Origin of the sequence: Prauserella endophytica (assembly GCF_005146945.1) — a bacterium.
GTDB classification, from domain to species: Bacteria; Actinomycetota; Actinomycetes; order Mycobacteriales; family Pseudonocardiaceae; genus Prauserella_A; species Prauserella_A endophytica.
Genome location: NZ_SWMS01000032.1, coordinates 1 through 55,563, shown reverse-complemented (window position 1 = coordinate 55,563; position 55,563 = coordinate 1). Strand labels below are relative to the sequence as shown.

The 55,563-nt window shown below is 70.4% G+C and carries 55 protein-coding genes; 32 read left to right on the top strand and 23 right to left on the bottom strand.

Annotation, left to right across the window (positions count from 1 at the left end; translation table 11 throughout):
- The first annotated feature begins 89 nt into the window (after positions 1-89).
- Both FCN18_RS34250 and FCN18_RS34245 read left to right on the top strand, forming a co-directional pair.
- Entirely contained in the window at positions 90-581 is a 492-nt protein-coding gene (locus tag FCN18_RS34250; RefSeq protein WP_112264606.1) for a DUF6932 family protein, read from the top strand.
- Complete coding sequence (locus FCN18_RS34245; protein ID WP_369973662.1) at positions 578-1,456, top strand: hypothetical protein; 879 nt, start codon at positions 578-580, stop codon at positions 1,454-1,456. Before FCN18_RS34250 ends, FCN18_RS34245 begins: the two co-directional genes overlap by 4 nt.
- 408 nt (positions 1,457-1,864) lie before the next feature.
- Here the strand turns inward: FCN18_RS34245 and thpD are convergent, their stop codons facing one another.
- From thpD to ectA, 4 genes are all read right to left on the bottom strand, one after another.
- The gene (thpD, locus tag FCN18_RS34235; protein ID WP_112264608.1) at positions 1,865-2,767 is read right to left on the bottom strand and encodes an ectoine hydroxylase; all 903 of its coding nucleotides are present in this window, start codon (positions 2,765-2,767) and stop codon (positions 1,865-1,867) included.
- Between the two features lie 121 nt (positions 2,768-2,888).
- Positions 2,889-3,281: an ectoine synthase gene (locus FCN18_RS34230; RefSeq protein ID WP_110343203.1), complete on the bottom strand. Its 393-nt coding sequence runs from the start codon at positions 3,279-3,281 to the stop codon at positions 2,889-2,891.
- Between the two features lie 33 nt (positions 3,282-3,314).
- A complete protein-coding gene (gene ectB / locus FCN18_RS34225) occupies positions 3,315-4,568 on the bottom strand; it encodes a diaminobutyrate--2-oxoglutarate transaminase (RefSeq protein ID WP_112264610.1) in 1,254 nt (417 codons plus the stop codon).
- 53 nt (positions 4,569-4,621) lie between these two features.
- The gene (ectA, locus tag FCN18_RS34220) at positions 4,622-5,173 is read right to left on the bottom strand and encodes a diaminobutyrate acetyltransferase (protein ID WP_112264612.1); all 552 of its coding nucleotides are present in this window, start codon (positions 5,171-5,173) and stop codon (positions 4,622-4,624) included.
- Between the two features lie 334 nt (positions 5,174-5,507).
- Here ectA and FCN18_RS34215 point away from each other — a divergent pair, with 334 nt between their 5' ends.
- Both FCN18_RS34215 and FCN18_RS34210 read left to right on the top strand, forming a co-directional pair.
- The gene (locus tag FCN18_RS34215) at positions 5,508-6,773 is read left to right on the top strand and encodes a glycerophosphodiester phosphodiesterase family protein (RefSeq protein WP_137097104.1); all 1,266 of its coding nucleotides are present in this window, start codon (positions 5,508-5,510) and stop codon (positions 6,771-6,773) included.
- A gap of 295 nt (positions 6,774-7,068) precedes the next feature.
- Positions 7,069-7,647 (top strand): HhH-GPD-type base excision DNA repair protein, encoded by a 579-nt coding sequence (locus FCN18_RS34210; protein ID WP_137097103.1) that lies wholly within the window; start codon positions 7,069-7,071, stop codon positions 7,645-7,647.
- Here FCN18_RS34210 and FCN18_RS34205 read toward each other — a convergent pair.
- Positions 7,644-8,612, bottom strand: coding sequence for a helix-turn-helix domain-containing protein (locus FCN18_RS34205; RefSeq protein ID WP_112264618.1), 969 nt, complete (start codon positions 8,610-8,612; stop codon positions 7,644-7,646). The two genes, FCN18_RS34210 and FCN18_RS34205, sit on opposite strands and share 4 nt — an antisense overlap.
- A gap of 50 nt (positions 8,613-8,662) precedes the next feature.
- Between FCN18_RS34205 and FCN18_RS34200 the strand changes: the two genes are divergently transcribed.
- On the top strand, positions 8,663-9,055 hold the full coding sequence (locus FCN18_RS34200) for a cupin domain-containing protein (RefSeq protein ID WP_113645102.1): 393 nt from the start codon (positions 8,663-8,665) through the stop codon (positions 9,053-9,055).
- Between the two features lie 12 nt (positions 9,056-9,067).
- Here the strand turns inward: FCN18_RS34200 and FCN18_RS34195 are convergent, their stop codons facing one another.
- Entirely contained in the window at positions 9,068-9,574 is a 507-nt protein-coding gene (locus FCN18_RS34195) for a mycothiol transferase (RefSeq protein WP_112264622.1), read from the bottom strand.
- A gap of 123 nt (positions 9,575-9,697) precedes the next feature.
- Positions 9,698-9,847, bottom strand: a complete 150-nt coding sequence (locus FCN18_RS39320; RefSeq protein ID WP_158303229.1) for a hypothetical protein — start codon at positions 9,845-9,847, stop codon at positions 9,698-9,700.
- A 603-nt stretch (positions 9,848-10,450) separates the two neighbouring features.
- Between FCN18_RS39320 and FCN18_RS34190 the strand changes: the two genes are divergently transcribed.
- Positions 10,451-10,822 (top strand): glyoxalase superfamily protein, encoded by a 372-nt coding sequence (locus FCN18_RS34190; protein WP_113645101.1) that lies wholly within the window; start codon positions 10,451-10,453, stop codon positions 10,820-10,822.
- Positions 10,823-10,845: 23 nt separating this feature from the next.
- Here the strand turns inward: FCN18_RS34190 and FCN18_RS34185 are convergent, their stop codons facing one another.
- Positions 10,846-11,499, bottom strand: a complete 654-nt coding sequence (locus FCN18_RS34185; protein ID WP_112264624.1) for a winged helix-turn-helix transcriptional regulator — start codon at positions 11,497-11,499, stop codon at positions 10,846-10,848.
- A gap of 71 nt (positions 11,500-11,570) precedes the next feature.
- On the opposite strand from FCN18_RS34185, the gene FCN18_RS34180 reads away from it, so the two are divergent.
- On the top strand, positions 11,571-12,071 hold the full coding sequence (locus tag FCN18_RS34180) for a pyridoxamine 5'-phosphate oxidase family protein (RefSeq protein WP_112264626.1): 501 nt from the start codon (positions 11,571-11,573) through the stop codon (positions 12,069-12,071).
- On the top strand, positions 12,068-12,754 hold the full coding sequence (locus tag FCN18_RS34175) for an alpha/beta fold hydrolase (RefSeq protein WP_137097102.1): 687 nt from the start codon (positions 12,068-12,070) through the stop codon (positions 12,752-12,754). The genes FCN18_RS34180 and FCN18_RS34175 overlap by 4 nt, the downstream gene beginning before the upstream one ends.
- Here the strand turns inward: FCN18_RS34175 and FCN18_RS34170 are convergent.
- Positions 12,736-13,926, bottom strand: coding sequence for an ROK family transcriptional regulator (locus tag FCN18_RS34170; protein WP_113645192.1), 1,191 nt, complete (start codon positions 13,924-13,926; stop codon positions 12,736-12,738). The genes FCN18_RS34175 and FCN18_RS34170 overlap by 19 nt on opposite strands.
- A 78-nt stretch (positions 13,927-14,004) precedes the next feature.
- Here FCN18_RS34170 and FCN18_RS34165 point away from each other — a divergent pair, with 78 nt between their 5' ends.
- Genes FCN18_RS34165 through ggh form a run of 5 tightly spaced genes read left to right on the top strand, consistent with a single transcriptional unit; the run spans position 14,005 to position 19,474 of the window.
- Positions 14,005-15,315: an ABC transporter substrate-binding protein gene (locus tag FCN18_RS34165; protein ID WP_137097101.1), complete on the top strand. Its 1,311-nt coding sequence runs from the start codon at positions 14,005-14,007 to the stop codon at positions 15,313-15,315.
- Positions 15,316-16,155: a carbohydrate ABC transporter permease gene (locus tag FCN18_RS34160; RefSeq protein ID WP_228714261.1), complete on the top strand. Its 840-nt coding sequence runs from the start codon at positions 15,316-15,318 to the stop codon at positions 16,153-16,155.
- A complete protein-coding gene (locus FCN18_RS34155; RefSeq protein ID WP_137097100.1) occupies positions 16,152-17,030 on the top strand; it encodes a carbohydrate ABC transporter permease in 879 nt (292 codons plus the stop codon). The genes FCN18_RS34160 and FCN18_RS34155 overlap by 4 nt, the downstream gene beginning before the upstream one ends.
- A 12-nt stretch (positions 17,031-17,042) precedes the next feature.
- Complete coding sequence (locus FCN18_RS34150; RefSeq protein WP_113645098.1) at positions 17,043-18,119, top strand: ABC transporter ATP-binding protein; 1,077 nt, start codon at positions 17,043-17,045, stop codon at positions 18,117-18,119.
- On the top strand, positions 18,116-19,474 hold the full coding sequence (gene ggh / locus FCN18_RS34145; protein ID WP_228714260.1) for a glucosylglycerate hydrolase: 1,359 nt from the start codon (positions 18,116-18,118) through the stop codon (positions 19,472-19,474). The genes FCN18_RS34150 and ggh overlap by 4 nt, the downstream gene beginning before the upstream one ends.
- Here ggh and FCN18_RS34140 read toward each other — a convergent pair whose 3' ends face one another.
- From FCN18_RS34140 to FCN18_RS34120, 5 genes are all read right to left on the bottom strand, one after another.
- The gene (locus FCN18_RS34140; RefSeq protein ID WP_113645097.1) at positions 19,475-20,734 is read right to left on the bottom strand and encodes a DUF445 family protein; all 1,260 of its coding nucleotides are present in this window, start codon (positions 20,732-20,734) and stop codon (positions 19,475-19,477) included. It abuts the gene before it with no gap.
- Between the two features lie 71 nt (positions 20,735-20,805).
- Positions 20,806-21,546, bottom strand: a complete 741-nt coding sequence (locus tag FCN18_RS34135; protein WP_170200637.1) for an Abi-alpha family protein — start codon at positions 21,544-21,546, stop codon at positions 20,806-20,808.
- A gap of 23 nt (positions 21,547-21,569) precedes the next feature.
- Positions 21,570-21,896 (bottom strand): hypothetical protein, encoded by a 327-nt coding sequence (locus FCN18_RS34130; protein WP_112264640.1) that lies wholly within the window; start codon positions 21,894-21,896, stop codon positions 21,570-21,572.
- Between the two features lie 366 nt (positions 21,897-22,262).
- Positions 22,263-22,874: an alpha/beta hydrolase gene (locus FCN18_RS34125; protein WP_112264642.1), complete on the bottom strand. Its 612-nt coding sequence runs from the start codon at positions 22,872-22,874 to the stop codon at positions 22,263-22,265.
- The gene (locus FCN18_RS34120; protein ID WP_137097099.1) at positions 22,871-23,836 is read right to left on the bottom strand and encodes a ring-cleaving dioxygenase; all 966 of its coding nucleotides are present in this window, start codon (positions 23,834-23,836) and stop codon (positions 22,871-22,873) included. Before FCN18_RS34120 ends, FCN18_RS34125 begins: the two co-directional genes overlap by 4 nt.
- Before the next feature lie 96 nt (positions 23,837-23,932).
- Between FCN18_RS34120 and FCN18_RS34115 the strand changes: the two genes are divergently transcribed.
- Together FCN18_RS34115 and FCN18_RS34110 are read left to right on the top strand one after the other, a co-directional pair.
- Complete coding sequence (locus FCN18_RS34115) at positions 23,933-24,388, top strand: MarR family winged helix-turn-helix transcriptional regulator (RefSeq protein ID WP_112264646.1); 456 nt, start codon at positions 23,933-23,935, stop codon at positions 24,386-24,388.
- A 70-nt stretch (positions 24,389-24,458) separates the two neighbouring features.
- Positions 24,459-24,845 carry a VOC family protein gene (locus tag FCN18_RS34110; RefSeq protein ID WP_113645093.1) on the top strand — a complete coding sequence of 129 codons (387 nt, stop codon included), beginning with the start codon at positions 24,459-24,461 and terminating at the stop codon, positions 24,843-24,845.
- Here the strand turns inward: FCN18_RS34110 and FCN18_RS34105 are convergent.
- The 4 genes from FCN18_RS34105 to FCN18_RS34090 all read right to left on the bottom strand — a co-directional run bounded on the left by FCN18_RS34105 (position 24,835) and on the right by FCN18_RS34090 (position 29,252).
- The gene (locus tag FCN18_RS34105; protein WP_137097098.1) at positions 24,835-26,946 is read right to left on the bottom strand and encodes an MMPL family transporter; all 2,112 of its coding nucleotides are present in this window, start codon (positions 26,944-26,946) and stop codon (positions 24,835-24,837) included. The genes FCN18_RS34110 and FCN18_RS34105 overlap by 11 nt on opposite strands.
- 95 nt (positions 26,947-27,041) lie before the next feature.
- Positions 27,042-27,716 carry a response regulator gene (locus FCN18_RS34100; protein WP_112264652.1) on the bottom strand — a complete coding sequence of 225 codons (675 nt, stop codon included), beginning with the start codon at positions 27,714-27,716 and terminating at the stop codon, positions 27,042-27,044.
- Positions 27,713-28,795, bottom strand: coding sequence for a sensor histidine kinase (locus tag FCN18_RS34095; protein ID WP_112264654.1), 1,083 nt, complete (start codon positions 28,793-28,795; stop codon positions 27,713-27,715). The genes FCN18_RS34100 and FCN18_RS34095 overlap by 4 nt, the downstream gene beginning before the upstream one ends.
- 34 nt (positions 28,796-28,829) lie before the next feature.
- Complete coding sequence (locus tag FCN18_RS34090) at positions 28,830-29,252, bottom strand: hypothetical protein (protein WP_206078045.1); 423 nt, start codon at positions 29,250-29,252, stop codon at positions 28,830-28,832.
- Between the two features lie 64 nt (positions 29,253-29,316).
- Here FCN18_RS34090 and FCN18_RS34085 point away from each other — a divergent pair, with 64 nt between their 5' ends.
- The 4 genes from FCN18_RS34085 (at position 29,317) to FCN18_RS34070 (ending at position 32,809) form a co-directional block, all read left to right on the top strand.
- Positions 29,317-29,763 carry a MarR family winged helix-turn-helix transcriptional regulator gene (locus FCN18_RS34085; protein WP_158303228.1) on the top strand — a complete coding sequence of 149 codons (447 nt, stop codon included), beginning with the start codon at positions 29,317-29,319 and terminating at the stop codon, positions 29,761-29,763.
- A 34-nt stretch (positions 29,764-29,797) separates the two neighbouring features.
- Positions 29,798-31,036, top strand: coding sequence for a cytochrome P450 (locus FCN18_RS34080; RefSeq protein WP_170200636.1), 1,239 nt, complete (start codon positions 29,798-29,800; stop codon positions 31,034-31,036).
- 121 nt (positions 31,037-31,157) lie between these two features.
- Positions 31,158-31,913: an SDR family oxidoreductase gene (locus tag FCN18_RS34075; protein WP_112264660.1), complete on the top strand. Its 756-nt coding sequence runs from the start codon at positions 31,158-31,160 to the stop codon at positions 31,911-31,913.
- A 20-nt stretch (positions 31,914-31,933) separates the two neighbouring features.
- Entirely contained in the window at positions 31,934-32,809 is an 876-nt protein-coding gene (locus tag FCN18_RS34070) for a LysR family transcriptional regulator (protein WP_112264662.1), read from the top strand.
- Here FCN18_RS34070 and FCN18_RS34065 read toward each other — a convergent pair.
- From FCN18_RS34065 to FCN18_RS34055, 3 genes are read right to left on the bottom strand one after another with little or no spacing between them, the layout of a single operon-like run.
- Positions 32,763-33,491, bottom strand: a complete 729-nt coding sequence (locus FCN18_RS34065; protein ID WP_137097096.1) for a hypothetical protein — start codon at positions 33,489-33,491, stop codon at positions 32,763-32,765. The two genes, FCN18_RS34070 and FCN18_RS34065, sit on opposite strands and share 47 nt — an antisense overlap.
- 15 nt (positions 33,492-33,506) lie before the next feature.
- On the bottom strand, positions 33,507-34,589 hold the full coding sequence (gene paaE, locus FCN18_RS34060) for a 1,2-phenylacetyl-CoA epoxidase subunit PaaE (protein WP_137097094.1): 1,083 nt from the start codon (positions 34,587-34,589) through the stop codon (positions 33,507-33,509).
- Positions 34,590-34,598: 9 nt separating this feature from the next.
- Positions 34,599-35,864, bottom strand: coding sequence for a cytochrome P450 (locus FCN18_RS34055; RefSeq protein ID WP_137097093.1), 1,266 nt, complete (start codon positions 35,862-35,864; stop codon positions 34,599-34,601).
- 101 nt (positions 35,865-35,965) lie between these two features.
- Between FCN18_RS34055 and paaI the strand changes: the two genes are divergently transcribed.
- From paaI to FCN18_RS34005, 10 genes are all read left to right on the top strand, one after another.
- The gene (paaI, locus tag FCN18_RS34050) at positions 35,966-36,355 is read left to right on the top strand and encodes a hydroxyphenylacetyl-CoA thioesterase PaaI (protein ID WP_112264746.1); all 390 of its coding nucleotides are present in this window, start codon (positions 35,966-35,968) and stop codon (positions 36,353-36,355) included.
- Positions 36,352-37,635 carry a phenylacetate--CoA ligase PaaK gene (gene paaK, locus FCN18_RS34045; RefSeq protein WP_112264670.1) on the top strand — a complete coding sequence of 428 codons (1,284 nt, stop codon included), beginning with the start codon at positions 36,352-36,354 and terminating at the stop codon, positions 37,633-37,635. The genes paaI and paaK overlap by 4 nt, the downstream gene beginning before the upstream one ends.
- A gap of 12 nt (positions 37,636-37,647) precedes the next feature.
- Positions 37,648-38,229 carry a TetR/AcrR family transcriptional regulator gene (locus FCN18_RS34040; RefSeq protein ID WP_113645084.1) on the top strand — a complete coding sequence of 194 codons (582 nt, stop codon included), beginning with the start codon at positions 37,648-37,650 and terminating at the stop codon, positions 38,227-38,229.
- A gap of 187 nt (positions 38,230-38,416) precedes the next feature.
- Positions 38,417-38,851 (top strand): hypothetical protein, encoded by a 435-nt coding sequence (locus FCN18_RS34035; RefSeq protein ID WP_113645083.1) that lies wholly within the window; start codon positions 38,417-38,419, stop codon positions 38,849-38,851.
- Between the two features lie 158 nt (positions 38,852-39,009).
- The gene (gene sbnA, locus FCN18_RS34030; RefSeq protein ID WP_137097092.1) at positions 39,010-39,999 is read left to right on the top strand and encodes a 2,3-diaminopropionate biosynthesis protein SbnA; all 990 of its coding nucleotides are present in this window, start codon (positions 39,010-39,012) and stop codon (positions 39,997-39,999) included.
- Between the two features lie 11 nt (positions 40,000-40,010).
- Positions 40,011-41,012: a 2,3-diaminopropionate biosynthesis protein SbnB gene (gene sbnB / locus FCN18_RS34025; protein ID WP_137097091.1), complete on the top strand. Its 1,002-nt coding sequence runs from the start codon at positions 40,011-40,013 to the stop codon at positions 41,010-41,012.
- Between the two features lie 77 nt (positions 41,013-41,089).
- A complete protein-coding gene (locus FCN18_RS34020; RefSeq protein WP_228714259.1) occupies positions 41,090-42,655 on the top strand; it encodes an IucA/IucC family protein in 1,566 nt (521 codons plus the stop codon).
- Entirely contained in the window at positions 42,550-44,166 is a 1,617-nt protein-coding gene (locus tag FCN18_RS34015) for an IucA/IucC family protein (protein WP_137097089.1), read from the top strand. Before FCN18_RS34020 ends, FCN18_RS34015 begins: the two co-directional genes overlap by 106 nt.
- Positions 44,163-45,848, top strand: coding sequence for an IucA/IucC family protein (locus FCN18_RS34010; RefSeq protein ID WP_137097088.1), 1,686 nt, complete (start codon positions 44,163-44,165; stop codon positions 45,846-45,848). Before FCN18_RS34015 ends, FCN18_RS34010 begins: the two co-directional genes overlap by 4 nt.
- A complete protein-coding gene (locus FCN18_RS34005) occupies positions 45,845-47,011 on the top strand; it encodes a type III PLP-dependent enzyme (RefSeq protein ID WP_137097087.1) in 1,167 nt (388 codons plus the stop codon). The genes FCN18_RS34010 and FCN18_RS34005 overlap by 4 nt, the downstream gene beginning before the upstream one ends.
- Positions 47,012-47,061: 50 nt before the next feature.
- On the opposite strand, the gene FCN18_RS34000 is transcribed toward FCN18_RS34005, so the two are convergent.
- On the bottom strand, positions 47,062-47,997 hold the full coding sequence (locus tag FCN18_RS34000) for a hypothetical protein (RefSeq protein ID WP_137097086.1): 936 nt from the start codon (positions 47,995-47,997) through the stop codon (positions 47,062-47,064).
- Between the two features lie 682 nt (positions 47,998-48,679).
- Between FCN18_RS34000 and FCN18_RS33995 the strand changes: the two genes are divergently transcribed.
- The gene (locus tag FCN18_RS33995) at positions 48,680-49,600 is read left to right on the top strand and encodes a phosphotransferase enzyme family protein (RefSeq protein WP_137097085.1); all 921 of its coding nucleotides are present in this window, start codon (positions 48,680-48,682) and stop codon (positions 49,598-49,600) included.
- Between the two features lie 241 nt (positions 49,601-49,841).
- Here the strand turns inward: FCN18_RS33995 and FCN18_RS33985 are convergent, their stop codons facing one another.
- Positions 49,842-50,627: a metal-dependent hydrolase gene (locus FCN18_RS33985; protein ID WP_137097084.1), complete on the bottom strand. Its 786-nt coding sequence runs from the start codon at positions 50,625-50,627 to the stop codon at positions 49,842-49,844.
- A 239-nt stretch (positions 50,628-50,866) separates the two neighbouring features.
- Here FCN18_RS33985 and FCN18_RS33980 point away from each other — a divergent pair, with 239 nt between their 5' ends.
- The gene (locus FCN18_RS33980; RefSeq protein ID WP_137097111.1) at positions 50,867-54,040 is read left to right on the top strand and encodes a S8 family serine peptidase; all 3,174 of its coding nucleotides are present in this window, start codon (positions 50,867-50,869) and stop codon (positions 54,038-54,040) included.
- Positions 54,041-54,071: 31 nt separating this feature from the next.
- Positions 54,072-55,499, top strand: a complete 1,428-nt coding sequence (gene ligD, locus FCN18_RS33975; protein ID WP_113643143.1) for a non-homologous end-joining DNA ligase — start codon at positions 54,072-54,074, stop codon at positions 55,497-55,499.
- The last annotated feature ends 64 nt before the right edge of the window (positions 55,500-55,563 follow it).

The window sequence follows — 55,563 nt, the reverse complement described above, 5'->3', positions numbered from 1 at the left end:
CGCTGCTGATAAATTCGCTGCACCCGGTCACCCCCTGCCAGGCGGGTGTGGGTCTCCGGGTGCGTTCGAGGACGAGGTAAGGAACGTTGATGCCGCTCCCGCACTGGACCTCGGACAACGTGTTGCCACCCGGCCGTCACCCCGCCGATCTCTCCGACCTCTACGAGCGGTTCGTGTGGGACGCCCCGCACCGCAACGAGCGCGAGGTCCTCTTCAGCGCACTCAGTGGCTACCTCGGCGTCGTGACGCGGCTGATCCCGTCCGGGCGAGCCTGGATCAGCGGCACCATCACCGTGCGCAGCGAGCAGCTGCCGCAGGACGTCGACGTGGTGCTGATCCCCGACGACTGGGGCAGCCTCAAGCGGCTCGGCGGCCCCGCCCGCGCGGCGCTGTACGGGCAGCTCACGCTGCGCGGCGTGATCGCGGAGCAGCCCGCGATGTACCTGGAGCAGGTGCAACCGGTCGGCGGTCTGCTCGACGGGTTCCTCTGCCATCCCGGGGACGAGGAGGCGTGGGAACAGACGTGGTCCCGCGGCCCGGCCGACGGCATCGTCAAGGGCTTCGCGGAGGTGACCTGGTGAGCGTCTTCCGTGGCGTCGCCGAGAACATTCCCGGCGGCACCTGGCTCGACGACCTGGCGAGGGCGTCGGCGATGGCCGCGCATGCCAAGTTCGAGCGCACGTGCCGCTCGCCGCTACTGCGGGTGTCGCTGCTCGGGTCCTCCCAGCTCGACGCGTACACCTTCTCCGACATCAGCAAGGCGCTGCAGGACGCGACGGCCAAGATCGGCCACATCGTGCGCAACCCGCAGCAGGAGATCACCTACGTGCAGCCCGCCGACCGCGAGAAGGCGCCGCTGATCCAGCGCGGGCAGGCGGGCAACGCGATGTTCTTCGGTTTCCCTGAGACGGCCGCGCCCGACGCGCTCATCAACGACGGCATCGAGACGCTGTCGGAGCGGGCGGTCAAGGAACTGTGCGACTTCCTGCCTGCCAACGGCTCCGACGACGGCGCGCTCGATGCGGTGCTGCTGCAGCGCGACACCGTGCGCAACGCCGTGAGCGACATCGTCAACGCGGTGATGAAGACGTCGAGCCTAGGGCTGTCGCTGACCCCGACGAGCGGCGACGAACTGATGCGCAGCATGACCACCGAGCAGGCGCGCGTGCTGCAGAGCAGCCTGCGCGAGTCTCGCGAGGACGTCGGCTACGAGACGGTGACCGGCAGGCTCGACGGCGTGCGGACCCGGCGGCGCATCTTCTACCTCGAGCGCGACACCGGCAGCACGATCCAGGGCGCCGTCGCGCCGGACCTGCTCGACGAGATCAAGCTCAACCTCGACCGCCCGGTCACGGCGCGGCTGCGCGTGGTCAGGACGACGACGATCGATGGACGGCGGGGCCGCCCGGTGTACGAACTGCTGGAGATCCACTCGGAGACGAGCCTCTTCGACTGAGGCGGCTCGTCCCCTGCCATCCGCGGGCAGGATGCGGAACGAGCGGAACCGGGGCGGCAACGGGGTCATCGCCCGGTAGTCGCGCTGGTCGAGCGTGAAGACGCGGTCGGTGTGGTACCGGTGGGCGAGCACCAGCGGAGAGATCGCGAGCGTCTCGGTCTCGGGCGGACATGAATACGGCCCCGTGCCACCAGTCCCGATCTGGTGGCGCGGGGCCGTACTCACTCGTACTCGCTTCGTGACCGACGGTGCGGACTCACCCCGAGCAAGGAGCCACCCGCGCCACTGGGGCCACGATCACCTCATCGGTAACGCGACGAGGTGTGCGACACGGTAACAGGCCGCGCCGAGGCGGCTACAACCACCCCGGCACGCCTTGTTACCAATCGCTTACCCGGAGGCCACGGGTCAGCGAGTGACGGGGGTGAAGTCCCTGCTGCCGATGAAGGTCGGCCGGGGCTTGCTGGCCGCGAACGGCTCCTTCAGCGCGTTCTCGACGCTGTTGAACACCAGGAAGATGTTCGAGCGCGGATACGGGGTGATGTTGTTGCCCGAGCCGTGCATGATGTTCGAGTCGAAGAACAGCGCGGAGCCCGCGGGACCCGTGAACTGGTCGATCCCGTACTCGGCGGCGAGCTTGGTGATGTCATCCTCGCTCGGGACGCCGATCTCCTGCTCCTTCAGCGACGCCTTGTAGTGGTCGTCCGGCGTGGCGCCGACGCACTGCACGAACGTGCGCTGCGAGCCGGGCATCACCATCAGGCCACCGTTGAAGGGGTAGTTGTCGGTGAGCGCGATCGAGCAACTCACCGCGCGCGGCTTCGGCATCCCGTCCTCGGCGTGCCACGTCTCGAAGTCGGAGTGCCAGTAGAAGCCCGAGCCCTTGAACCCCGGCATGTAGTTCACGCGGCTCTGGTGGATGTAGACCTCCGAGCCCAGGATCTGCCTTGCCCGGTCCAGGATGCGCGGGTCGCGCACCAGTTCGCTGATCAGCTCGCTGATCTTGTGCACCTCGAAGATCGACCGGACCTCGCCGGACTTCTTCTCGGTGATCACGCGCTCGTCGGCCTTGAGCTGGGAGTCCGACGAGAGCCGTACGAGTTCCTGCCAGTAACCCTGCACCTCGGCGGGCGACAACAGGCCCTCGATGATCGTGTAGCCCTTCGCCTCGTGTGAGGCGAGTCCGGCCGCGTCGAACGGCCCGTCTCCCTCGGCGCCCCACACTGTGGGATCAGCCCGTTCGAGCAGCTGCGCCTCACCGACCACACGGGTTGGATAACTGTCCTCAATCCGGCTCTCTGCGAGAGTCAAAATACTCGCCTCCTACGAGTGCCACTCTTTTGTTTGTTTTCTGTGCCCCCTCGGGGTTCGCGATGCGGCGTGCCGGGGCCGCTCGACCCCGGCACGCCTATCGCGACGTCTCGGCAGTCAGTCAGTCTTCCTCGACCACGAGCGGGTACACGCCGTTCTCGTCGTGGACCTCGCGCCCGGTGACCGGCGGGTTGAACACGCAGACGGTGCGCATCTCGGTCTTCGGCCGGACCTGGTGCTTGTCGTGGTCGTTCAGCAGGTAAAGCGAACCGGGCTTGAGCTGATGGGTCTCGCCGGTCGCCTTGTTCGTGATCTCGCCCTCGCCCTCGACGACGAAAACGGCCTCGATGTGGTTGGCGTACCAGAAGTCGTTGACGGTACCCGCGTACAACGTGGTCTCGTGCACCGAGAAGCCCGCCTTGTCCTTGGCGAGCAGGATGCGCTTGCTCCGCCAGTTCGGCGTCTTGATGTCGGCGTCGGTGTCGGTGACCTCGTCGAGTGTGCGGACGATCAAAACGTACTCCCTTTCTCCTGTACGAAAACTGACTCAGCGCGACAGCACGGACTTCACGGAGTCCGTGATGATCTCCAGGCCCTGCTCGATCTCGGCGTCGGTGGTGGTCAGCGCGGGCAGCAGCTTGACGACCTCGCCGTCGGGACCGGACGTCTCCATGAGCAGGCCGCGGTCGAAGGCCGCCGCGCAGACCTTGCCCGCCACCTCGCCGGTCGGGAACTCGAGGCCCCTGGCGAGGCCGCGGCCCTTCGCGACCAGGTTCGCCTCGGGGTGATTCTCCACCAGCTCGGTGAACACGGCGCCGACCCGCTCGCCCTTGGCCTTGGTGGACTTCTCCAGCTCGTCGTCGCGCCAGTAGGTGCGCAGGGCCTCGGTGGCGGTGACGAACGCCGGGTTGATGCCGCGGAAGGTGCCGTTGTGCTCACCAGGCGACCACACGTCGAGGTCGGGCCGGATGAGCGTGATCGCGAGCGGAAGGCCGTATCCGCCGATCGACTTCGAGAGGCAGACCATGTCCGGCTCGATGCCTGCCTCCTCGAAGCTGAAGAACGGGCCGGTGCGACCGCACCCCATCTGCACGTCGTCGAGGATCAGCAGGATGTTGTGCCGCTTGCAGAGCTCGGAGAGGCCCTGCAGCCACTCGAGCCGCGCGGCGTTGATGCCGCCCTCGCCCTGCACCGTCTCTACGATCACGGCGGCGGGCTCGTTCAGACCGCTGCCGGAGTCCTCGAGCAGGCGCTCGAAGTAGAGAAAGTCGGGGTAGGCGCCGTCGAAGTACTGGTCGTACGGCATCGGCGTGGCGTGAACCAGCGGGATGCCCGCGCCGCCGCGCTTCATCGAGTTACCGGTCACCGACAGCGCGCCCAGGGTCATCCCGTGGAAGGCGTTGGTGAAGTTGATGACCGATTCCTTGCCGGTGATCTTGCGCGCGAGCTTGAGCGCGGCCTCGACCGCGTTGGCGCCCCCGGGGCCGGGGAAGATGACCTTGTAGTCCATCGAGCGCGGCTGGAGGATCACCTCGTTGAGGGTCTCCAGGAAGTCGCGCTTGGCAACGGTGAACATGTCGAGCGCGTGGGTCACGCCGTCGCGCGAAATGTAGTCGATCAGTGCTTTCTTCAGCACCGGGTTGTTGTGCCCGTAGTTGAGCGCACCGGCTCCGGCGAAGAAGTCAAGGTACGCTTTGCCGTCCTCCGCGTAGAGCCAACTGCCTTGCGCTCGATCGAACACGGTCGGCCAGCCACGGCTGTAGCTGCGCACCTCGGATTCGAGCGTTTCGAAGATGCTCACCTTGCTTCGTCTCCTGCTTTATCGGGCGAAAACAATTGTTGGGTTTTCGCTTTCTAGCGCCCAGTCTCATCGTGGGCTCGCACGAGCGGACCGATGCGGAACAGGTCCTCCGGCTCGTGCTCATCGGGAAAATCACTCGCCGCGAACAGCTCGGACCGCTCGAGAGGGGCGTTCCATCGCTTGGCGAAGGAACCGAACAGCCGGATCGACGCTTCGTTGTCCGGCGTGATCGTGGTGTCCAGGTAGCGCACTCCGTCGGCGACGAGGCGGTTGAACAGCGCGTCGAGCAGCTTTCCTGCCAGGCCGCGGCCACGCTGGGCGTCGTCGACCGCGACTTGCCACACTAACGCGGTGTCGGGCGCGTCGGGCCTGCGATAGCCGATGACAAACCCCACAGTATTTCCATCGACCTTGGCGACAACAGAAGTCTCAGCGAAATCGCGACACCACAACAGGTACGTGTACGACGAGTTGAGGTCAAGTTTTTGCGAATCACGCGCTATTCGCCACAGGGCGGCACCATCAGCTCGGGATGGCTTTTCGATCACCACGTGGCCCGCCGATTGATTATCGCCGTTGGCACGGATTGAGTGCTTTCCGGACATATTCAAGCAACGTAACAGAGTGCGTTACGCCGCTCAGCCCCAGATCGATGCGGACCCTCCGCCTACCTGCAACGACACAGAAACACATGTGACAATGCCGACAGAAATGTACCGATCATGGCGTCAGTTGTGCTATAAGCGCAGCACGTCCGGCCGCTGAGCTCTCAGCGGCTCACGTCTAGCACGGTAGTGGCACACGCCGTCGCACGCGAGGGGTCAGCCGAGCGCGACTCTGCGTCACCCTGTGTTCCGGCCAGGTTCGGCTCGAAGTCGGGGATTCGCAAACGACCGGTTCGAAGATCAACCGGTTCCGATCCCCATCGAAAGGTTTGCCGTGAACCGACGCCTGCGCAGCCTCGGCGTGCCGCTCGCCGCCGCGGTGCTCGCCACCGCCGCCGTCACCACGATCACGACGCTCGGACCCGTTGACGCCGACACCACCTCGGCTGCGAGTCCGGGCAAGCACCGCCAGGCGGTCGTCGCCGCCCACCGCGGCTCACCCGGCCTCGCGCCCGAGGAGACGCTCGCCTCCTACCAGCGCGCGCTGGCGGAAGGCGCCGACGTGCTCGAAGGCGACGTGCAGCTCACGGCCGACGGCGAGCTCGTGCTGGTGCACGACGACACGCTGGCCCGCACCACCGACGTCGAGACCGTGTTCCCCGAGCGAGCGCAGGGCCTGGTCGGCGACTTCACCCTCGCCGAGATCAAGCGGCTCGACGCGGGTTCGTGGTTCGACCCCCGTTTCGCGGGCCAGCGCGTGCCGACCGTGCGCGAGCTGCTGGAGCTCAACCGCGGCCGCGCAGGGCTGACGCTGGAGCTCAAAGCGCCGCAGAACAGCCCCGGTGTCGGTGCGAAGCTCGCCGAGGAACTGCGGGCGGCCGGGCTCGCCGACGGCGCGATCCTGCGCTCCGGCGCCTACCGCGTGAAGGTCCACTCCCGCGACGAGACCGCTCTGCGGGAGTTCCACGCGGTCGCGCCCAAGGTGCAGCTGGCGGTGCTGACCGGCGGCAAGATGCTCGACGACGCCATGCTCGACGCGCTCGCCGGCTGGACGGTGGGAGTGTTCGCCCACCCGCGCGTGACGACCGCGGCCGACATCGACCGGGCGCACGCGCGCGGGCTCAAGGTGTTCAGCGACCCGGTGGACAGTCCCGCGCAGATCGAGATGGCCCTGCACCAGCGGTACGACTGGGTGGTCACCAACCACCCGGAGACGGCGCTGCGCGTGCGCGCGGGCAAGGACGCGTTCCCGGGACAGGGCGCCGTCGTCGTCGACCACGTCTTCCCGAACCCGAGCGGCGACGACGTCCAGCCGGAGACCGGCGAGCACGTCACCCTGCGCAACACCACGGCCAGGCCGATCGACGTGAGCGGGCACTACGTGCGCGACGCGGCGAGCAACCTGTTGCGCATCGGCGACGGCTTTACGATCCAGCCCGGCAGCCTGCTGCGGGTCTACCCCGGTCCGGGCACGAACCGCCCGGACGCCGTCTACAACGGGCTGACCGCCGGGTTCCTGAACAACACCGGCGGCGACACGGTGACCCTCTACTCGCCGCGCCACCGGGTGCTCGACACCCACTCCTACATCGTCCCGTGACCGGTGGGGTGCGGCGTGGCCCCACGTCGCACCCCGGCCCGGTGCCCCGTCACGCCTGTCCGCACGACCTGGACACCGTGGTGATCCGTCCCGCCATGGGCGGACATCTGGCCGCTGCCGCCGACCCTCGCCGGCGCTGAGCCTTGGAGGACCGGCGAACGCTCGCGGCGACCTTTCGAGCGCCAGTGCCGTGCCGGTGTGCGCGGCACGGGTTCGCCGTGTCGAGCCGCCTCCTCTCCGGGCCGGGTGCCCGCGCGCATAGGTCCGCGTCCACGCCACGTGCGACGATGGAGCCATGCCCAAGAAGCTGCGCCTCACCGGCGACGCCGAGGCCGACAAGCTGCTCAGCAGCGACCCCTTCGCGCTGCTCACCGGTCTGCTCCTCGATCAGCAGTTCCCGATGGAGCACGCGTTCATGGGGCCGAAGAAGATCGCGGACCGCATGGACGGCTTCAGCATCACCAAGATCGCCGATACCCCTGTCGAGGAGTTCGTCGAGCTGTGCGTGCAGCCGCCTGCCATCCACCGCTACGGCGGATCGATGGCTCGGCGAGTCCACGCTCTGGCGAATCACGTCCTCGAGCACTACGACGGCAAAACGGACAGGATCTGGAAGTCCGGCAAGCCGGACGGCAAGGAACTGCTGCGGCGGGTCAAGGCACTGCCGGGCTACGGCGACCAGAAGGCCAGGATCTTCGTTGCGCTCCTCGGCAAGCAGCTGGGCGTGACGCCGGAGGGCTGGCGCGAGGCGGCGGGCGCCTACGGCGAGGAGGGCTCGCGCCGGTCGATCGCCGACGTCACCAGCGCCGAGACCCTCGCGGAGGTCCGCGACTTCAAGAAGGCGGCCAAGGCCGCGGCCAAGGGCGCAGGCTAGCTCGCGAACCGCTTGCGGTACTCCGTCGGGCTCAGCCCGGTTCGCCTGCGCAGCCGCGCCCTCAGGTTGGCCACGCTGCCCAGCCCGCTGCGGGAGGCCACGACGTCGAGTCGCTGCTCACCACGCTCGATGAGCCTGCACGCAAGGTCCACGCGTTCGGCCGTGAGCCAGCCGAGCGGCGTCGTGCCGAGTTCGGCGCGGAACCGGCGGTGCAGCGTGGCCTGGCTCATCGCTGCCCGAGCGGCGAGGTCGGCGACCGTCAGTGGCTGGTCCAGCCGCGCCTGAGCCCAGGCGAGCACCGGTGCGAGCGACGCGTCCGGTACCTCGGGCACCGGCCGTTCGATGAACTGCTGTTGACCGCCGTCCCGGTGCGCGCCGAACACCAGCCGCCTGCTCACTGCGTTCGCGATCTCGGCACCGTGGTCGCGCCGGACCACGTGCAGCCCGAGGTCGAGCGCGGCGGCGCTGCCCGCCGCCGTGAGCACGTCACCGTCGTCGACGAAGAGCACGTCCCGTTCCAGCCGCACCGACGGGAACCGGGCGGCGAAGACCTCCGCCCACCGCCAGTGCGTGGTGGCCCTGCGCCCGTCGAGCAGACCCGCCGCGGCGAGCGTGAACGCGCCGGTGCAGAAGCTCAGCAACCGGGCACCCCGGTCGGCCGCGGCGCGCACGGCGTCGAGCACGGCGGGCGCGGGCTCCACCTCGGGATCAGGCCGGTTCGGCACGAGAACCGTGTCCGCGGACTCCACCGCGTCGAGCCCGGCGACCTCGGACAGCGTGAACATGCCCAGGTGCATGCGAACGGCCGGCCGCGCCGAGCAGAGCACGAACTCGTACCAGTCCCGGCCGAGCTCGGGCCTGCGCAGCCCGAACAGCTCCGTCGCCACGCCCAGCTCGAACGGATTCGAGCCGTCGTCGACGATCGCCACAACGCGGTGCGGCGCGTGCGAGGAATCAAGCGACATATGCGATTCCTAGCACCCACGTGTCGGGCTCCGCTGACGAGGATGGAGCCATGACCGAACCGATCGAACTGACCGCCGCGCTGTCCACGTTCGACCAGCTCTGGAGCCCGCGCATCGTGACACAGGTGAACGACTACGACGTCCGTGTCGCCAAGGTCGCGGGCGAGCACGTGTGGCACGCACACGACGACACCGACGAGTTCTTCCTCGTCCTCGACGGCGAGCTGACGATCGCCCTGCGCGAGCAGTCCGGCGAGCGATCCGTCGTGCTCCCCAAGGGCGCGGTGTTCGTCGTGCCCCGCGGCACCGAGCACAAACCGTTCTCGAAGGACGGCGCCTCACTGCTGTTGTTCGAGCCGACCGGCACCCTCTCCGTCGGCGACCGCCACGACGAGCTGCCCGGCCACGTCGACGCCACCACCGGGCACGCGCTCAGCGGCTAGGAACGCCGCCGCTCAGCGGAGCACGATGCCGCGCACGAACGCGGCCTGCCCGACGTGCTGCAGGTCGTCGCCGATGACACTGACGAGCCGGACGCCCAGCGTCACCGGAGGGTCCCAGTTCTCGTCGACGACGACCTCCAGGTCATCGTCAGAGAGCCCCTCCACGTAGCCGATCGTCTGCTCGCACACGGCGTCGTGGTAGTCCACGAGCAGTTGCGGCGAGCCGACCCGCACCTTCGCGACGTCGGCGCTCGAGTGCCCATAGCCGATGTCACCTGCCGGGAACGGCAGACCGAACCGGTCGGCCCAGCCCTTCGCGGTCCAGACCTGGTCGAGGCCGGCCACGTCGGCGACGTGATCGTCCTGGACCCGCGTCAGGTGCCACACGAGCCACGCGATCGAGTTCGCGTCCTTGTCGACGCGGTGGGCCAGCTGCTCCCCTGTCAATCCGTCGACAGCGGCGTGCACCTCCTCCCGGATGCGGCCGAACGCGTCCTTCAGTAGCTCCACACTTCCCATGGCTCAATTGTGTTTGATCGGGACGCGGGCTGCCGCACACTTCAGGACGTGCCCCGCTCGGTCCCCGCTTGCGGTTCACCGCCCTCGCCCGCTCGTCGCCGTGGCGCCGGCGGACCCTGCGGTTCACCGGGTGCTCGCGGCGGCCGAACGGGGCGGAGCGCGAGGTCCGCGCGTGGTGCGCGACCCGACGGTCTCCGGATCGAGCCAGGACGGGACGCCGCTCAGCGCGGCGGTCGCGACGCGGCCGTGGGCCACCACGCCGACCATCACCACCGAGGGCACCCGCGTCGAGCGGCCCCGTTCGACCCGCTCGCCCCACGCGCCAAGCGGCCCGAAACCGACACCGACGGGCTCGCGGTCCGCAGTCCCACCGAAGGCTGCGCCGCACTGCCACGATCCGATGTACGTCGACTACCGCTCGGTGGCGATGCAGGACCCCGTCGAGCTCGCCGACGCCGAGTGCGGGTTCAGCGCTCCCACACCGGATTCGGTCGAGATCAACGACGGTCGGCGAGGCCTCTCACGGCAGGCGGGCGTGGCAGACGACCCCTGCGCTCGACCCCGCCTACGACCCCCTGTTCGTCCCGCGCGTTGCTCTTCTCCGCCGGCGTCCGAGGACCAGGCCCGAGGCCGCTCGCCCACACGCGCGACCGGCAGCCGGGTCTGCGCTGCGCCGGCGCACCCCTGGTGCGGCCGGACGTGGCGACCGGCGTGTGTGTCTGCGCCGAGGAGCTCGGCGGATCGCGAGCGAGCGGCGGCCCCGACGTCGCGATCGAGGCCGTCGACGAATCCATGCCAGACGAGCTGCTTGCGGCCAGAAACTGGCCGGAATCACGCATAGCGTGGTCGCACCGACAACGACAAGGAGTGGTGACCATGGACTTCAAGCTCGAACTCGTCAGTGTTCCGGTGTCTGATGTGGACAAGGCGAAGGCTTTCTATGTGGAGAAGGTCGGCTTCAACGCCGATCACGATCACACCGTGAACGACGACATTCGCTTCGTGCAGCTCACCCCGCCCGGCTCCGCCTGTTCGATCGCCATCGGCAAGGGGCTCTCGAAGATGCGGCCGGGTTCCGCCGAGGGTTTGCAGGTGGTGGTCTCCGACATCGAGGCGGCACGCGCCGAGCTCGCTGGCCGGGGTGTCGACGTCAGCGACGTGCAGGACTTCCCGTGGGGCCGGTTCGTGTTCTTCTCCGACCCGGACGGCAACTCCTGGGCTGTGCAGCAGATCCCCGCTCGTTCCTGAACCTCCTCTCGCTTCGTGAGCGCCTAACGCACCGCCGGCCGGGGAAACAGCTCGACGAAACGCCGAGCGGTCTCGTCGTCGCCCTCGACCTTGGCCTCTCCGTGACGCTGCGCCTCGGTGAGTTCCCGGCCCCCGAACACCACCGAGCGCAGCGTCGCGGCACCGGTCTCGATGACGGCGTCGGGCTCCTCGGCCGACCCGCGCCCCATGGTGAGATCCCCCTCGGCGACCTCGGCGTGGAACACGTCGCCGCTGACCCGTAGCTCCACCCCCAACCGCAGCCCCGCCGCGGCCTGCACGTCGAACGTCGTCCTCAACGCGAGCACGAGCGCATCCGGACTCAGTTCGGCGTCCGACGTCATCGGCGTGCGACTACCCCACCTGGCCAGCGCGAGCAGGGCGGGCTCGAGCCCCTGCCCGCGCTCGGTCAGTTCATAGGCCCACGCACTCGCCGGCGGCCCCAGCCTGCGCCGGCGCACTATCCCGGACTCCTCGAGCTCCCGCAGCCGGGTCGAGAGCACGTTCTGGCTGGCGTGCGGCAGCCCTTCACGCAGATCGGTGAACCGCTTCGGGCCGTTCAGCAGCTCCCGGACCACGAGCATGGCCCAGCGTTCCCCGACCAGGTTCAAAGCGCGGGCGAGGCCGCACGGGTCGTCGTAAGTGCGCTTGCCTGACATGCCTCCGAACTTACACTTCACAATCAGGACTGGCTAGTGCTAATTTAGGACCACAAGTCAGAGGAGGCGTCATGACCACACCGCGAACCACCGAGATCGAGACCCTGCCCCAGGGCGACGTTGCCCTGCTGGAGAGCGCGGTCGCCCAGCGGTTACTGCATTCGACGGAGCTCGCCCGGCTCGGCTATACGGCGAGAGACGGCACACCCCGGGTGCTGCCGATGCTGTTCCACTGGAACGGTGCCGAGGTGGTGATGTCCACGTTCGCGGGCGCACACAAGATCGCGGCCCTGCGAGAACGGCCGGACGTGGCGATCACCATCGACACGGCGACGGTTCCCCCGGAGATTCTGCTGATCAGGGGCAGAGCCGAGGTGACCGATGTGGACGGTGTCGTCGAGGAGTACGCCCTGGCACACCGGCGCTACTACGGTGAGGAGCAGGCGGCGGCGACGCTGGCCGAGGTCGACCGGCCGGGCACGCGCATGGCCAGGATCGCCGTCTTGCCGACCTGGGTCGGGGTCCTGGACTTCCAGACCCGCGTTCCCGGCGTGCTGGGAGGTGTGTCGTGAGTGCGACGTTCGTGCTGCTGCCCGGCGCGGGCACTGACTCGTGGTACTGGCACCTGGTGGCCCCGCGGCTGCGCGCGGAGGGCTTCGATGTCCTGACCCCCGACCTGCCGTGGACGGACGACGCCTCCGGGTTGGCGGAGTACGCCGACGTGGTGGTGGAGGCGATCGGCGACCGGAAGGACGTCGTGCTCGTGGCGCAGTCGATGTCGGGTTTCGTCGCCCCGATGGTGTGCGAGCGCGTGCCGGTCAGCCTGCTCGTCCTGGTCGCGGCGATGACGCCGAAGCCGGGCGAGTCGCCTGGCGAATGGTGGGCCGCCACCGGTCAGGAACGTGCGCAGCGAGAGCAGGCCGAGCGCGACGGCAGGACCGTGGACTTCGATCCTCGCGAGCTGTTCTTCCATGACGTACCCGCCGACGTCACCGCGGAGGCGTTCGAACGGGGCGAGCGGAACCCGTCCGACACGCCGTTCGAGAAGCCGTGGCCGCTGGCCGCGTGGCCGGACGTGCCGACCAGGTTCCTGCTGTGCCGCGACGACCGGCTGTTCCCCGCTGACTTCCAGCGCCGCGTCGTCCGGGAGCGACTGGGGATCGTGCCCGACGAAATGGACGGCGGCCATTTGCCCGCGCTGGCCCGGCCGCACGAGTTGACGAGGAGGTTGCTCGACTACGTGCGCTCCGGCTGAGCCGGCGGCAGGTTTGCCACCATCGCGTCGACCGTCGCGGGGGACAACATCTCGTCGGCCACGAGACCGGCGAGGCCGACGAAGGCGCCGTTCTCGCCGAGCTGGGACGGTTCGATGTCGAGGTTGCGCAACGCACTCGCATGGGCGTTGGCCTCAACCGTGCGCCGTAGGGCCTCGAGAAACGGCGGCAACACTCCGATCGCGCCACCCACGCGCACATAGCGCGGGTTGACGATGGTGACCATCGTGGCCACCACCGTGCCAACGAGGCGGCCGGCCTCCGCGGCGGCGCGGACGGCGTCGCCACGACCCTCGCCAACCCTGCGGACAACGTCGGCCAGGGTGCGGACACCGGTGGAGCGGAGGTCGCGGGTCAGGGCCTGGCCACTCGCGCTGGCGGCGACACACCCTCGGCGGCCGCAGCTGCACCGCTGCTCACTGCCCTCGATGCGCATGTGGCCGATCTCGCCGGCGGAGCCGCTTTCACCGCGGTGGATGCGGCCGGAGATCACCACGCCCGCGCCGATCCCGGTGCCGACCTTCACACCGATCAGCGCGGAGTCCGGTCGGCCCATGGCGTAGTAGTCGCCGAGGGCGAGCGCGTTGGCGTCGTTCTCGAGCAGCACCGGCACGCCGAACGCTTCGGCGAACGGTTCGCGCAGGGGCTTGCCGTTCCAGTCGGGCATGGTGGGCGGCGCCACGGTGACGCCACGCTCGTGGTCGATCTGGCCCGGCACGGAGAGCGCCATGGCGCACAGGGTGTCGGCCCTGTCCGTCCGGTTCAGGAGGTCGCGGCCGGCGTCGAGCAGCACCGGCACCACCTCCTGCGGACTGTGGCGCACGGGCAGGCGATGGTCGTCGCGGGCGAAGACGGTGCCGCGCAGGTCTGTCACGGCGAGGGTCGCGTGGCTCTGGCCGAGGTCGGCGACGAGCGCGGTGCGGCCGGTGTCGTTGACCTCGAGCACCTCGGCACGTCTGCCGCCGCTGGATTCGCGGTGCCCGGACGCGCGGACGAGACCGAGGCGGCGCAGCACGTCGAGCCGCTCGACCATCGTCACCCGCGACAGGCCGACCCGTTCCTGGAGTTCCTGGCGGGTCAGCGGTCCCTCTGCGCGCAGGACGCCGAGAACGCGTCCCGGCGAGGTGGGACTCGTCTGCGTCGACTTGGTCACGAGCACGTTGACAATATCCCTCAGAGAACTTACGTTAACCAACCTGACAAAAGTTCGTAACGTCGCGGGAGGGCATACATGCCGGGGACCGGCCTCGACCGCCGTGCCTTCCTGCGCGCCGCGGGTCTCGGCGCGCTCGCTCTGTCCGCCTCCGCCTGCACCGGATTCGCGACCACCGGCAACGGCGGCATGATCTTCCTGTCGACACAGTTCCGGCCGGTCGACGAAGCCGAGGCGTTCCGCTCGCTGCTCGGCGAGACGGTCGCGGGAGTCAGCTACGTGACCATCGAGGACGGGCCGTTCGCCGGTCAGGTCCGCAGCCAGATCGACGCAGGCTCAACGCAGATCGGTCTGCTCGGCGGACTGCACGGCGACCTGGCCCCGCTCGCGGACGGCTACCTGGAAGACGTCACCGACTTGCTCGCCGGACTCGGCGACCGGGGCTGGCCCGCTGAGTACCTCGAACTCGCCAAGGCGGGCACCGGCCGAACCTGGTACATCCCGTGGGCCAACGCGAGCTACGTGCTCGCCGCGCACGCCGACGCGCTCCAGCATCTGCCTGCGGGCGCCGACGCGAACGCGCTGACGTACGACGACTTCCTCGACTGGGCCATCGCCGCGCGGCGCGCCAACGGCAACCGGCCCATGCTCGGCCTGCCCGCGGGCCCGAAAGGGCTGCTCCACCGGTTCACGCAGGGCTACCTCCTCCCGTCGTTCACCGGCGGCCAGATCACGACGTTCCGCTCGCGCGAGGCCGCCAAGGCGTGGGAGTACCTGCGCGAGCTGTGGGCCAACTGCGGCCCGGCGAGCACAACGTACGACTTCATGCAGGAGCCGCTGGAGACCGGCGAGGTACGCATGGCGTGGGACCACGTGGTCCGCCTGGTCGACGCGCCGGAGCGAGACCCGCGGAACTGGCGAATGCTGCCCTCACCGCGGGGTCCGCACGGGCTCGGCTACATGGCCGTGGTCGCCGGGCTCGCCATCCCGAAGGACAGCACCGACCCCGACCTGGCCCGGCGCACGATCGACGAGCTGAGCAAACCGCACACACAGGTGGAGCTGCTGCGCTCCAACAGCTTCTTCCCCGCCGTGGCGGCCGAGATCCCGGAGGACCTGCCTCCCGCGATCAAGCTGGAGGCCGAGGCCGTGAAGCGACAGCAAGAGGCCGCCGACAGCATCCTGTCCCTGCCCCCGGTCGGGCTCGGCACCAGAGAGGGCGAGGTGAGCAAGGTCTTCCAGGACACCTTTCGGTCCATCGTGCTCGACCGCGCCGACATCCGGTCCACCTTGGACGGCCAGGCACGGGTGCTGCAGGGCATCCTCGACGACCTGAAGGTGCCGTGCTGGGCCCCCGACCCCGCCGCCGAGCGCTGCGAGGTGATGTAGGTGCGCCTGCGCTCGCCGTGGTTGCTGCTGCTGCCGTCGATCGTGCTCATGGTGGCGCTGTTCGGCTGGCCGCTCGTGCAGGGCGTTCTCTCGGCGTTCACCGGCGCCGACGGCTTCACCCTCGCGCACTGGGAACGCCTCTTCGGTGACCCGTACTTCCTGCGCGCGCTGCGTAACACGCTGCTGCTCATCGTCATCGTGGTGCCCGTTCAGGTGGTGCTCGCCGTCGGCATGGCGCTGCTGATGCAGGCGCGGCCACGGTTCGCGAGCGGGCACTTCTACCTGTGGTGCGTTCCGCTGGCGATCTCGGAGCTGGCCGCGGGTCTCGTGTGGTTGTCCATCTTCGACAACCGGGGCTACCTGAACTCGCTGCTGGTCTCGCTCGGGCTGTCCGAGAACGGCGTGCAGTGGCTGAACTACGAGAACACCGCCACGATGCTGCTCACCGTCGTGATCGCGGAACTGTGGCGGGCCACGTCGCTGGTGTTCGTGATCGTGGTCGCAGGCGTGCAGATGATCCCGCGCGAGTACGACGAGGCCGCGCAGGTCTTCGGCGCGACTTTCTGGCAGCGGCTGCGGCACGTCACCCTGCCACTGCTCGGCCCGAGCCTTCAGGTGGCCCTGATCCTGCGCACGATCCTCGCGTTGCAGGCCTTCGCCGTCGCGCAGGCACTCACCGGACGCGACTTCCCGCTGCTCGTCGGCGAGACCTACGAGTGGTACGTGGTGTTGCAGAACCCCGCGGTCGCGAGCGCGGTCGCACTCGTGGTGCTGGTGATCTCGCTGGGCACCGCGGTGCTGTACCTGCGCACGGTCCGCCAGCCGGAGGGGGCGCGATGAGCACGGAGACGCGCCCGGCCGAGGCCGCCGGGCGGACCCTGCCGCCTGTCGACACGGCACCATTGAAGCGGCGGCGCAGGCAGGCGGCGTGGGTGCAGGCCGCCTGCATCGCGGTGACGTTGTTCATGGCGTTGCCGATCGTGCTGATCGGGCTTTCGGCGATTTCCTCCCGGGATGCGCTCGCCGAGTTCCCGAAGCCGTTCCTGCCCAGCGAGTACTCCTTCGAGACGCTCCTGGCGTTCTTCGAGGCGACCGGCACCATTCCGGCGCTGGGCAACTCCGTGCTCGTCGGCGTCTACACGGTGTTCTGGTCGCTCGTGGTCGGCGCACCGGCGGGTTACGCGCTCGCCCGCCACGCCTTCCGGGGCAAGAACTCCTACCAGGTGTTCATCCTTCTGGTGCGGGCGCTGCCGATCGTGGTGCTCTCGGTGCCGCTCGCGACGATGTTCCTGCGGCTCGACGTCTACGACACGGTGTTCGCCGTGACGCTGGTCCACACCACGCTCGCGCTGCCGACCACCGTCCTGATCACGGCGAGCATCTTCGTGGCGGTGCCGACCGACCTCGAGGAGGCCGCGCAGGTCTTCGGGTGCACGCGCTGGCAGGCCGCCCGCAAGGTCGTGGTGCCGCTCGCGCTCCCGGGTCTCGCGGCCTCGTCGATCTTCACGTTCGTCCTGTCCTGGAACGAGATCCTCGGCGCGACCGTGGTGACGCTCAGCCACCGCACCCTGCCCGCGCAGGTGCTCACCGCACTCGATGAGGCCTCGACCGCCTACCGCTTCGCGGGCGGCTTCGCCCTGATCCTGCCCGCACTGGTGTTCATCGCCGTGATGCGGCGCTATCTCGTGAACATGTGGGGAACGACGCTGCGATGAGGGAGACCGACCATGGCTGAGGTCGTCCTGCGGGACCTGGTCAAGACCTACGCGGGGGCGACGGTGCGCGCGACCGACGAGGTCTCGCTGGAGGTCGCCGACGGTGAGTTCATGGTGCTGCTGGGCCCTTCCGGCTGCGGCAAGACGACTCTGCTGCGGATGGTCGCCGGGCTGGAGCTGCCGGACTCGGGCCAGATCGTCATCGGCGACCAGGACGTCACCTACCTGGAGCCGAGGCGGCGCAACCTCTCGATGGTGTTCCAGTCCTACGCCGTGTTCCCCAACAAGAACGTCGCCGAGAACATCGGCTTCGGGCTGCGCGTGCGTGGCACACCCGCCGCCGAGGTGCGCCGCAAGGTCGAGTGGGCCGCCGATCTGCTGCAGCTGAGCCCCTACCTCGACCGCTACCCCGCCAAGCTCTCCGGGGGACAGCGGCAGCGCGTCGCGGTTGCCCGTGCGATCGTGATGGACGCGGACGTGCTGCTCATGGACGAGCCGCTGTCCAACCTGGACGCGCTGCTGCGGCTGTCCTTCCGCGCCGAGCTGAAGAAGCTCGTCGGCGAGCTCGGCACCACCACGCTCTACGTCACCCACGACCAGGTCGAGGCGCTGTCGCTGGGCGACCGCGTCGCGGTGATGCGCGAGGGCAGGATCGCCCAGTGCGACGCGCCGACCGCGGTCTACGACGACCCCGCGAACGAGTTCGTCGGCGGCTTCCTCGGCAGCCCGCCGATGAACTTCCTGACCGGCACGGTCGAACGGGACGGCTCCAAGCTCGATCTCGGCGGGCAGTCGCTCGCCGTGCCGCACGCGCTGTCGACCTTCGCCGGCCGGACCCTGAAGCTCGGCGTGCGACCGGAGGCCATCGAGGTCGCGGGCGGCGACGGCGCGTTGCAGGGCGAGCTGCAGGTGCTGGAACCGCTCGGCTCCTCGGCGTTGCTGACCACGGAGATCTGCGGCCAGCCGGTGAAGGTGCAGGCGCCGCCGACGTTCCGCGCCGAGCCCGGCGGGAGCCTGAGCCTGCGCATCCCGCCCGAAGCGTGCCGCTGGTACGACCCCGAAACGAGTCTGCTCCTGGAGGTCCGGTGATCACCGCCGCGGGCCACCGCGCCGTCCACTTCCACCCCGCGAGCCTGGCCGCGAGGGCCGCGCTCGTGCTGCGCGACAACGACACCGGCAGCCTGGTCACCGCCTCCCCCAAGCTGTACCCGCACATGTGGAGCTGGGACGCGGCGTTCATCTCGATGGGCCTGGCCTACCTCGACGTGCGCCGCGCGGTCGCCGAGCTGGACACGCTGCTGGCGGCGCAATGGCGCGACGGGATGATCCCGCACATCGTGTTCACCCAGGACACCGACTACTTCCCCGGACCCGACCGCTGGGGCACCGACGCGGCGCCGCAGCGCCCGCACGGCGTGCGTACCTCCGGGATCTGCCAGCCTCCTGTACATGCGATCGCCGTGCGGCGCATCGTCGAGATCGCGCGGAAGACCTCGCAGGACGACGCCGAGGAGGCCGAGGCGTTCGCCGAGCGGGCGTGGTCCTCGCTCTACCGCTGGCACCGCTGGATCGTGCGGCACCGGATGCCGGACGCCAGCGGGCTCGTCGCGATCGTGCACGGCTGGGAGTCTGGAATGGACAACTCACCGCGCTGGGACGAGCCGTACGCCGCGGTGCTGCCCGGCCCCGACCTGCCGCCCTACATGCGGCTCGACCTGCTGCAGGTGGACGACCCCGGCGAGCGGCCGAGCGACGACGAGTACGACCGCTACCTGTGGCTGATCGAGCAGATGCGGCGCGCCGACTACCACCCCGACCGGGTCGTGGAGACCTCTGGCTTCCTCGTCGGCGACGTGTTCGTCACGGCCGTGTTCGCGCTGGCATGTGACACACTCGCCGGCCTCGGCGAGGAATTGGACCAGAACGCGGAAGAGATCGCCGAGCTGCGGATGTGGGCGGCGCGGGCCCGGGCCGCCGTGGCGCTGAGCGCGCACCCCGAGACCGGCATGGCACGGGACCGCGACATCCGCAGTGGGCGCTGGCTCTCGGCCGAGACCATCGCCGGGTTCTCGCCGCTGCTGTGCGGCGGCCTGCCCGCCGACGTCGAGTCTCGCCTGATGTCCACGCTGGACAGCCCCGCGTGGTCGGGGCACCCCGACCTGCTGGCCGCTGTGCCGCCGTCGGTTTCGCCGTCGTCGCCGGACTTCGACGCGAAGCGCTACTGGCGCGGTCCGCAGTGGCCGGTGGTCACGTGGCTCTTCGGCTGGGCTTTCGAGCAGCGCAACTGGCCTCGCCACGCGAGCGAGTTCCGGGCACAGGGCGTGCACCTGGTCTCCGACGGCTCGTTCGGCGAGTACTACGAGCCGTTCACCGGCAAGCCGCTCGGCAGCACCAACCAATCGTGGACGGCGGCCGTGGTGCTCGACTGGCTTTGCGGGGTCTGACTACGTCGTCAGCTGCAGCACGAGCTGCACCTGCAGCTCACCGCACGCCGCGCCCAGCAGCGCTCCGGTGAGGATGAGGATCCACTCGTCCTGCTGGAACGCCGGCCGCAGCAGGCCCTCGAACTCGTCGGCGTCGAGCTGCTTCATCTTGGTCACCAGCGTGTTGCGGATGTCCATGGCGTCCTCGGCGTAGTCCTCGATGTAGTGCAGCGTCTCCGGCAGCCGAGCCATCACCTGATCGGCGATCCGCTCCTTCATCTCCTGATAGCGCCTGCTGCCGATGGCCATGACCACGAGCGGCTTCGCGAAGCTCGCCTGCTTCGCCAGCTCCGCGTCGACCTGCCGCTGGATCAACGTGACCACCTTGTCCGAGAACGGGCCGCGCAGCACGGCCTCGATCACGTTGTGCGGGGTGATGATCTCCCTGGCGATGAGCGCGGCGTAGGCCTCGGAGACCTCGGCGCGCCGTTTGATGAACAGGCCCTGCCATTCGAACAGCCCGAGGTAGCGGGTCGGCTCCTTCGGCCGGAAGATCATCTTGAGGGCGAGCCAGTCGGTGAACCAGCCGATGAACAGGCCGAACAGCGGCATGATGAGCGGGATCCGGAACACGAGCCACACGACCATCTGCACGATGCCGATCAGGCCGCCGAAGAGCAGTCCGGAACGCGCGATGAACCGGAACTCCTTGTGCCCCGCCTCCTGGAAGATGCGGTTGAGCAGCGCCTTGTCCTTTACAAGGCTCGTCACGACCATGTCCTTGAGGTCGAACACGGAGTCGACGTCGTTCTTGATCGCCTCCATGACCGAGGCGACCATCTTCGGCGCCTCGGCCTGCACCCGCCTGACCACGAGCTTGCGCACGCGTTCGGGCAGCGCGTCCCAGAGCCCCGGCTGGTACTCGGCCGCGATGTCGGTGACGATCTCCTCGGTGGCGGCGAGCAGCGGCCGCTCGATCTCCTTCGCGATGCGCTCGGGGTCGAGCCGCTCCACGACCTCGCGCGGCGTGACCAGCTGCTGGGTCATCGTGTCGCACGCGATGCTCGCCATTCGAGCTGCGCGCTTTGGGACGATGCCCTGCCAGCCGAGGAACGGCTTGCCACGCAGCCGCAGCCCGGTGAAGTTCAGCGGCTGGAACATCATGCGGATCGCGACGAGCTTGGTCACGTAGCCGATGAGCGCGGCGACCACCGGGATGGAGCAGTACACGGGCCAGTACCGCAGGAAGTCGTCGGCGATTCCCCGCAGGTACTCGTCCATCACGCACCACCAACATCCTCACCGATGTGGGTGACCATGATCACATGACGGCCACCGGATCGCACCCGCACTCACTTCGGCGCGCAGGCCTGCCAGAAGCTCACCCCGAGCGGCGAGATCCGCACGGTGCGCCGGACGAACCGCGGCCGCTTGACCAGCTGCTCGGCCGCCCGCACCGTGTCGTCGGTCAGCAGGATCTCGTACTGCGTGCTCAGCGCGGGCGCCTCCTCGTCGATGTCGGCCAGGCCGAGGCCGACGAGCCGGGTGACGTAGGCGGGCACGTGGTCGAGCAGGGTCACCCCGGCCGCCTTGCCGACGGTCGAGGCGTTGCGGAGCACGACCCGTCCCGCGCCGCCGAGGCCGGTGCGCTCGGCGACGTCCACCAGCGGGAACGGCGAACCGTCGGCGAGCGCGGCCAGGATGCGGGCCTCGTCGGGCGTCAGCTGGCGGAGGATGACCGCGTAGAGGTAGTCGCGGGAGCGGTCGCGGTCGAGGCCGGTGGACCGGTTCAGCAGCTCGGCCATGGCGACGCGCAGCGGCTCGTCGGGCGTCACGACGGTGACCGCGCGGCCCTTCACCTGGCCGTTGGTGAGGTTTCTGCCGGTCGACGGCGCCTGGTTGAGCGTGGCGAGGTAGGGGTCGCCAGCGCCTTCGAGGCGTCGGCGCAGCTCCCCGAGGGCCTTCTGCTCGAGCGTCCGCAGGCTCCGTTCGGCGCTGTCGGCGCCGGGCAGCCGCCTGCCGAGCGAGTAGCCCGTGCGCGCGGCCCAGCCCGCGATCCTGCCGGCACGTTGCACCAAGTCTTCCGAGTCCACGCAGGGGATGTTACTTGCCCGTACTACTTCGGACGGTCCTGCTCGCCGTCGAGGAAACCCCAGTTCCGCAGCGCACCCTTGATGAACTCGGCGCCGATGCTGTTGGCCTCGTCCGCGTTGCCCCGGACCCGGTCGGGGGTGGTGTCCGGCTGTTCGACCACGCGGTCGCGTTCGGCCTCTGGGTGTTTCCAGTGCTCGCCACACCCGTGGGGGCAGGGCATCTCGATCGTGCGGAGCACGCCGGAGGTCGGCTGCGGCTGCTGCCAGGACAAGGTGCCGGTGTCGTGGCAGAGCGGGCAGTCCTCGCCCGCGCTACTTCGGGACCTGCCCGAGTCCTCCGCAGTTGCCACAAGGGTCCTTTCGGTTGGGTCCGAGCCCCGAGCCGTGGCAGCGCGGGCAGTCGACCATGTCACCGAAGTTCATCGTGCACCTTCCCCCGAGCCTCCGAAAGCGTAAACAGCATAGTTCGCGAAAAAGCAGCGGCCCCGAATCGCGCATTGCCGCTTAGTCCGTTGAGCCGCACCAATTCGGACATTCGCCCGGAATGCGAACCGCGAATGGATCATGCTCGGGTGGGTTAACCCAAATGCAGTGAAGGCCACCATCACTGCGTGGGAATCAACACTGCGGCGCGCAGCGTCTCCGTTTGGGTGGTGGTGGGAGACGGTCGGGCGCAGGCATGGTGGCCTTCACTACTGCAGGGGCGAGGACCTGGCTCAGGGGGTCAGCCAGGTCCTCGCGGCTTCGAGGCCGGCCAGGGTGATCTGGTGGCCGCCGTGATGCCAGTTCTCGGTGACCTCCGCGGAACGTTCCCGCAGCAGCGCCACGAGCCGCTCACTCGACGCCAGCGGGGCCATCGGGTCCTGCCTGCCGTTGGAGAGGAAAACGCGGGTTCCGCTCAGGGGACGGGAAGGCGGATCGGGCACCGGGAGCATCGCGGCGAACAACGCCGCCTCGGTCAGCACGTCCGGCCGCAGCAGCGTCACCGCCGCCGCGATGTTGGCGCCGTTGGAGAACCCGGCCGCCACCAACCTGCGGTCCCCGAGCCCGTACTCCCGCCGCGCCGCGAGCACGAACTCGGCGAGCTGCTCGGCCCGGAACAGCACGTCCTCGGTGTCGAAGACACCTTCCGCGAGCCTGCGGAACCAGCGCGCCGCGCCGTGCTCGGACACCGGGCCCGCCGGTGCGAGCATCGGCGACGACGGGCTCAGCTCCTTGCCGAGGGCGAGGATGTCGTCCGGGTTGCTGCCCGTGCCGTGCAGCAGCAGGAGCACCGGCGCGTCGTCCTCGCCCTCCACGAACCTGTGGTCGAGCGACAGCGCGGTCATACCCGCACCGGGTTGTTCTCGCTGGGCAGGTCGAGCTTCGGCAACGTCGCCTCGATCTGCTCGCGGTTGGGCTCCAGCCACGGCGGCAGCTTGAGCGCACGGCCCAGCTCCAGCAGCGGCTCGTCGATCGAGAAGCCCGGCTGGTCGGTGGCGATCTCCAGCAGCGTGCCGCCCGGCTCACGGAAGTAGATCGACCGGAAGTACTGGCGGTCGAGGATGGACGTGACGCCCACCCCGCAGTCGACCAGGGCCTCCCGCCAGCCGACCTGGGTCTCCTCGTCCGGGGCCCGCCACGCGACGTGGTGCACGGTGCCCGCGGCGACCAGGCCCTTCGGCGCGTCGGGCGTCACCAGCACGTCCACCATCGCGCCCGGGCCGCCGTCGCCCGCGGTGAACCGGAAGCGGTTGCTGTCCTGCTCGGAGAACGTCAGCCCGAGGTCCTCGGTGAGCGTGCCCGCCGTGGCGTCCTCGCGCGACACCGACATGGTCACGGAGTGCAGGCCGCGGATGGCGTGCTCACCAGGCACCAGCGCCGTGTCCCACGGGTCGCGGGGGTCGCCCTGCTGGTGGGCGACGAGCGCGAGCTGAAGGCCGTCGGGGTCGCGGAAGGTGAGCACCTCCTCCTCGTCGCGACTGGTGACCTCGCTCGTCGTCACGCCGGAGACCTCGAGGTGCTGCTTCCACCAGCCGAGCGAGTGCTCGGGCACCGAGAACGACGTGGTGGTGGCCTGACCGGTGCCGATCCGGCCGCTGGGCGCGTCGCGCCAGGGGAAGAACGTGAGCAGCGTGCCCGGTTTGCCGGACTCGTCGCCGTAGTAGAGGTGGTAGGTACCCGGGTCGTCGAAGTTGACGGTGGTCTTCACCAGCCGCAACCCCAGCGTGCGCAGGTAGAAGTCGGCGTTGCGCTGCGGGTCTCCGCCGATCGCGGTGACGTGGTGCAGGCCGCTGGTCTTGAACGACATGGCGTCCCTCCTTGGGAGCGGGTGCTTCAAAGCTAACCCCATAACATCTCGCGCGCAAGATATATTTCCGGAAGACAACTGCGGTACACTCGGGGCGTGCCGACCGAACCCGACGACGACGAGATCGTGACCTGGTGGGGCCTGGTCATCGAGGGATACCTGGCCACCCAGGACCGGCTGATGGGCGAGATCGCCGAGCGGTTCGGCCTCGCCCCGGCCTCGTTCGACATCATCCTCAGACTCGTCCGTTCCCCCGATCACCGCATGCCGATGACCCGGCTCGCCAAGGAGGCGGCGCTCTCCAGCGGCGGGTTCACCAAGGTCGCCGACCGTCTCGCCGCCGCCGACCTCATCTGCCGGGTACCCAGTGCGGACGATCGCCGCGTCACCTACGCGTGCCTCACCGAACACGGGCTCGATGTCGCCGAACAGGCACGCAAGGCGTGCGCCGACATCCTGCGCAGGACCGTCCTCGAACCGCTCGGCCCGCAGGCGTCCGAGTCACTCGCCGAAGCCATGCGAACGCTGCGCGAGGTCAACGGCGCCGACTGAAAAACCGCACCGGGAACAGCCGTTGTCACCAGCGGAAACGGCGGCGGAGCATGGCGGCGAGGAGGTCATCATGCTCACCACATCGCCCGTCACGACACTGCTGCCGGTGACCGACGTCGAGCGCGCGGGCCGGTTCTACGCCGAGTCGCTGGGACTGAAGCGCACCGGCACGGGCCCCGACGGCTCGGTCTACTTCGCCGCCGGGGCCGGCGACGTGCTCGCCCTGCGGCCCATGCCCGAGGGCACGCAGAGCGAGCACACCGCACTCAGCTTCGAGGTCACCGACCTGCCCGCCGAGATCAAGGAGCTCGAGCGTCACGGCGTCAGGTTCGACGACTTCGACAGCGACGACCTCAGGACCGTGGACCACATCGCGACCATGGGCGACGAGCGCGCCGCGTGGTTCCACGACACCGAGGGCAACGTGCTGTGCCTGCACGAGGTGCTCACGAGCTGACGCCCACCCGCTCGTCGTGCTCCAGCCGGACGTTGGGCAACGCCCGGTCGAGCCGCCTCGGCAACCACCAGGCCCGCTCGCCGAACAGGCGCATCACTGCGGGCACGATCAGGCAGCGGATCACGAACGCATCGAGCAGCACCGCCACGGCCAGGCCGAGCCCGAACTGCTGGAGCATCCGGTCCGGGCTGAGCACGAACGCGCCGAACACCACGATCATGATCGCCGCCGCCGCGGTGATGACCCCGCCGGTGCCGGCGAGCCCCTCTCGCACGGCGTGTGCCGCGTCGCGCGTGCGCCGCCACTCCTCGTGCATGCGGGCGACGAGGAACACCTCGTAGTCCATCGAAAGCCCGAACACGATCGCGAAGATCATCACCGGCACGAACGCCTCGATGGGGCCCTCCTGCACGCCGAACAGCCCCTGTCCGAACACGAGCGTGACGACGCCGAGGCTCGCGCCGATGCTGAGCAGGTTCAGCACGGCCGCCTTGAGCGGGATCAGCAGCGATCGGAACACCGCCGCGAGCAGCAGGGCCGACAGGCCCACCACCACGAGAATGAACAGCGGCAGCCGTTCGCTCACCTCGCCGGCGAAGTCGTCGGCCGCCGCCACCGACCCGCCGACGAGGTAGGACGCGCCGGTCCGCTCGGCGACGTCAGGCAGGACGTCGGTGCGCAGCCGCTCGACGAGCTCATGCGTCGCCGCGTCCTGGGGTGCGCTGTCGGGGAACACGAGCATCGTGGACACGCCGCCGGACAGCGACTGCGGCGGTGTCGCGCTCGCGACGCCCGGCGTGGATTCGACCGCCTGACGTAACGATCCACTGTCCCCTTCGGACACGACGATCAGCGGCCCGTTGACGCCGGGGCCGAAGCCCTCGGCGAGCAGGTCGTACGCCTCGCGGGTCGTGGATCCCTCCGCCTCCGTGCCCGCGTCGGCGAAGCCGAGCCGCATGTCCAGCGCGGGCAGCGACAGCGCACCGAGCAGGGCGACCGGCACCACCAGCGACACCACGGGCCGCCGCTGCACCGCACCGGCGAGCGCCCGCCACCGCTGCCCGTGGACACGGCGGCTCGCGCGGGACCTGATCCTGCGCTCGATGCGCCGCCCGAACACGGTGAGCAGCGCGGGCAGCAGCGTGACGGACGCGGCCATCGTGACCAGCACGGTCAGCGCGACGGCGAAGGCGACCCCGCGAAGCGAGCCGAGCCCCAGCGCGAGCAGGCCGAGCAGCGCGATGATCACCGTGCAACCCGCGAAGAGCACCGAGCGGCCCGCCGTGTCGAGCGCGACGCGCGCGGCATGCTCACGGTCCCGGCCCGACAGCAGCTCACTCCGGTAGCGCGAGAAGATCAGCAACGCGTAGTCGATGCCGACCCCGATGCCGACGAGCATCATCAGCGGTGGCGCGTAGGACGGCATGTCGACGACCCACGAGACGAGCGCGATCGCGCCGATGGTGCTGCCGACCGCGAGCACCGCGGTGACGATGGGAACGGCGGCGGCGAGCAGCGAGCCGAACATGAAGACCAGGATCACCAGTGCGGCGAGGATCCCGGCGCCCTCGGCGGCGCCGCCTCCTCCCTCCTCGGCCTCCCTCACCGGGTCGCCGCCGAGGGCGACCCGCAGCCCGTCACCGGCCGCGGTTTGCCCGGTTTCGATGAGCGAGCGGACGTCCTCGGCAGGGGTGTCCGGGTCGAGCGCGACGGTGGCGTAGGCGACGGTGCCGTCGGGCGATACGGCCCCGGGCGTGGTGAACGGGCTCTGCACGCCCGCGACGTGGGGCATCCGGGAGACCTCGGCGAGCAGCGCGTCGACGCGGTCGCGCTGGGCGGCGACGCCCTGGTCGTGGGCGAGCACGACCTGCACGGTCTCCCCCCGCTGCGCGGGCGCGTGCTCCTCGAAGGTCTCGATCACCTGCTGCGATTCGGTTCCGGGCAGCGAGTGGTCGTCGTGGTAGTCCGCGCCGACCACCTGGGAGGTGACGGTGATCGCGGCGAGCACCACGAGCCAGAGGCCCAGTGCGAGCCAGTGCCGCCGCTGTGCCCAGGCGGCGAGCCGGGTGAGCCGGCTCGGTGCTGACGTTGGTGTGTTCATGCGAGGCAGCGTCCGCCGACGGTATGCCCCGGCGCGTCCGGCACGGGTGCCGAACCGGCGTACCACACAGGTCGTCCCCTGCGGGAGATCCCGTACTACCTGGGTTGATTCAGCCAACCGGGAGTGATCATGGCCGACTCGTAGGCGAGCACCACGAGCTGCGCGCGGTCGCGGACGGCCAGCTTGGTCATGATGCGGCTGACGTGGGTCTTGGCGGTCGCGGGCGAGAGCACGAGGCGGTCGGCTATCTCGTCGTTGGACAGTCCCGCGGCGACCAGCGCCATGACCTCGCGCTCGCGCTCGGTCAGCGAGTTCAGCCTCGGGCTCGGCTCCGGCCGCGAGACGCGCCCGGCGAACTCCGCGATGAGCCTGCGGGTCACCGAGGGCGCCAGCAGCGCGTCCCCTCGCGCGACCACGCGCACGGCCTGCAGCAGCTCGACGGGTTCGGTGTCCTTGACGAGGAACCCGCTCGCACCGGCCCGCAGCGCGCCGTAGACGTACTCGTCGACGTCGTAGGTGGTGAGGATGACGACCTTGACCCCGGCGAGCCGTTCGTCCCCGGCGATGCGGCGCGTGGCCTCCAGGCCGTCGGTGCCCGGCATCTGGACGTCCATGAGCACGACGTCCGGCCGGTGCTCGCGGGCGAGCCGCACCGCGTGCTCCCCGTCGGCGGCCTCGGCGACGACGGAGATGTCGTCCTCACCGTCCAGGATGGACCTGAAGCCCGCACGCACGAGCGTCTGGTCGTCGGCGAGCAGAACGCGGATCATACGCCCGCTCCCTGCGGAAGCCGTGCGCTCACCCGGAATCCGCCGCCTGCCTGGCCGCCCGCGGTGAGGTCGCCGCCGAGCGCACGCACGCGCTCGTTCATGCCCCGCATCCCGTGGCCGGGTTGGGCGCGGCCGCCCCTGCCGTCGTCGGTGACCTCGACGCGCAGGTCCCGCGAGGTGTAGCTGATCCGGACGGTCGCCGTGCTCGCGCCCGAGTGCCTGCGCACGTTGGTGAGCGCCTCCTGCACGAGGCGGTAGGCGGTGAGGTCCAGTTCGGGCGGCAACGGCTTGCGTTCGCCGTCCACCTCGGTGACCACGGTCAGCCCGGTGGCCCTCGCCTGCTCGGCCAGCTCGTCCAAAGTGGCCAGTCCAGGCGCAGGGGCGGAGGCCCCGCGCAGCACGCCGAGCGTCGAGCGCAGCTCGCGCAGGGTGTCCTTGCTCGACCGCTTGATCACCTCGAGCGCGGCGCGCGAGGTCTCGGCGTCGGGGCGGTGCAGTGCGGCGCCCGCCTGCACGTTGATGAGCGAGAGGTTGTGGCCCAGCACGTCGTGCAGCTCCCGCGCGATGCGCAACCGCTCCTCGGTGGCGGCCCGCTCCTCGGCCTCCCGCAGGTAGGCGAGGTGGGTCCGGCGGGCCCGGCCGAGCGCGATGCTCGCGACGAGCCAGCCGGTGAGCATGGCGAGCCCGGCGTTGCCGACGTGCTGCACCGGGCTGAGGTACTCCCCGTACGCGGTGGCGGCGAGCGCGACGAGGCCGAGCCCCGCCGCCACGAGCACGCGCCCGCACGCCGCGAGCGTGTAGAGGGCGACGACGAACGTGACCACGATCGGCCCGTCGGGGCCGACGAACGGGTAGTAGAGCCCCGAGGCCACCAGCGTCGTCACGGCCACCGCCACCGGGTACCGGCGGCGCACGACGAGCGCGGCGCAGGCGACGAGCAGCAGTGCCCACGACCAGAGGGTGAGCCTGCCCGGGGAGTCGTCGGCCGCCACGTGCACGAGCGTGCCGCCGACGACGATCGCCGTGATCCCGAGTGCGAGGCCCGCGTCCCGCGCGCGCGGGAACAGTCCGATCGGCATGCTCAGACCATGGCAGAACCGGTTTCCGGCCGCATCAGGGGAAGACCCGGCCGTTGCCCCTAGGGGTCCCCGCGCGCATCGCGAGCGTCGAGCAGATCGCGGCGAGCAACCAGAGCAGCGGCCCTGAAAGGCCACCCGCCAGGTCCACGTGGCCTGGCAGGACGAGCACAACGAGGAACGCGAGGTCGACCGCACCGAGCACCGTCAGGTTCAGCCAGTGGCCGACGCGGTCGTTGACCCGGTTCAGCGTCACCGCGACCACCACGGCCTGCGCTCCGAACACGATGGCGCAGAGAAAGAACATCAGGCTCTCGGCTGCCGTCTCCTCATCCGGCAGCCCTGCGGACAACCCGCCGGCCACCATCGTGACCCCGAGACCGACGTGCAGCACGCCCCACAGCCCGTAGAGCACCGCCGCGGCGGTGGCCCAGCCCGTTCTGGCCGGTGTGGCAACCATGTGCGCCCCCGCAGATATAGTCAACAATATTGAATGTACACGTCGTGAACTACTTGGGGGGTGGATGAACGGACCCGGCCCGGCCGAGGCGATCCGGGCGGCCAGGGAGCTGCACTCGGCCACCGAGCTGCTCCTCGACGCCGTCGCGGCGCGGTACGGCATCAACCGCAACGACCTGCACTGTCTGGAGATCCTCGAACGCGAAGGGCCGATGAACGCGCGGCGGCTCGCCCGGCTCGCCCACCTCAGCCCCGCCGCCGTCACGAAGGTGGTCGACCGGCTGGCGCGGGCAGGCTACGCGCGCAGGAGGCCGAGCAGCGACGACCGGCGCGCGCAGGTCATCGAGACCACCGCCGAACACGGTGAGCTGCGGGAGTCGGTGTGGCACCCGGTCTCCGACGACGCGACGGCGGCGCTCGACGGACTGCCGCCGACGGCGTTGCGGCAGTTCACCGGCATCGCGCGGCGGCTGGCCGAGGTGACCCGCGAGCACGCCGACCGGCTCGCGTGATCTTGCTCGCACTGCAGCGCTAGGCTCCGCCCCCGTGACGCCACCTTCCGTGCCGCCGGCACTCGCGACGCTGCCCGCCCTCTACGGCCCTCGGTTCCAGAACGAGCCGGCCCGGCTCTACCGCGAGATGCGCGAGCAGTACGGCCCCGTCGCGCCGGTGCTGCTGGAGGGCGGCGTGCCCGCGTGGCTCGTGCTCGGCTACCGGGAGCTGCTGCACGTCACGAACAACCCCGAGCTGTTCGCCCGCACGTCGCGGCACTGGCACGGCTGGAGCCGCGTGTCTCCGGACTGGTCGTTGCGGCCGTACGTGGAGTACCAGCCCAGCTCGATCCTGAGCGACGCCGAGGAACACCGCAGGCTCTCCCCCGCCCTGCACGAGGCGCTCACCGCCGTCGACCAGGTGGAGCTGAGCACGCAGGTGGAGCAGATCGCCGACCGGCTGATCGACATGTTCGCCCCCAGGGGCGAGGCGGACCTGATCGCGCAGTACACCCACCAGATCCCGCTGCTGGTGCTCGCCAAGCTGTTCGGCCTTCCCGACGCCGAGGCACCCGAACTGGTTCGCGACGTCGCGGCCTCGGCCGACGAGGGTGACGAGGCCGTCCGCGCCCACGAGCGCATCGTCGCGCGGATGCTGCGGCTGGTGCGGGACAAGCGCGTGCGCCCGGGCGAGGACCTGCCCTCGCGAATACTCTCGCACCCGGTGGTGGAGCTGACCGACGAGCAGATCGCCACCGACCTCTTCCTCACGATGGGCGCGGCACAGCTGACGACGGCGGACTGGATGGGCAACGCGCTGCGGCTCATGTTCACCGACGACCGCTTCGCCGCGACCCTCGCCGGCGGACGCCGCAGCGTGCGGCAGGCCCTGAACGAGGTGCTGTGGGAGGAGACGCCGACCCAGAACTTCATCGGCCGCTTCGCCACCAGGGAGACCCACCTCGCCGGCAGGCGGATCCACACGGGCGACCTGGTGGTGCTCGGCCTTGCCGCGGCCAACACCGACCCGCTGGTGCACCCGGAGCCCGGCCGTGGCTCCGCCGACAACCAGGCCCACATGTCGTTCAGCCACGGCGAGCACGGCTGCCCGTACCCGGCTCAGGAGATCGCGGCGACCATCGTCGAGTCCGCGATCGAGGTGCTGCTCGACCGGTTGCCGGACGTCGACCTCGCGGTGGCCCCGGAGGCGCTGGTGTGGCGGCAGTCGGTGTGGATGCGCGGGCTCACCGCGCTGCCGGTGCGGTTCACACCCACCTGCACCAGCGGTTTCTAGGCGTTCCTCCAGGGGCTACCGGCAACGCTTGTGGGGCTACCCGATCTTCGTGTTTCCCACCGCGCGCGGTGGCGACCTAGCGTCGGTGCCGCGATCACGAGGAACGAAGGGAGCGCGAAGCATGACTGAGCGGACGTTGCGGAACAAGGTCGTCGTCATCGGCGGCGGCGCGAAGAACCTGGGTGGGTTGCTGTCCACCAACTTCGCCGAGGCAGGCGCGAACGTGGTGGTCCACTACCACAGCGACGCGTCGGCTGGGGACGCCGAGAAGACCGTCACCGCGGTCAAGGACGCCGGGGCCGACGCGATCGCCGTGCAGGGGGACCTGACCCGGGTCGCCGACGTGCGCGGGCTGTTCGACACCGCCGTGGACACGTTCGGCGGAGTCGACGTCGCGGTGAACACCACCGGGATGGTGCTGCGCAAGCCGATCCTGGAGACCACCGAAGACGAGTACGACCGGATGTTCGGCATCAACGCGAAGGCGGCGTACTTCTTCATCCAGGAAGCCGGACGGCGGCTCAACGACAACGGCAAGATCATCAGCCTGGGCACGTCGCTGCTGGCGGCTTTCACCGACGGCTACTCCACCTACGCCGGCGGGAAGGCTCCGCTGGAGCACTTCACCCGCGCCGCGGCCAAGGAGTTCGCCGACCGGGGCATCTCGGTGAACACCGTCGCCCCCGGCCCGATGGACACCCCGTTCTTCTACCCTCAGGAAACACCGGAACGGGTCGAGTTCCACAAGTCGCAGGCGCTGGGCAACCAGCTCACCCGCATCGAGGACATCGCCCCGATCGTCACGTTCCTCGCCACCGAGGGATGGTGGTTCACGGGACAGACGTTGTTCCCGAACGGGGGCTACACCACCCGCTGAGCGTCGGACGGGGGGCACGCATGGGACTGGACCTGCACAAGCTCGAACACCTCATCGCGGTGGCCGAGGAGGGCACGTTCACGCGCGCCGCGCGGCGCCTTCACCTGTCCCAGCAGGCACTGTCCAGCTCCATCCGCGCACTGGAACGCGAGGTGGGCGTGGACCTGCTCGACCGCAGCGGCAACACCGTCACCGTCCTGCCCGCAGGGGAGGCGCTGATCGCCGACGCTCGCGTGCTGCACGGCATCGCTCGCTCCGCCGTGCGGCGCGCTCGCCGCATCGGCCGGGGTGAGGCGGAGACGTTGCGCATCGGGCACACCCCGGCGGTCACCGGCGACGAGGTCACCGCGCTGATCCGCCGGGTCCACGCCACCCAGCCCGAACTGGCCACGCAGGTGAACCAGCGCTATCCCGGAGAGCTGACCGAGCAGTTGCTGGCAGGCGACCTCGACCTCGGGCTGTGCCGGGCCATGACGCCCATCCGCGGGCTGACCCGCAGCACTCTGGGGAGCCAGCGGCTGCAGGTCGCCGTCGCCGCCGGCCATCGCCTCGCCGATCACGACTCGGTGCGGCTCGGTGACCTCGCCGACGAGCCGATCATGGTGTGGGGGCACCCCGGCCGGTCCGGCTACACCGAGCTGCTACTGCACCTCTGCCGCCAGGGCGGCTTCGAGCCGCGCTTGGAACGCAACCCGATCCAGGGCACCCCGCCGGAGACCGCCGTGATCGGCACCGACCACGTCGCGTTCGTCACCGCGCCTCCGGGCCTCGCGGCCGGCGGCCGGGTGCGCGTGCTCGTCCTCGAGCCGCCCTCCCACGTCCCGCTGCACGCGCTGTGGCCCCGGCACGTCAGCTCGGAGACCCGCGAGGCCTTCCTCCGCGCGGCCAGCGGCTGAGCCACTGGGCTCCCGCCACGGCCGCAGATACGCCTCCGGCCGCCGCGATCGCCCAGCCGGGCCCGAGCAAAGTGTTCTCCTGTACGTACGCATCCCTGGCGGCCAGAACGAGGGCGAACATCGCGCCGCTGCTGATCACCACCAGGGCCGTCGCGCGCCGGCCGCTCGCTCCCCCGCTCGGCCCGAAGGCCCGGTCCAGCGCGCTCGCCGCGCCGATTGCCCCGAGCGCGACCGCGACGAAGGCTGTGATGCCACCCGGTGGACCGCCCAGCAGCAGCGCGATGATCACCACGGTCCTGGCCACAGCGACGGCCACGACACCCAACACCGCCGCGCACAGCACGTGCAGCACCGGCCGGTCCGGTCGCGGGCCGCCCACGTCCGAGGGGGCCTGCCGCCAGAGCAGCACCAGCCCGGACACGGTCAGGGCCGCAAGCAGCACGATGACGACGGTCAGGACGACGGTCTCGAACAGCGGGAGGTAGCCGACCTCGCGGTCGCCCTCGTAGAAGCACGTCGCGCTCGGCGGGAAGTAGTTCCGCTCGACGCCCGTGGCGCCGGGACAGGAATCGTCGAGATCGAACCACGACGGCATCGCCGCCTCGACGAGCACCGACCACACCAGGCATCCCACGAGACCGGCGCCGACGAGACCACGCGCCCCCCGCCCCGTCAGCTTCACCCGAACGATTTTGCCCTAGGCGTCGTAGTCGACGCTCACCGTGTCGGTGACCGGGCGCGACTGGCAGGTGAGCACGAAGCCCTCCGCCACCTCGTCGCCCTCCAGCGCGAAGTTGCGGCGCATGTGGACCTCGCCCTCGAGCACCTTCGCGCGGCACGTGCCGCACACGCCGCCCTTGCACGCGAAGGGCAGGTCGGGCCGTACGCGCTGCACGCCGTCGAGGACCGCCGTGGACTTCGGCACCAGCGCCGTGGTGATGCGGCCGTCGAGCTTCACGGTCACCTCGCTCGTCTCGCCGACGAGCGCGGGCTCGGCGTGGCGCACCGGATCGGGTGGCACGTCCTCGACGAAGAACAGCTCCTTATGCACGCGCGACGAGCCGACGCCGTGCCGTTCGAGCACGTCCTGCGCGTCGGTGACCATGCCGAACGGTCCGCACAGCCACCAGTGGCCGACCCGGTCCGGCTCCGGCACGAGGCGCAGCAGGTCGGTGAGCTTCTCCGCGTCGAGCCGTCCGCTGAACAGCTCCACCTCGCGTGGCTCCCGCGAGAGCACGTGCACGAGCTCGAACCGCGCCGGGTAGCGGTCCTTCAGATCGGCCAGCTCGTCGGCGAACATCACGGTGTCGGTGCGCCGGTTGCCGTAGAAGAGGGTCACCGTCGTGGCGGGGTTGCGCAGCACGGACGCCACGATCGACAGCACCGGCGTGATCCCTGAGCCCGCTGCGACGAGCACGTGGTGGGCGGGCACCGCGAGGTCCGGCGTGAAGTTCCCGGTGGGAGTGCCCACCTCGATCACGTCGCCGGGCCGGACGTCGCGCACGAGCCACGTCGAGAACAGGCCGTCGGGCACCTCTCGCACACCCACTCTCGGCCGGTCGCCCGCGGGCGCGCAGATCGAGTACGACCGGCGCTCCTCGCGGCCGTCGACCGTGCGCCGGAGCGTCAGTGACTGGCCGGGCAGGAAATCGTACTCCCGCGCCAGTTCCGGCGGGACGTCGAAGGTGACCGCCACCGCGTCGTCACAGAGCCGCGTGACGTCGGCGACCGTGAGCGGGTGGAAGGTCGTTCGGGACCTCGGCCTCGCCGGAGCGCTCATCCTCCGACCCTAGGCGCCGTCGTGGCCAGGGACAACGGGACGCCAGCGCAGCGGCAGGTGCGTGATGCCGTTGATGAAGTTCGACGTGAGCCTCCTCGGCTCGCCGTCGAGCTCCACAACGGGCAGCCGCGAGAGGAACTCCCGGAAGAAGATCCTCAGCTGCAACCGCCCGAAATGCGCGCCGAGGCAGAGGTGCGGGCCGTCTCCGAACGCCAGGTGGTCGTTGGGCTCGCGCGTGATGTCGAACGTGCCGGGGCGGGCGAAGACGCGCTCGTCGAAGTGCGCCGAGCAGTGGTACACCACCACCTTGTCGCCCGCCCGGATGTGCGCGCCGCCCAGTTCGACGTCGCGCGTGGCCGTGCGCCGGAAGCTCAGCACGGGCGGGTGCCAGCGCAGGATCTCCTCGACCGCGCTGGGAAGCAGCGCCGGGTCCGCCCGCAGCCGCGCGTACTGCTCCGGGTGGTTCGCCAGCGCGAGCACCCCGCCGGGCAATGCGCTGCGCACGGTGTCGTTGCCCGCGATCACCACGAGGAAGAAGAACATCTGCAGCTCGGCGTCGTCGAGCGCCCGGCCGTCGACCGACGCCCGCACGAGCGCGCTCATCAGGTCGTCGCCGGGTTGCTCCCGTTTGGCTTCGGCCAGCCAGAGGGCGTAGCCGAACATGTCCCGCAGCTGCGCGGGCGAACGCGGGTTCACCGGCTTGCCGTCAGGACCCCGGACGATCTCGGCGTGCTCGGGGTCCTGGTAGCCGATCACGCGGTTGGTCCAGCGCAGCAGCAGTCCCCGGTCCTCAGCCGGCACGCCGAGGAGGTCGGCGAGGTTGGCCAGCGGGAAGTCGTCGGTGACGTCGACAGGCAGGTCGCAGCGTCCGCGCGGGGCGACGGCGTCGAGCAGAGCGCGGGCCCGCTCGGTGATCCGCTCGGCCGAGCGCTCCAGCCTGCGCCGGGTGAACACGCCGGAGACGATCCGGCGCAGGCGCTGGTGCTCCGGCGGGTCCATGTTGAGGATCATGCGGCGGATGAAGGCCAGGTCGTCGGGCTCCGGGTCGCGGATCTGCGTGGCACCGAGCCACGACGAGAACACCTCGGGCGTGCGCAGCACGTGCCGGACATCGGCGTGCCGCGTCACCGCCCAGTAGCCCGGGCCTTCGGGCCAGCCGAGCACCTCGGGCTCCTCCTGCCAGCTCACCGGTGCGGTGTCCCGCAGTACGCGGAACCGCTCGTGCGGCAGGCCACGCGCGAAGACGGTCGGATCGAAGACGTCGGGCACACTCATCGGCTCTCCCTTGACACCGACTGCTCGGCAAACCCAGTATTAACCGTCCATTCGGTCAGTTGGCAAGGGTGTGGCTGGTGCAGGGCAACGCTGCTTTCGACATGTTCGCCGTTGACGAGGCGTCGAAGACGCTCGGCATCGAGCTGCGGGAGGCCGGTGGCGGGCACGCCGTCGCGACGATGCGGATCACGCCGACGATGGTGAACGGCCACGACATCGCCCACGGCGGCTACGTCTTCCTGCTCGCCGACACCACGTTCGCGTGCGCTTGCAACAGTCACGGCCCCGTGACCGTCGCGGCGGGCGCCGAGATCTCGTTCGTCGCCTCCGCCCGGCTCGGCGACCACCTCGTCGCGACCGCGCAGGAGCGCACGCGGTTCGGGCGCAACGGCATCTACGACGTCACCGTGCATCGCGAGGGGCCGGAGGGCCGCACCGTCATCGCCGAGTTCCGTGGCCGCAGCAGGGTCATCGACAGGGAAGTCACATGACACAGGACACCGCCGAACGGCTCAGCGTCGACGAGCTCCGCGCCCTCCAGCTGAAGCGTCTGCAGTGGACACTGCGGCACGCCTACGACAACGTGCCCTTCTACCGCCGCCGGTTCGACGAGGCCGGTGTGCATCCCGACGACTGCCGGGAGCAGGCCGATCTCGCGAAGTTCCCCTTCACCACCAAGGCCGACCTGCGCGACAACTACCCGTTCGGCCTGTTCGCGGTGCCGAAGTCGCAGGTCCGCCGCATCCACGCCTCCAGCGGCACCACCGGTCAGCCCACCGTGGTCGGCTACACCGAGACCGACATCGACAACTGGGCGACGCTCATGGCGCGCTCGATCCGCGCGGCGGGCGGACGACCGGGCGACACCGTCCACGTGGCCTACGGCTACGGCCTGTTCACCGGCGGACTCGGCGCCCACTACGGCGCCGAGAAGCTGGGCTGCACGGTGGTGCCCGCGTCGGGCGGCATGACCGCGCGGCAGGTGCGGATCATCACCGACTTCGAGCCCCGCGTGATCATGGTGACGCCGTCATACCTGCTCACGCTGCTCGACGAGTTCGAACAGCAGGGCATCGACCCGGCCTCGACGTCGCTGCGGGTGGGCATCCTCGGCGCCGAGCCGTGGACCGAGCGGATGCGGGCCGAGCTCGAGAGCCGCATGGACATCGACGCCGTGGACATCTACGGACTGTCCGAGGTGATGGGCCCCGGGGTAGCGCAGGAGTGCGTGGAGACCAAGGACGGGCTGCACATCTGGGAGGACCACTTCCTGCCGGAGATCGTCGACCCCATCGAGGGCACCGTGCTGCCCGACGGCGAGCTGGGCGAGCTGACGTTCACCTCGCTCACCAAGGAGGCGCTGCCGATCATCCGGTACCGCACGCGTGACCTCACCCGGCTGCTGCCCGGCACCGCACGGCCGGCGCACCGGCGGATGGAAAAGGTGACCGGCCGCTCCGACGACATGATCATCCTGCGCGGGGTCAACGTGTTCCCGACCCAGATCGAGGAGGTCGTGCTGCGCGTCGAGGGGCTCTCGCCGCACTTCCAACTCGTGCTGTCCAAACGCGACCGCCTCGACCACATGACGGTGCACGTCGAGGCGGAACCCGACGCGCCAGCAGAGCGCAGGAAGGCGGCGGCCGACGAGATCGTGGCGCTCGTCAAGGACGGCGTGGGCGTGAGCGTCGACGTCGCCGTGGTGGATCCCGGCACCCTGGAGCGCTCCGTCGGCAAGATGCGCCGGGTGATCGACCGGCGCGAGACCTGACCGGTCACCCCGATGGCCCGCAGGGGACGGCCCGGTCACGACCTCGAGTCGGTGCTGCGGTGCGCGGTCGCGCTGTTCAACGAACGCGGTTACGACCGCACCAGCATGGAGGACCTCGCCCGCGGGCTCGGCATCACCAAGTCGGCGATCTACCACCACGTGCCTGGCAAGGAGGAGCTGCTGCGGCTCGCCGTGAACCGGGCGCTCGACGGGCTGTTCGCGGTCGCCGACGAGGCGGCCTCGGTCGAGGGCCGCGCCGTCGAGCGCCTGGAGTACCTGGTGCGCGGCAGCGTCGGACTGCTCGTGGAGCAGCTGCCGTTCGTGACGCTTCTGCTGCGGGTGCGCGGCAACACGAGGGTCGAGCGCGCCGCGCTGGCGCGAAGGCGCGAGTTCGACCGGATCGTCGCCGAGCTGGTTGCCGAGGCTGAGCGCGAGGGCGACCTCCGGCCCGACGTCGATCCCGCGGTCACCGCGCGCCTGCTCTTCGGTCTCGTGAACTCACTGATCGAGTGGTATCGCCCGGCTCGCGCGAGAACGGACATCTCCGAGGCCGTGGCGAGAATCGCCTTCGAAGGGATCCGCCTGCGGGCCTGAGCAGAGGTCACCAACACAGTGGACCCGGCCGGGAACTGGGGGTTAGCGAGCGAAAACGCCGGGTAGCAACACAGCCGAGGCTCCCGATGAGTCTCGCGTAAGGAAAACGGGACCTGGCCTTCGGTGCCAGGCAAAGCGATGAAGACCAGGTCCCATCCCTGTGCGAACACAGAGAAAGGATCATCTCATGCGCACAGTTCGACGGACCATGGTCGCCACTGCGCTGGCGTTGCCCCTCGCGTTCGGGTCGGCCGGCCTGGCCTCCGCCGACGAATACGGCTCGGAGACGGCCGTTGTCGGCCCCGACGGCGTCGCGACCGAGCAGGTGGCGGCGAACGCGGGCAGCCAGGAGCAGGGCGTCTCGTACGTCACCGAGAGCCAGTACGCCGGGCCCGCCGGTGCGGCCTCCGACCTGACCTACGCCGGTACGGACGGCGATGGTGAGGCGGCCTACTACACCGAGAGCGCCGCGGCGAGCGAGGACGGTGCGGCGTCGAGCAGCACGTGGGCGGCCACCGACGACGAGCAGGCCGAGCCCTCCGACGTGTACGACGAGGACTGGCTCGTGACCGATGATGATGACGACGACGACGAGGACGTAGCGGCCTCGACGGACGGCTGACGGCCGGTTGGCCCGGACCTGGTGCCCCGGGGACCCCGCGCCCCCGGGGCACCAGCCTGTCCGGTGACGGCGGGTGTCGACGCCCTCATCGACAGTTACGGCTCTGGTAAGGTAAGACTTACCTTATAGGGGTGCGACCTGCCGAGCCGAGGAGTCCAGTGACCGCCGCTTCGTCCGTGGCCGAGTCCGTCGGCGAATCCGTCTTCGACTGTGTCGGCAACACTCCCGTCGTCGCCCTGCGCCGCCTCTTCCCCGAGCGGGACGCCGAGGTGGTCGCCAAGCTGGAGCTGCTGAACCCCAGCGGGAGCATGAAGGACCGGTCGGCGCGCTACATCGTGGAGAGCGGGCTGCGGGACGGCTCGATCCGGCCGGGCGCCAGGCTCATCGAGAGCAGCTCCGGCAACTTCGGGATCGCCCTCGCAGTGGCCGCCAGGGTGCACGGCCTGCGGTTCACCTGCGTCGTCGATCCCAAGACCACCACGGCCAACCTCGCGCTACTGCACCGGCTGGGCGCCGAGGTCGAACTGGTGTCCGAGGTGGACGACGCGGGCGGTTACCTGCAGAGCCGCCTCCGCCGGGTTCGGGAGCTGCTCGCGCGCACCCCCGGCGCCGTGTGGGTGAACCAGTACGCCAACGACCGCAACTGGCAGGCGTTCTACCACGGCACCGGGGCCGAGCTGACCGAGCAGCTGGTGCGCCCGCCCGACTACCTCTTCGCCGCGGTGAGCACCACCGGCAGCATCCTCGGCTGCTCGCGCAGGCTGCGCGAGCGCTTCCCCGCCCTGCGGGTGGTGGCCGTCGACGCCGTCGGCTCGGTGATCTTCGGCGGCGCTCCGGGCAGCCGCGAGATCCCCGGCATCGGCTCCAGCCGCGTGCCCGAGCTGTGCAGCCCCCAGGAGATCGACCAGGTCGTGCACGTCGACGACGTGGACGCCGCACACGGCTGTCGCGAACTGCTCGCCACGGAGGGCATCTTCGCGGGCGGCTCCACGGGCTCCGTCGTCGCCGCGATCCGCCGCACGCTGCCGTCGCTGCCGAGGCCGTGCCGGGTGGTGGCGATCTTCCCCGACCGAGGCGACCGTTATCTCGACCTCGTCTACGACGACGAATGGCTCGCCGCAGCCGAATCCCGCCGCGACAACGCCTGAGGAGCATCCACATGTCCGAGCCCCGCATCCGTTACCTCACGCGCGGCGACGTCGCCGCCGTCGGTGGCGACCACTCCGATCTCTACGTCGACGCGCTGCGTTCGGCGCTCGTCGCACACGCGCGGGGCCTGACCGTGCAGCCGCTCAAGCCGTACCTGCGCGTCGGCAGGGGCCACATCGCCGACCGGATCATCGCGATGCCCGCACACGTCGGCTCCTCGGGCGAGGCCGGAATGTCGGGCATCAAGTGGGTCGGCAGCAAGCACGACAACCCGGAGTCGGGGCTCGAGCGCGCGAGCGCGGTGATCGTGCTCAACGACCCGGAAACCAACTACCCGGTGGCGATCATGGAGGGCGGGCTCGTCAGCGCCTGGCGCACGGCGGCGGTGACATGCCTGGCGGCGCGGCACCTTGCGCGGCCGGACTTCACGGACATGTCGCTGATCGGCTGCGGCCTCATCGGCACGACGCAGGTGACCGCGCTGCTGCAGCAGTTCCCCTCCCTCACCACGATTCACGCCTACGACGTGCGCGAGGACGCCGCGCGGGCGCTGGCGGAGCGTGTCGGCGACCGCGCGACGGTGCGGGTGGCGGCGAGCGCGGAGAACGCGGTGCGCGCGGGCGACGTCGTGGTGCCGTGCACCGTCACCGACCAGCCGTACATCGCGTTCTCGTGGCTCAAGCCGGGCACGTTCCTCGCGAACGTGTCCATCATGGACGTGCACAAGGACGTCTTCCTTGGCGCGGACAAGGTCGTCGTGGACGACTGGGAGCAGAGCAACCGGGAGAAGAAGATCATCAACCAGCTGGTGCTGGAGGGCTCGTTCTCGCGCGAGCAGCTGCACGCCGAGCTGGGTGAGATCCTGTGCGGCACCCGGCCGGGGCGGGAAACGGACGACGAGATCATCCTGCTGAACCCGATGGGGATGGCGGTGGAGGACATCGCATGCGCGGCCGAGGTCTACCGCCGCGCCGAGTCCCGGAACGTCGGCACATGCCTGACCCTCTACTGAGCGACCCCGACTGCAGTGAAGGCCACCATGCCTGCGTTCAACGCAGTGAAGGTGGCCTTCACTGCAGCGGCGAGGTCATGGGGGATCTGGTGGACGCGCTCGTTCGGGAAGGGGTTTGCGGGTTTGGGGAGGGGGTCCTCGATGGCGAGTGGTACCGCGTCGGCGACGTGAGCTTCCGGGTGCGAGACGGCGGCGCGTTGCAGCGGGTGCGCTTCGCTGGAGGGCCGGTGCTGCACGGCTCCACCGGGGTCACGCCCGACGAGCTGATCCGCGTCGTCGCCGGCGGCGAGCCCTTCGCCGAGCAGGTCGCCCGCGACCTGCGCACGGCCGTCGAACACGGCGAGGTGACGGCCACGCCTCACCACAGCGCCATCGGCGGCACGCTCGGGATGCTCGCCGGGGAACGGTTCGCAGCGAGCCGCAACCGCCCGTTCCACCCCACCGCGCGCGCCGCCGCCGGCTGGTCGGCCGCCGACCTCGCCCGCTACGGCACCACCCGCACCGACCCGCTCCCGCTCGACTGGGTCGCCGTGCGCACCGGCCACCTCCGTTTCGGCTCCGGCGCAAGGGAACTCGCAGGCCTGCTCCTCGGCGAGGCCGCGCCGGAACCACCCGAGGGGTTCCACCTCCTGCCGGTGCACCCATGGCAGTTCGAACACGTGCTGCCGAGGGAGTTCGCCGCCGAGCTGGCCAGCGGCGACGTCCGTCCGTTCGCGCGCGGGCTCGGCGAGTTCCGGCCGACGTCGTCGCTGCGCACGCTCGTCGCACCCGGGCAGGCGCGCCACGTGAAGCTGCCGCTTGGCATCGCCACGCTCGGCGCGACCCGGCTGCTGCCACCGCGCTACCTCGACAACGGCGAGCGCGGGGAACGCACCATGCGCGCGATTCTGGCCCGCGATCCGGACCTCGCGGCGCTGGTGACCGTGTGTGACGAGCGCACCTGGTGCGGCTGGGCCGGTGACGACGAGTTCGCCGACCGGCCGGGCCACCTCGCCGCGCAGGTGCGCACCTACCCCGCCGACGTCCTGGACGCCGTGCCCATGGGCGCGTTCGCCGCACCCGCACTCCACGCGAGCGGCTGGCAGTGCGATCCGGTGCCGTTCTTCACGGCGCTCGCGGAGGCGTTCTGCGCGATGGCGCTCGGCTTCCTCCGCTACGGCGTCCTGCCCGAGCTGCACGGCCAGAACGTCGCCGTGACACTGGCCGGCGGGCTGCCGGCCCGGTTCGTGCTCCGCGACCACGACACGTTGCGGGTCCATCCACAGTGGATGCGGGCCGCGGGGGTGGAGCAGCCGCGCTACCGCGTCAAGCCGGGTGCGCGGCAGTCGCTCGTGCTCGGAGAACCGGAGGCGCTCGTCGGCTACTTGCAGACGCTGGGCCTGCAGGTCAACCTCTACGGCATCGCCGACGCACTGTCCCGGCACTACGGCATCACGGAGAAGCTCCTGTGGAAACAGCTCCGCACGGCACTGACCACCAGCCTCGGCCGCACGAGCCCGCCCCCAGAGGTGGAGCGGCTGCTCCTGCGCTCGCCGACATGGCCGAGCAGGCAGGTGCTCGGCCCGCTGCTGCGCCAGGGCTCCTCGGCGGGAGTGAGCATGCCGGCGAGCACGGGACGAGTCCCGAACCCGCTGCTGTCGTAGCCGCCGAGCACGCCGCCCGAACCCGGCTGCTCAACGCCTACCTGCGGGAGACCGGCGTCCACGATGTCGCACCCGGCGAGCTGCTGGTGCGGCTGCCCGCGACGGGCCGGACGCTGCGCGCCGAGGTACGGCACCGCTCTCCGTGCGGCCACCACCGCTACGCCGAGCACACCACGCCGGGCCACGCCGAGTTCGTCGCGGCGCTGCTCGCCGAGCTGGAGGCCACCACGGGGTGCGCCGGTGCCGCCGAGCTGGCCGCGCAGATCGGCAACAGCGTCAGCCGCACGGCCCGCTACCTCGGCCATGGCAGGCGGCAGCCGGGCACCGGCGCGCACGCGCTGACCCGCCACGCTGAACAGAACGTTCTGCTCGGTCACCCGTTCCACCCAACGCCGAAGAGCGCCGAGGGGTTCACCGATGCCGACCTCGGGCGCTACTCACCGGAGCTGGGCGCGGAGTTCGTGCCCTACTACCTCGCCGTGGCGAGCGAGGTGGTGGTGGACGTGCGGGTGGCGCCGGGCGGCTGGGTGCCCGACGAGGTCGCCGCACAGGTCCCGCCGGGGTACGAGGCACTGCCGGTGCATCCGTGGCAGGCCGGATACCTGCGAGGGCTGCCCGAGGTGACCGCGCTGATCGAGCAGGGCGCGCTGGTGCCGCTGGGCCCGCTCGGCAGGCCGGTCTACCCGACGTCGTCCGTGCGAACCGTGTGCGACCCGGAGTTCCCGGTTTCGTGGAAGCTCCCGCTGCACGTCCGCATCACCAACTTCGTCCGCAACAACCCGCTCGAACACCTGCGCAGGGCGGCCGACGCTAGCCTGCTCGCCGCGCGCCTGCCCGCACTGGACGGGTTCGGCGTGGTGCTGGAGAGCGGCTACCGCACCCTCGACCCGCGCGTGGTGAGCGACGGGCTGGCGGCCGACCTCGCCGTGCTGTTCCGGCGGAATCCGTTCGCCCGCAACGGGCAAGCGCCGAGGGTGCTCGCCGGGTGGCTCGAGGATCCGCCGCGAATCGAAGGGCCTGCGGAGGAGTGGCTTCGCCGCTACCTCGACGTTTCGCTGCTGCCGCTGCTGTCGGCGTTCGCCTCCGACGGCGTGAGCTTCGAGGCACACGTGCAGAACTCCCTGCTGTGCACGCAAGACGGCCGGCCGACGGGGTTCTGGGTGCGCGACCTGGAGGGCGTGTCGGCGAGCCGCACGCGGGCCCGGCACGAGCTGGTCGCGCCCGACAGCCCGGTGCTCTACGACGAGGACGAGGCGTGGCTGCGGCTGCGCTACCACGCGGTGACCAACCAGCTCGGGCACGTCGTGCACGTGCTCGGCCTGCACACCGGCGCCGGGGAGGACCGCCTGTGGCGGGTCGCGCGTGAGCACCTGACGGGCAGGCCGGAGGCCGGGGATCTGCTCGCCTGCCCCACGCTGCCCGCCAAGGCCAACCTGTTCAGCCGCTTCACCGGTCGTGGTGAGCGGCCCCACTACGTCGACGTCCCCAACCCGCTGCGGGAGCTGCCATGACCCACGAACTCGTCCAGCGCGCGCTCACCGCGCCGACGACGCGGACGGTGCGGCGCAGGCTGCTGCGACAGCTGCTGGAGTCGCTGCTCTACGAGGGCGCCGTGCGCACCAGCGACGACATCACGATCGCGGGCGCGGGCGGCGTGACCTACACCTTCAGTGCGAGGCGGCGGTTCACGTTCGACCGCGTGACGGTGGACGAGATCCTTCGCGACGGACGGGAACCGGAGTCGGTGACCCGGTTCCTCGGCGAGATCTCCGATCGCCTCGACGCCGATCCCGAGTGCCTCGCCCGGTTCGCACGGGAGCTGGAGCACACGCTGTTCAACGACGCACTCGCGCAGTACTGCCGCCGGGGCGTGCTCGCAGGGTCCGGCTTCGACGCGCTGGAGGGCGGCGTCACCGACGGGCATCGCTACCACCCCGCATACAAGTCCCGCATCGGCTTCGACGTCGCCGACAACCTGGCCTACGGCCCCGAGTTCGCTCACCCGATCCGTCCACTGTGGCTCGCGGCGCGGCGGGACATCACCGAGGTGACCACGTCGGCGACGGTCGAAGAGCACACCTTCCTGCGCGGTCAGCTCGGCGAGGCCGTCACGACACCCTGGCCGGAGTACACGCTCGTGCCCGTGCACCCGTGGCAGTGGCGTGAACACGTCGCGAGCGCGTTCTCCGGGCAACTGCGATCGGGCGAGCTGGTGGTGCTCGGGGAGGATCCGCACGAGTTCCTGCCGCAGCAGTCGATCCGCACGCTGTCCTGTGTGGACCAGCCGAACCGGCCTTACCTCAAGCTCGCGATGTCGCTGCTGAACACCTCCACCAGCCGGGTGCTCGCGCCCCATACCGTGCACAACGCTCCGCTGGTCTCCGACTGGCTGCGAAGCGTCGTCGCATCGGATCCCTTCCTGGACGGCGAGCTGCGCACCGTGCTGCTCGCAGAGGTCATGGGAACGGCCGTGAACCCCGAGCCCGCCGCGGAGTTCCTTCGCGAGGACGGCTACGGCACGCTTGCCTGTATCTGGCGCGAGAGCCTGCACCCGTTCCTCGACCCCGGCGAGCGGGCAGCGCCCTTCACCGCGCTCACCGCCCGCGAGCGGGACGGGACGCCTTTCCTCGACCCGTGGGTGCGCGAGCATGGCGTGCGGGCCTGGGTGCGCAGGCTCGCCGAGGTGGCCGTGGTGCCGCTCGTGCACCTGCTCTGCCGCCACGGCATCGCACTGGAGTCGCACGCGCAGAACATGGTGCTGCTCCACCGCGACGGCCTGCCGACGCGCGTCGCGCTGCGCGACTTCCACGACGGAATCCGCTTCTCGCGCGAGCACCTGGCCGAGCCGTCGCTGTGCCCGGAGCTGCGGGGAACGCCGTCGTACCACCGAAACCGCAACTCCTTCATCGAGACGGGCGACCCCGAGCTCGTCGCCGACTTCATGCTCGACGCGTTCCTCTTCGTCAACATCGGCGAGCTGGCGATCTTCCTCGCCGACGCCCACGGACTGTCCGAACGCGACTTCTGGGCCATCGTCGGCGAGGTGGTGCGCGAGCACCACGAGCGATTCGGCGACCCGCTGTTCGACGTGTTCAAGCCGGAGGTCGCCGTCGAGAGGCTCACGACTCGCCGCCTGCTGCCGGACACGGAACTGCGGCTGCACCGCGTCCCCAACCCGCTGGCGCGCTCATGACCGCGCCGGAGCCGGTGTGCCGGTACGTCTACGACCTGGGCGCACTCGCCGAGCACGCCGGCAAGGTGGTCGCCGCGCTGCCGGAACGCTGCCGCATGTTCTACGCGATGAAGGCCAACAGCGCGGAGCCGGTCCTACGCACGCTCGCGCCACTCGTGGCCGGGTTCGAGGTTGCCTCCGGTGGTGAGCTGGCCAAGGCGAGGGCCGTGGCGTCCGACGGCGAGGTGCTCTTCGGAGGTCCAGCGAAGACGCCGGCCGAGATCGAGCAGGCGCTCACGGCCGGGGTCGCGCGGCTGCACGTGGAGAGCGTGCTTGAACTGCACCGGATCTCCGAGGTCGCCACGCGGCTAGGCCGGACCGCTGCGGTGCTGCTACGGGTGAACCTCGCCTGCCCGTTCCCGAGCGCCACCCTCGCGATGGCGGGCCGTCCCACCCAGTTCGGCATCGACGAGGCGCGACTTCCCGAAGCGGTGCGGGCGGCCGTCGAGCTGCCCGGCGTCGCGTTCGCGGGCTTCCATCTGCACTCGCTGTCCAACAACCTCTCGCCCGAGGCGCATCTCGCGATGCTCGACCTCTACCGGCGCAAGATCACGAGCTGGGAGGAGGCGTTCGGGGTTCGCTGCGAGGTCGTCAACGTCGGCGGCGGGATCGGTGTGAACTACGCGGACCTGACGGCGCAGTTCGACTGGGACCGGTTCACCGAAGGGCTCGCCCGGCTCGCCGGGACGTTTCCCGGGCACTGGAGGGAGATCGACTTCGAATGCGGGCGGTTCCTGGTCGCCGCCTGCGGCAGCTACCTGACCGAGGTGCTGGACGTCAAGAGCAACCACGGTGTCCACTATGTACTCGTGCGCGGCGGCACTCATCACTTCCGGCTGCCCGCTTCGTGGCAGCACAGCCACCCCTTCAGCGTGCGCTCCGTCGAGGCGTGGCCCGCTGCCCTGCCGAGGCCGGGCGTGCACGGCGAGCCGGTGACGGTGGTCGGCGAGCTGTGCACGCCGAAGGACGTGCTCGCCCGGGACGTGGTGGTGGACGGGGTGCGGGCGGGCGACGTGCTGGAGTTCCACTACGCGGGCGCGTACGGCTGGGAGATCTCGCACCACGACTTCCTCAGCCACCCGCACCCCGAGCACGTGTACACGCCGAGCGAACGCCGTCGGTGAGACCTTCGAGTCCGTCGTGACAGTCCTGGTCCACACCAGGCCAGCTTCTCCTACAGGCCCTCGACGGTCGCGAGGAGGTTGTTCATGATCCCGACCGCGTTGTCCTCGGCCGCCTGGGCGGTGTCGGCGACGTACCGGAGGGCCTCACCGTACTGCCGGAGAGAGTCGACCATCGTGTCGTGCTTGTCGACGGCTTCCTGCCCGAGGGACACAGCCCTGCTCCCGAAGTTCTGACCAGCGAGGGGAATGGCCGGAAAGCCCGAGGACGAACCCCAGTCGGCAGCGGCGATCGTGTCGACGCCCGCTCGGTACTCCCGACTGTTCGCGGCAAGGGAATCGACCTTCGGATCCAGCCAGCGGCTCACCCCGCCCTTGAGCTGGCCGGGGACGATGTTGCGCCCGTGAGGCGGGATGTCCTTGATCGACTCGTCGAGCGCTGGCGGATCCATCGAGTGTCCGTTGCGGATCTCGGCGATCCGCGTGTCCAGGTTGTCGCGAACGCTGTCGATCTCACCGGCGAACTGGTTCAGCTGCCGGGTCACCTCCTCGCGGAATCCGTTGAGGAGGTGGCTCCAGCGGCCGGGGTCCACGGCTTCGTACTTGGCCGGCGACTTCCCGGCCTGTTCCTGGAGGGCGGCGGTGGCGGCCCCGATCGCGCCGGCGGACACCAGCCACGGCAACGTCGACCCTCCGGTCACGATCGTGACGCCGACGACCCCGGCTCCGGCGAGCAGAGCGGCGAACCAGTTCGGACCGGCGGCCGGCGCCTCGGCCGGCGAGGTGGTGATCTTGGCCTCGAAGCGTTCGATCAGGCCCTTCACCGCCTGGTCCAGCGCGCGCCGGGCTTCCAGGTACACCGCTTGGTACAGCGCGAACGCTTCGGCGACGGCGAGGAAGGCGTTCTCGTTGCCGACGGCGAACCTGATCCACCGCTGTTCCCAGTCGTGGGCTCTGGCGTTGCCGTCCTCGATCCAGCCCTTGCGCATCTGGCGCGAAGTCCGAGTTCAGCGGGAGCAACATCGGGTACTCGGCCCCGGTCGCCTCACCCGTCCGCTCTCCCGTGTCTCCGGTGCCCCCGACGCAGAGGTAGCCGGTCGCGAACCCGTTGTACGCCGTCCCGAGCGCGGCGGGACTGCACCTGGCGAGGGCAAGGGCCGCCTCGAAAACGGTGGAATGGTCGGCCCCGTCGATGACCGAACCGATGACCGTAGTGCTCGCCCTCCCTGATCAACGGTTGGTCGGTGGGCTTGTTGAGATCGACCTCGGTTCTTCCGTCCTCGAGGTGTTCACCGTTGATGAACCGGATGCGCCGGGGTGCGTCGTGCTCTCGGTAGTCGGTCAGATAGTCGATCCATGCGGCGTACTCCGCCATGGTGTCTTTCAGGTCGTCGTTGTCACCCTCGTCCCTGAGTGCGGTGGAGGCGGGGTGGTCGGCCACTGGTGCGAGTCCCGGAGGAGGTGCCATGACTTCGCTGTGCCTTTCTTCTCGGCGCGGCGGTGCTCGTACTGCGCACAACGCTCGCGCCTTGGAACGGCCGGGCACAGGTAGAGCGGCGGTCATCGGTGGCCGGTGGTGGAGACCAGCGCGAACGCCGTTCTAGTGGCCGGGAGCGGGGCCCCGTGACCGGCGGCTTCCCGGGGCCCGGCGAACCTGGCACAGTCGTCACCGTGCCGTCGGAGGAGCTGCCGGACTGGCTGCCGGCCTGGTGCGTGGACCGGCTGGGCCACGAGCCGGCCGGCGTGTTGTTCGAGCAGCGGAGCATCTCGGCCGTGTTCGGGCTGCGGCTGTCCGATGGGCGCGAGGTGGTGCTGAAGGCGCGCGAGGACGACGGCCGGGCATCGTCGTGTGTCGCCGCGCAGGCCCGGTTGGCGGAGCGGGGCTTTCCGTGCGCCCGGCCGCTCACACCCGCTGTCGCCGTCGATGGGCTCGCCGTGCACGCCGAGGAGTTGCGGCCAGGCGGTGAGCTGCTGCGCGGGGACTCGCCGGACGTCGCCGTACGCTACGCCGCGGTGTTCGCGCGGCTGATGGCCGAGCTGGCCGACGTGACCGTCGCGCCGCCGTTGCCGAATCCGCGCTGGGCTCGATGGGACCACCCCGATCCCGGCTTGTGGCCTGCGATCGGGTTCCTCGACGAACGGGACCAGAGCGCCGTGCCCGCGTACGTCGTCGACACGGCCGCCAGGGTGCGAAGGCGACTGCTGGCCGCCGACCTGCCGTGCGTGCTGGGGCACGCCGACTTCGAGGCGCAGAACCTCCGCTGGCACGACGGCGAGGTGTGGGCCGTGCACGACTGGGACAGCCTGGCGTGGCAGCCGGAGGCGGCACTGGTGGGCGCGGCGTGCGGCGCGTTCGCGAGCGCCTCACCTCCCACGCTGGCGCCGGTCGAGAGCTCCGCCGCGTTCCTGGCGGCGTACCTGGACCTACGGGGACGCCGGTTCACCGCCGAGGAGTGGGAGATCGCCTGGGCGGCCAGCCTCTGGGCCGCCGTGCACAACGCCCGCTGGGAGGCGCTGCACGGAGACCCACCAGTGTCCGGTGAGGCCGTCCGCGCACAGGCCGCCGAACGGCTCCGCCAGGCGAACGCCTAGGTCCTACCAGGTTGCGACCAGGCGAGGCGAAGCCGATGTGCCCGAAAGTCTCGCCCAGTCTGGAGATCCGGGGCGTGGGTGCCGGCGGAAGGGGTGGGGGCCGCGCCGGCGGTACCGACACTCGCTGATCGCCGCGCCTCGGGCCACAGCATCATCGGCCTGGCGTTGTTCGGCCAGCCGGCCTTGCGCACCCAGGCCGTCGGCCGCTGCTGGTCGCGGGGCAGCATGCTGGCGTGGCTGCCTAACTGTCGGCCTCCACGGCGGTGCCACCCAGGATGTCCTGCACGAACCCCACCATCGCCGTCCACACGCCGGGGATCAGCAGCACCGCGAGCACCGCGAACGCGGGGAAGACGAAGCCGTTCTCGAAGCCCTTGCCGGTGCGGAACCGCAGCCAGCTCGGCGGGCGCAGCTCATACCACGTCTCGCCCGCGATCGGGAGCGGGAAGAGGAACGGACAACCGGACTCGGTGAGCGCGTCGCCGAGGCAGTGCGTGAAACAGCCCAGCGCCACCGCGACGCCGAGGAGCCCGGTGACGGCGTCGAGCTCGGCGAGCGCGTTGGGGTTGTTCTCGTAGACCCACCAAACCACCGCGCCGCCCGAAACGGGCAGCAGCCAGTCGCCGAGTGCGTCCTCCGCCAGCAGCAGCCCGAACAGGACCACGCCCGCGACCGCCCACGGGCCACCGGCCTCGGTGCCCGCCGACGTGGCGAAGCCGAGCGCCACGGCGAACAGCAACGTGTGCGACAGGTGCCGGTGGGTGCCCTTGCCCCGCTCGTCGCGCGGCCCCTTGGTGACCGCGTAGAGCCAGGCCGATGCCTTGCGCAGCAACCACGACAGCCCGCCGGTGAGCGGGCCCAGCAGCTTCGAAGCCCGCGCTCCGGGATGGTCGAGATCCGGCAGGAGCGCGAAACCGGCCGTCGTCGCCGCGAACACCAGCGCCTGCGCGAGCGTGGTGACCCCGGCGAAGGGGGCGACGGCGAGTCCGGCGCACCAGCCGGTGAGCGCGTGGGTACGACCCATCATGGGCGGGCGATCCTCCAGGGGACGCGGGGGCGGTCTGGCCGTCGAACATCCTTTCGAACGAACCCCTCTCGTGTCCCGCGGACACGCCCTTGGCGGCCGACCCTACGAAAGTTGGGATTTTCGGTCAGGTTCACCTGGATGTGAAACGTTTGTGAGCCTCACGCAGATGCTCGGAGCATCGCGCTGGCGGGAGGTCGAGGCAGTTGAGCGGAAGACGTTCGTTGAAGCGGGCCGGCATCATGGGACTGATCGTCGCCGTGAGCACGTTGGGGTTCAGCGCCCCGCAGGCGCTGGCACAACCACCGGCACCGCCGCCACCCGGTGACGAGGAGATCCTCGACCAGGAGGATCTGACCCTCCTCGAACAGGCGAAGGACGCCGGGCGGTCGCAGGTCACCCTGCTGGTCGCGGCGCAGCGAGGGCGCGCCGACGCCGCGGCGGGTGAGCTGGAGTCGATCGGCGGTGTGGTCCGCTCGGCGAACGAGCAACTCGACTACCTCAAGGTCACCGTGCCCATCGGGCAGGCGGAGGTCGCTCCGAAGCTCAAGTCGGTGGACGCGGTCGACATCGACGGGCTCATCGCACGCGACGAGCCCGCTCCCGTCGGCGCGACCGACCCGTCGCCGCAGCCGGCGCCGGACGAGAACACGCCGAGGGTGAATCCCTATCTGCCCACCGGCGACACCAAGGCCGCGCAGTTCGGCAGGACCTTCCCGTTCTGGGACGGGCGGGGCACCACCGTCGCCGTGCTGGACTCCGGGGTCGACCTCGACCACCCGGCGCTCGCGCGGACCAGCACGGGCCAGCGCAAGATCGTCGACTGGTACACGGCCAATTCCCCCACATCGGGCGACGGAACGTGGGTGCCGATGTCGAGCGAGACCTACTCCGGCACGTTCACCGCGAACGGCAGGCAGTGGACCGCCCCCGAGGGCGCCTTCAGCTTCGGTGTGTTCTCCGAGGTCGCGGGCGATCTTGGCACCGCCGCGAGCGAGATCGGCGGGGACATCAACCGCGACGGCGACCGCTCCGACAGCTACGGCGTCCTGCAGGACACCGCGTCCAAGGAGGTCCGCGTCGACCTCGACGGCGACGGCGACTTCACCGACGAGAAGTCGATGATCGACTACAAGGTGCGCCAGGACGTCGGCTACTTCGGCGCGGACGATCCGGCCACGGGCGTCGTCGAGCGCGTGGCGTTCGTGGTGCAGACCGACAAGGCCGGCTACGTCAACGTCGGCGTCGCCGCTGCTGCGCACGGCTCCCACGTCGCCGGCATCGCGGCTGGCAACGACCTCTTCGGCGGCAACATGGACGGCGCCGCGCCCGGCGCGAAGCTGATGTCGGTGAAGGTGTGCCTCTCCACTCCGTCGTGCACGTCCAGCGGGCTCATCGACGGCGTGGTCTACGCGGCGGAGAACGGCGCCGACGTCGTGAACATCTCGATCGGCGGCCTGCCTGCGCTCAACGACGGCAACAACGCGCGGGCCGAGCTGTACAACCGCGTGATCGAGACCTACAACGTGCAGCTGTTCATCTCGGCGGGCAACAGCGGCGCCGGGGCGAACTCCGTCGGCGACCCGTCCGTGGCGACCGACGCGTTGAGCGTGGGCTCCTACATCACCGACGACACGTGGCTGTCGAACTACGGCTCCTCCTCGCCGGTCGCCGAGTCGCTGCACCCGTTCTCCTCACGCGGTCCTCGCGAGGACGGCGGGTTCAAGCCCGACCTCGTCGCGCCCGGCGCGGCGGTCTCGTCGATCCCGCGCTGGCAGCCGCCGGAGCCGGTGCCGGGCACCTACGAGCTGCCCGCCGGGTACGGCATGTTCAACGGCACGTCGATGGCGGCGCCGCAGGCGACCGGCGCGGCCGCGCTGCTCGTGAGCGCCTACAAGGCACTGCACGGCGGCAAGCGCCCTCCGGTGACCGCACTTCGCTCCGCGCTGACGTCCACCTCGCGGTTCGTCGACGGCATCGACGCCAACGCGCAGGGCGCGGGGTTGATCGACACGCTGCGGGCCCTCACGGCACTCCGCGGCCCCGGCGTCCACGAGGTGACCACGTCGGTGCCGGTCAGCACCGTCCTCTCCGGACAGCTGCAGACTCCCAACACCGGTGTGGGCATCCACGACCGCGAGGGCGTGACGATCGGCAAGGCGTACACGCGGACCTACACACTCAAGCGCACGACGGGGCCGTCGACCCCCGTGAACTACCGCGTGAGCTGGGTCGGGAACGACGGCACGTTCTCCTCCGCCCGCTCGGTGCGGCTGCCGCTCGATCGGCCCGTCACGTTCGACGTCCGGGTGAACCCCCGCACCGCGGGCACGCATTCCGCGCTGCTGCGGCTGGACGACGTGCGCACCACGGGCATCGACGTGCAGACCATGAACACCGTGTTCACGCCCTACGACCTCACTGCGGCCGACGGCTACGTCGTGGAGGCGTCCGGCACGATCCAGCGCAACCAGGCGAGGAGCGTGTTCGTCCGGGTTCCGGAGGGCACGAGCAACCTGCAGATCGAGATGGCGGCGGGCGGCCCCGAGCCGGGAACCGGCCAGGTGCGGTTCGTGCGCTACGACCCGACCGGCGTCCCGGTGGACCCGACGTCGTCGACGAACTGCTACAACCCCGACGCCGGTGCGGGCTGCCCGACGGGCTCGCCGACGAGCCGCGCGGTGACCGACCCCGTGCCGGGCGTGTGGGAGATCGTGGTCGAAGCGCGGCGGACCTCCGACGCGGCCGAGGTGCCGTGGGCGCTGACCATCGCGGCGCAGGGCACGACGATCAGCCCGGACCCCGACGTCATCGCCCAGGCACGGCTCGGCACGCCCATCGACCGGGAGTACACCGTCACGAGCACGCTCGGCCAGTTCACCGGGCGGCTCACCGGCGGCCCGCTCGACAGCGCCCGCGTGGCCAGGCCGTCGGTCGCCGAGGGCGAGCTGCAGAGCTACGACATCGAGGTGACACCGGGGTCGACGGCGCTGACCGCGACGATCGGCAACACCTCCGACGGCGGCGCCGACCTCGACCTGTACGTCTACAACTGCACGAGCGGGACGTGCGCGCTGGCGAACTACAGCGCCGACGGCGACTCCGAGGAGTCGGTGACCATCCGCAACCCGGCGGCGGGGACGTGGCGCGTCGAGGTCGACGGCTACGCGGTGCCCTCGGGCTCCACGGAGTACGACTACCTCGACCTGTTCGCGAACCCGGCGTTCGGCACGATCGCGGTGACCGACACCGACGCGCCGAGGCCGACCGGCGCCACGTGGACGGTTCCCGGCACGGTCACGGCCACCGGGCAGCCCGCCGACGGCCGGGTCCTGCGCGGTCTCGTCACCGTTCGCACCCCGGACGACCTGCGGATCGGCAGCGGCGCCGTGCTCGTCGAGTCGGTGAGCGGGTGACCTGAGCGCCCGGATCGGGTAGACCCTTGCCATGGGGTCGAAACTCGACGAGTACCGGCGGAAACGGCGTGCCGGGCACACGCCGGAACCACTGCCGGAAGGCGACGTGGTGCCTCGTGGTGACGACGACACGTTCGTCATCCACGAGCACCACGCCAGCCGCCTGCACTGGGACGTCCGGCTCGAACGCGACGGCGTGCTGGTCTCGTGGGCCGTCCCGAAGGGGCTGCCCACGGAGCAGGGCACACTTCGGCTGGCCGTGCACACCGAGGACCATCCCCTCGAGTACGCCACGTTCTCCGGGGAGATCCCGAAGGGCGAGTACGGCGGCGGGGAGATGTTCATCTGGGACAGCGGCCGGTACGAGACGCTGAAGTGGTCCGACCGCGAGGTGTCGATCGTCCTGCACGGCGGCCGCGTCGAGGGCAAGTACGTCTTCTTCCGCAGTGGAGAGGACTGGCAGGTGATCCGCAAGGATCCGCCGCAGGACCCGGACTGGGAACCGCTGCCGGAGCTGCTGGCGCCGATGCTCGCCACCGCCGGCACCCTGCCGCCGGCCGAGGAGGACGACGACTGGGCGTACGAGTTCAAATGGGACGGCGTGCGCGCGCTCGCCCGCGTCGAGGGCGGCAGGGCGACCCTGTTCTCCCGGCGCGGCGGTGACATCACCGCCACCTACCCGGAGCTGCGCGGGCTCGGCGAGCAGCTCGGCAGCACGCAGGTGTGGCTGGACGGCGAGATCGTGGCGCTGCGCGACGGGCGGCCGAGCTTCAAGGCACTGCAGTCCCGCATGCACGCGAACGAACAGCGGGCGCGGCACCTTTCGAAGCAGCAGCCGGTGACCTACCTCGTGTTCGACCTGATGCACCTGGAGGGCCGTTCGTGCGTGCGGCTGCCGTACGCGCAGCGCAGGCAGCTGCTGGAGGAGCTGGAGCTGGGCGGGCCGCACTGGCAGCTGTCGCCGAGCTTCGCGGGCGAGGGCGCCGCCGTGGTGGAGGCAGCCGACGAGCAGCGCCTCGAGGGCGTGATCGCCAAGCGCACCGACTCGCCCTACGCGCCGGGCCAGCGCAGCACCGACTGGCTCAAGATCACCGACCTGCGCGCGCTCGACGCGGTGATCGGCGGCTGGCGGCCCGGCGAGGGCAAGCGCTCGGACACGTTCGGCTCCCTCATGCTCGGGCTGCCCGAGGACGGCGGGCTGCGCTACATCGGGCAGGTCGGCACCGGGTTCACCGACGACATGCTGCGCGACCTGCTGAAGCGCCTGCGCAGGCTCGAACGCAAGTCCTCCCCGTTCGCAGGCGAGATTCCGAGGGAACGCGCGAAGGGCGCCCGCTGGGTGCGGCCGACGTTGGTCGGCGAGGTCGTGTTCAAGGACTGGACGGAGGACGGCAGGCTGCGGGCACCCGCCTGGCGCGGGCTGCGACCGGACCTCGACCCGAAGGAGCTCGGCTCATGACACCCCTTGTGTCAACCTCAAGATCAAAGTCAGGCTGCGGTCGGCTGTTTCATCCGGTGTTGGG

Bases quoted from the DNA above. Each gene is read 5' to 3' on its own strand.
- FCN18_RS34075 (WP_112264660.1), top strand. From the start codon at position 31,158: ATGACTGAGCGGACGTTGCGGAACAAGGTCGTCGTCATCGGCGGCGGC.
- FCN18_RS34035 (WP_113645083.1), top strand. From the start codon at position 38,417: ATGCGCACAGTTCGACGGACCATGGTCGCCACTGCGCTGGCGTTGCCC.
- FCN18_RS34150 (WP_113645098.1), top strand. From the start codon at position 17,043: ATGGCTGAGGTCGTCCTGCGGGACCTGGTCAAGACCTACGCGGGGGCG.
- paaK (WP_112264670.1), top strand. From the start codon at position 36,352: ATGACACAGGACACCGCCGAACGGCTCAGCGTCGACGAGCTCCGCGCC.
- FCN18_RS34155 (WP_137097100.1), top strand. From the start codon at position 16,152: ATGAGCACGGAGACGCGCCCGGCCGAGGCCGCCGGGCGGACCCTGCCG.
- FCN18_RS34055 (WP_137097093.1), bottom strand. From the start codon at position 35,864: ATGAGTGTGCCCGACGTCTTCGATCCGACCGTCTTCGCGCGTGGCCTG.
- FCN18_RS34000 (WP_137097086.1), bottom strand. From the start codon at position 47,997: ATGCGCAAGGGCTGGATCGAGGACGGCAACGCCAGAGCCCACGACTGG.
- FCN18_RS34105 (WP_137097098.1), bottom strand. From the start codon at position 26,946: ATGAACACACCAACGTCAGCACCGAGCCGGCTCACCCGGCTCGCCGCC.
- paaE (WP_137097094.1), bottom strand. From the start codon at position 34,589: ATGAGCGCTCCGGCGAGGCCGAGGTCCCGAACGACCTTCCACCCGCTC.
- FCN18_RS34095 (WP_112264654.1), bottom strand. From the start codon at position 28,795: ATGCCGATCGGACTGTTCCCGCGCGCGCGGGACGCGGGCCTCGCACTC.
- FCN18_RS34140 (WP_113645097.1), bottom strand. From the start codon at position 20,734: ATGGACGAGTACCTGCGGGGAATCGCCGACGACTTCCTGCGGTACTGG.
- FCN18_RS34070 (WP_112264662.1), top strand. From the start codon at position 31,934: ATGGGACTGGACCTGCACAAGCTCGAACACCTCATCGCGGTGGCCGAG.
- paaI (WP_112264746.1), top strand. From the start codon at position 35,966: ATGTTCGCCGTTGACGAGGCGTCGAAGACGCTCGGCATCGAGCTGCGG.
- FCN18_RS34185 (WP_112264624.1), bottom strand. From the start codon at position 11,499: ATGTCAGGCAAGCGCACTTACGACGACCCGTGCGGCCTCGCCCGCGCT.
- FCN18_RS34020 (WP_228714259.1), top strand. From the start codon at position 41,090: ATGGGGGATCTGGTGGACGCGCTCGTTCGGGAAGGGGTTTGCGGGTTT.
- FCN18_RS34195 (WP_112264622.1), bottom strand. From the start codon at position 9,574: ATGGGAAGTGTGGAGCTACTGAAGGACGCGTTCGGCCGCATCCGGGAG.
- ligD (WP_113643143.1), top strand. From the start codon at position 54,072: ATGGGGTCGAAACTCGACGAGTACCGGCGGAAACGGCGTGCCGGGCAC.
- sbnB (WP_137097091.1), top strand. From the start codon at position 40,011: ATGTCCGAGCCCCGCATCCGTTACCTCACGCGCGGCGACGTCGCCGCC.
- FCN18_RS34190 (WP_113645101.1), top strand. From the start codon at position 10,451: ATGGACTTCAAGCTCGAACTCGTCAGTGTTCCGGTGTCTGATGTGGAC.
- FCN18_RS34165 (WP_137097101.1), top strand. From the start codon at position 14,005: ATGCCGGGGACCGGCCTCGACCGCCGTGCCTTCCTGCGCGCCGCGGGT.
- FCN18_RS34110 (WP_113645093.1), top strand. From the start codon at position 24,459: ATGCTCACCACATCGCCCGTCACGACACTGCTGCCGGTGACCGACGTC.
- FCN18_RS34010 (WP_137097088.1), top strand. From the start codon at position 44,163: ATGACCCACGAACTCGTCCAGCGCGCGCTCACCGCGCCGACGACGCGG.
- FCN18_RS34200 (WP_113645102.1), top strand. From the start codon at position 8,663: ATGACCGAACCGATCGAACTGACCGCCGCGCTGTCCACGTTCGACCAG.
- FCN18_RS34005 (WP_137097087.1), top strand. From the start codon at position 45,845: ATGACCGCGCCGGAGCCGGTGTGCCGGTACGTCTACGACCTGGGCGCA.
- FCN18_RS34180 (WP_112264626.1), top strand. From the start codon at position 11,571: ATGACCACACCGCGAACCACCGAGATCGAGACCCTGCCCCAGGGCGAC.
- FCN18_RS34090 (WP_206078045.1), bottom strand. From the start codon at position 29,252: ATGGTTGCCACACCGGCCAGAACGGGCTGGGCCACCGCCGCGGCGGTG.
- ectA (WP_112264612.1), bottom strand. From the start codon at position 5,173: ATGTCCGGAAAGCACTCAATCCGTGCCAACGGCGATAATCAATCGGCG.
- FCN18_RS33985 (WP_137097084.1), bottom strand. From the start codon at position 50,627: ATGATGGGTCGTACCCACGCGCTCACCGGCTGGTGCGCCGGACTCGCC.
- FCN18_RS34120 (WP_137097099.1), bottom strand. From the start codon at position 23,836: ATGTCGTTCAAGACCAGCGGCCTGCACCACGTCACCGCGATCGGCGGA.
- FCN18_RS34250 (WP_112264606.1), top strand. From the start codon at position 90: ATGCCGCTCCCGCACTGGACCTCGGACAACGTGTTGCCACCCGGCCGT.
- FCN18_RS34015 (WP_137097089.1), top strand. From the start codon at position 42,550: ATGGCCGAGCAGGCAGGTGCTCGGCCCGCTGCTGCGCCAGGGCTCCTC.
- FCN18_RS34205 (WP_112264618.1), bottom strand. From the start codon at position 8,612: ATGTCGCTTGATTCCTCGCACGCGCCGCACCGCGTTGTGGCGATCGTC.
- FCN18_RS34085 (WP_158303228.1), top strand. From the start codon at position 29,317: ATGAACGGACCCGGCCCGGCCGAGGCGATCCGGGCGGCCAGGGAGCTG.
- FCN18_RS34210 (WP_137097103.1), top strand. From the start codon at position 7,069: ATGCCCAAGAAGCTGCGCCTCACCGGCGACGCCGAGGCCGACAAGCTG.
- FCN18_RS34040 (WP_113645084.1), top strand. From the start codon at position 37,648: ATGGCCCGCAGGGGACGGCCCGGTCACGACCTCGAGTCGGTGCTGCGG.
- FCN18_RS33980 (WP_137097111.1), top strand. From the start codon at position 50,867: ATGGGACTGATCGTCGCCGTGAGCACGTTGGGGTTCAGCGCCCCGCAG.
- FCN18_RS34100 (WP_112264652.1), bottom strand. From the start codon at position 27,716: ATGATCCGCGTTCTGCTCGCCGACGACCAGACGCTCGTGCGTGCGGGC.
- FCN18_RS34125 (WP_112264642.1), bottom strand. From the start codon at position 22,874: ATGACCGCGCTGTCGCTCGACCACAGGTTCGTGGAGGGCGAGGACGAC.